This is a genomic window from Pseudodesulfovibrio sp., assembly GCF_028692895.1.
In the GTDB taxonomy this organism is placed as follows: domain Bacteria; phylum Desulfobacterota; class Desulfovibrionia; order Desulfovibrionales; family Desulfovibrionaceae; genus Pseudodesulfovibrio.
The window spans coordinates 55,136-98,226 of record NZ_JAQUWN010000004.1 but is presented as its reverse complement, the minus strand read 5'-3'; the positions used below and the strand labels follow the sequence as shown (position 1 = coordinate 98,226).

General features: G+C 65.1%; 46 protein-coding genes (1 of these 46 cut by a window edge). 27 read left to right on the top strand and 19 right to left on the bottom strand.

Annotation, left to right across the window (positions count from 1 at the left end; translation table 11 throughout):
- Positions 1-141: 141 nt before the first annotated feature.
- Positions 142-1,479, bottom strand: coding sequence for a UDP-glucose/GDP-mannose dehydrogenase family protein (locus tag PHP91_RS02085; protein ID WP_300136119.1), 1,338 nt, complete (start codon positions 1,477-1,479; stop codon positions 142-144).
- A gap of 190 nt (positions 1,480-1,669) precedes the next feature.
- Between PHP91_RS02085 and PHP91_RS02080 the strand changes: the two genes are divergently transcribed.
- From PHP91_RS02080 to cimA, 7 genes are read left to right on the top strand one after another with little or no spacing between them, the layout of a single operon-like run.
- Positions 1,670-2,395: a pyridoxine 5'-phosphate synthase gene (locus PHP91_RS02080; RefSeq protein ID WP_300136116.1), complete on the top strand. Its 726-nt coding sequence runs from the start codon at positions 1,670-1,672 to the stop codon at positions 2,393-2,395.
- Between the two features lie 12 nt (positions 2,396-2,407).
- A complete protein-coding gene (gene acpS, locus PHP91_RS02075) occupies positions 2,408-2,776 on the top strand; it encodes a holo-ACP synthase (protein WP_300136113.1) in 369 nt (122 codons plus the stop codon).
- 26 nt (positions 2,777-2,802) lie between these two features.
- Positions 2,803-4,329 (top strand): NAD(P)H-hydrate dehydratase, encoded by a 1,527-nt coding sequence (locus tag PHP91_RS02070; RefSeq protein WP_300136110.1) that lies wholly within the window; start codon positions 2,803-2,805, stop codon positions 4,327-4,329.
- A 3-nt stretch (positions 4,330-4,332) separates the two neighbouring features.
- The gene (locus PHP91_RS02065; protein WP_300136107.1) at positions 4,333-4,782 is read left to right on the top strand and encodes a CBS domain-containing protein; all 450 of its coding nucleotides are present in this window, start codon (positions 4,333-4,335) and stop codon (positions 4,780-4,782) included.
- A gap of 13 nt (positions 4,783-4,795) precedes the next feature.
- A complete protein-coding gene (locus tag PHP91_RS02060) occupies positions 4,796-5,302 on the top strand; it encodes a tRNA (adenosine(37)-N6)-threonylcarbamoyltransferase complex ATPase subunit type 1 TsaE (protein ID WP_300136104.1) in 507 nt (168 codons plus the stop codon).
- On the top strand, positions 5,299-6,531 hold the full coding sequence (locus PHP91_RS02055; protein ID WP_300136101.1) for an aspartate kinase: 1,233 nt from the start codon (positions 5,299-5,301) through the stop codon (positions 6,529-6,531). Before PHP91_RS02060 ends, PHP91_RS02055 begins: the two co-directional genes overlap by 4 nt.
- Positions 6,528-8,126, top strand: a complete 1,599-nt coding sequence (cimA, locus tag PHP91_RS02050) for a citramalate synthase (protein ID WP_300136099.1) — start codon at positions 6,528-6,530, stop codon at positions 8,124-8,126. The genes PHP91_RS02055 and cimA overlap by 4 nt, the downstream gene beginning before the upstream one ends.
- A 75-nt stretch (positions 8,127-8,201) precedes the next feature.
- Here the strand turns inward: cimA and PHP91_RS02045 are convergent, their stop codons facing one another.
- The 3 genes from PHP91_RS02045 to surE all read right to left on the bottom strand — a co-directional run bounded on the left by PHP91_RS02045 (position 8,202) and on the right by surE (position 11,510).
- Complete coding sequence (locus tag PHP91_RS02045) at positions 8,202-9,455, bottom strand: HDOD domain-containing protein (RefSeq protein WP_300136096.1); 1,254 nt, start codon at positions 9,453-9,455, stop codon at positions 8,202-8,204.
- A gap of 231 nt (positions 9,456-9,686) precedes the next feature.
- Positions 9,687-10,670 carry a type I glyceraldehyde-3-phosphate dehydrogenase gene (gene gap, locus PHP91_RS02040; protein ID WP_300136092.1) on the bottom strand — a complete coding sequence of 328 codons (984 nt, stop codon included), beginning with the start codon at positions 10,668-10,670 and terminating at the stop codon, positions 9,687-9,689.
- A gap of 78 nt (positions 10,671-10,748) precedes the next feature.
- Positions 10,749-11,510 (bottom strand): 5'/3'-nucleotidase SurE, encoded by a 762-nt coding sequence (gene surE, locus PHP91_RS02035; protein WP_300136089.1) that lies wholly within the window; start codon positions 11,508-11,510, stop codon positions 10,749-10,751.
- Between the two features lie 126 nt (positions 11,511-11,636).
- Here surE and PHP91_RS02030 point away from each other — a divergent pair, with 126 nt between their 5' ends.
- The 7 genes from PHP91_RS02030 to PHP91_RS02000 all read left to right on the top strand — a co-directional run bounded on the left by PHP91_RS02030 (position 11,637) and on the right by PHP91_RS02000 (position 16,753).
- Entirely contained in the window at positions 11,637-12,671 is a 1,035-nt protein-coding gene (locus PHP91_RS02030; RefSeq protein ID WP_300136086.1) for an HD domain-containing protein, read from the top strand.
- Positions 12,647-13,288, top strand: a complete 642-nt coding sequence (tmk, locus tag PHP91_RS02025) for a dTMP kinase (RefSeq protein WP_300136083.1) — start codon at positions 12,647-12,649, stop codon at positions 13,286-13,288. Before PHP91_RS02030 ends, tmk begins: the two co-directional genes overlap by 25 nt.
- A gap of 90 nt (positions 13,289-13,378) precedes the next feature.
- Positions 13,379-14,203 (top strand): amino acid ABC transporter permease, encoded by an 825-nt coding sequence (locus PHP91_RS02020; RefSeq protein ID WP_300136080.1) that lies wholly within the window; start codon positions 13,379-13,381, stop codon positions 14,201-14,203.
- Positions 14,204-14,342: 139 nt separating this feature from the next.
- Positions 14,343-15,191: a transporter substrate-binding domain-containing protein gene (locus tag PHP91_RS02015; RefSeq protein ID WP_300136137.1), complete on the top strand. Its 849-nt coding sequence runs from the start codon at positions 14,343-14,345 to the stop codon at positions 15,189-15,191.
- A gap of 12 nt (positions 15,192-15,203) precedes the next feature.
- The gene (locus tag PHP91_RS02010) at positions 15,204-16,091 is read left to right on the top strand and encodes an amino acid ABC transporter permease (protein ID WP_300136077.1); all 888 of its coding nucleotides are present in this window, start codon (positions 15,204-15,206) and stop codon (positions 16,089-16,091) included.
- 72 nt (positions 16,092-16,163) lie between these two features.
- A complete protein-coding gene (locus tag PHP91_RS02005; RefSeq protein ID WP_300136074.1) occupies positions 16,164-16,415 on the top strand; it encodes a glutaredoxin family protein in 252 nt (83 codons plus the stop codon).
- A gap of 2 nt (positions 16,416-16,417) precedes the next feature.
- Positions 16,418-16,753 (top strand): ferredoxin-thioredoxin reductase catalytic domain-containing protein, encoded by a 336-nt coding sequence (locus tag PHP91_RS02000; protein WP_300136070.1) that lies wholly within the window; start codon positions 16,418-16,420, stop codon positions 16,751-16,753.
- Positions 16,754-16,827: 74 nt separating this feature from the next.
- Here PHP91_RS02000 and traT read toward each other — a convergent pair whose 3' ends face one another.
- From traT to trmFO, 4 genes are all read right to left on the bottom strand, one after another.
- Positions 16,828-17,583, bottom strand: a complete 756-nt coding sequence (traT, locus tag PHP91_RS01995; RefSeq protein WP_300136067.1) for a complement resistance protein TraT — start codon at positions 17,581-17,583, stop codon at positions 16,828-16,830.
- Positions 17,583-19,829, bottom strand: a complete 2,247-nt coding sequence (locus PHP91_RS01990; protein ID WP_300136064.1) for a trypsin-like peptidase domain-containing protein — start codon at positions 19,827-19,829, stop codon at positions 17,583-17,585. The genes traT and PHP91_RS01990 overlap by 1 nt, the downstream gene beginning before the upstream one ends.
- A 184-nt stretch (positions 19,830-20,013) precedes the next feature.
- Positions 20,014-21,312 carry an O-acetylhomoserine aminocarboxypropyltransferase/cysteine synthase family protein gene (locus PHP91_RS01985; RefSeq protein ID WP_300136060.1) on the bottom strand — a complete coding sequence of 433 codons (1,299 nt, stop codon included), beginning with the start codon at positions 21,310-21,312 and terminating at the stop codon, positions 20,014-20,016.
- 79 nt (positions 21,313-21,391) lie between these two features.
- Positions 21,392-22,732: a methylenetetrahydrofolate--tRNA-(uracil(54)-C(5))-methyltransferase (FADH(2)-oxidizing) TrmFO gene (trmFO, locus tag PHP91_RS01980; RefSeq protein WP_300136058.1), complete on the bottom strand. Its 1,341-nt coding sequence runs from the start codon at positions 22,730-22,732 to the stop codon at positions 21,392-21,394.
- 78 nt (positions 22,733-22,810) lie between these two features.
- Here trmFO and PHP91_RS01975 point away from each other — a divergent pair, with 78 nt between their 5' ends.
- The 13 genes from PHP91_RS01975 to PHP91_RS01915 all read left to right on the top strand — a co-directional run bounded on the left by PHP91_RS01975 (position 22,811) and on the right by PHP91_RS01915 (position 35,772).
- A complete protein-coding gene (locus PHP91_RS01975; RefSeq protein WP_300136056.1) occupies positions 22,811-23,788 on the top strand; it encodes an ABC transporter ATP-binding protein in 978 nt (325 codons plus the stop codon).
- A gap of 1 nt (position 23,789) precedes the next feature.
- Complete coding sequence (locus PHP91_RS01970; protein WP_300136054.1) at positions 23,790-24,749, top strand: dipeptide ABC transporter ATP-binding protein; 960 nt, start codon at positions 23,790-23,792, stop codon at positions 24,747-24,749.
- Between the two features lie 97 nt (positions 24,750-24,846).
- Positions 24,847-25,404, top strand: a complete 558-nt coding sequence (locus tag PHP91_RS01965) for an HDIG domain-containing metalloprotein (RefSeq protein WP_300136052.1) — start codon at positions 24,847-24,849, stop codon at positions 25,402-25,404.
- Positions 25,405-25,439: 35 nt separating this feature from the next.
- The gene (gene cbiQ / locus PHP91_RS01960; protein WP_300136050.1) at positions 25,440-26,204 is read left to right on the top strand and encodes a cobalt ECF transporter T component CbiQ; all 765 of its coding nucleotides are present in this window, start codon (positions 25,440-25,442) and stop codon (positions 26,202-26,204) included.
- Complete coding sequence (locus tag PHP91_RS01955; protein WP_300136047.1) at positions 26,201-26,923, top strand: ABC transporter ATP-binding protein; 723 nt, start codon at positions 26,201-26,203, stop codon at positions 26,921-26,923. Before cbiQ ends, PHP91_RS01955 begins: the two co-directional genes overlap by 4 nt.
- Positions 26,924-27,219: 296 nt before the next feature.
- Positions 27,220-28,617: an MATE family efflux transporter gene (locus PHP91_RS01950; protein ID WP_300136044.1), complete on the top strand. Its 1,398-nt coding sequence runs from the start codon at positions 27,220-27,222 to the stop codon at positions 28,615-28,617.
- Positions 28,614-29,495 carry a phosphatidylglycerol lysyltransferase domain-containing protein gene (locus PHP91_RS01945; protein ID WP_300136041.1) on the top strand — a complete coding sequence of 294 codons (882 nt, stop codon included), beginning with the start codon at positions 28,614-28,616 and terminating at the stop codon, positions 29,493-29,495. Before PHP91_RS01950 ends, PHP91_RS01945 begins: the two co-directional genes overlap by 4 nt.
- A gap of 21 nt (positions 29,496-29,516) precedes the next feature.
- Complete coding sequence (locus tag PHP91_RS01940) at positions 29,517-30,821, top strand: alkaline phosphatase family protein (protein ID WP_300136038.1); 1,305 nt, start codon at positions 29,517-29,519, stop codon at positions 30,819-30,821.
- 3 nt (positions 30,822-30,824) lie between these two features.
- Entirely contained in the window at positions 30,825-32,942 is a 2,118-nt protein-coding gene (locus PHP91_RS01935; RefSeq protein ID WP_300136036.1) for an ATP-dependent helicase, read from the top strand.
- Between the two features lie 14 nt (positions 32,943-32,956).
- A complete protein-coding gene (gene thiL, locus PHP91_RS01930) occupies positions 32,957-33,907 on the top strand; it encodes a thiamine-phosphate kinase (RefSeq protein WP_300136033.1) in 951 nt (316 codons plus the stop codon).
- An 8-nt stretch (positions 33,908-33,915) separates the two neighbouring features.
- Positions 33,916-34,326, top strand: coding sequence for a tRNA (N6-threonylcarbamoyladenosine(37)-N6)-methyltransferase TrmO (gene tsaA, locus PHP91_RS01925; protein ID WP_300136030.1), 411 nt, complete (start codon positions 33,916-33,918; stop codon positions 34,324-34,326).
- Positions 34,326-35,192 carry an alpha/beta hydrolase gene (locus PHP91_RS01920; RefSeq protein ID WP_300136027.1) on the top strand — a complete coding sequence of 289 codons (867 nt, stop codon included), beginning with the start codon at positions 34,326-34,328 and terminating at the stop codon, positions 35,190-35,192. The genes tsaA and PHP91_RS01920 overlap by 1 nt, the downstream gene beginning before the upstream one ends.
- Before the next feature lie 10 nt (positions 35,193-35,202).
- The gene (locus tag PHP91_RS01915; protein WP_300136024.1) at positions 35,203-35,772 is read left to right on the top strand and encodes a chalcone isomerase family protein; all 570 of its coding nucleotides are present in this window, start codon (positions 35,203-35,205) and stop codon (positions 35,770-35,772) included.
- Between the two features lie 78 nt (positions 35,773-35,850).
- Here the strand turns inward: PHP91_RS01915 and PHP91_RS01910 are convergent, their stop codons facing one another.
- From PHP91_RS01910 to PHP91_RS01860, 11 genes are all read right to left on the bottom strand, one after another.
- The gene (locus PHP91_RS01910; RefSeq protein WP_300136022.1) at positions 35,851-36,423 is read right to left on the bottom strand and encodes a DUF5698 domain-containing protein; all 573 of its coding nucleotides are present in this window, start codon (positions 36,421-36,423) and stop codon (positions 35,851-35,853) included.
- A 132-nt stretch (positions 36,424-36,555) separates the two neighbouring features.
- The gene (gene ilvC / locus PHP91_RS01905; protein WP_300136019.1) at positions 36,556-37,545 is read right to left on the bottom strand and encodes a ketol-acid reductoisomerase; all 990 of its coding nucleotides are present in this window, start codon (positions 37,543-37,545) and stop codon (positions 36,556-36,558) included.
- A gap of 118 nt (positions 37,546-37,663) precedes the next feature.
- Positions 37,664-38,155: an acetolactate synthase small subunit gene (ilvN, locus tag PHP91_RS01900; protein ID WP_300136016.1), complete on the bottom strand. Its 492-nt coding sequence runs from the start codon at positions 38,153-38,155 to the stop codon at positions 37,664-37,666.
- A 12-nt stretch (positions 38,156-38,167) separates the two neighbouring features.
- Complete coding sequence (gene ilvB / locus PHP91_RS01895) at positions 38,168-39,859, bottom strand: biosynthetic-type acetolactate synthase large subunit (RefSeq protein ID WP_300136013.1); 1,692 nt, start codon at positions 39,857-39,859, stop codon at positions 38,168-38,170.
- A 1-nt stretch (position 39,860) separates the two neighbouring features.
- Positions 39,861-40,091 carry a DUF465 domain-containing protein gene (locus tag PHP91_RS01890; protein WP_300136010.1) on the bottom strand — a complete coding sequence of 77 codons (231 nt, stop codon included), beginning with the start codon at positions 40,089-40,091 and terminating at the stop codon, positions 39,861-39,863.
- A gap of 37 nt (positions 40,092-40,128) precedes the next feature.
- Complete coding sequence (locus PHP91_RS01885) at positions 40,129-40,419, bottom strand: DUF167 domain-containing protein (protein WP_300136134.1); 291 nt, start codon at positions 40,417-40,419, stop codon at positions 40,129-40,131.
- Between the two features lie 15 nt (positions 40,420-40,434).
- Positions 40,435-40,941, bottom strand: a complete 507-nt coding sequence (locus tag PHP91_RS01880) for a DivIVA domain-containing protein (RefSeq protein ID WP_300136008.1) — start codon at positions 40,939-40,941, stop codon at positions 40,435-40,437.
- 19 nt (positions 40,942-40,960) lie between these two features.
- Positions 40,961-41,275, bottom strand: a complete 315-nt coding sequence (locus PHP91_RS01875; RefSeq protein WP_300136005.1) for a YggT family protein — start codon at positions 41,273-41,275, stop codon at positions 40,961-40,963.
- 92 nt (positions 41,276-41,367) lie between these two features.
- Positions 41,368-42,048 (bottom strand): HAD hydrolase-like protein, encoded by a 681-nt coding sequence (locus PHP91_RS01870; protein WP_300136002.1) that lies wholly within the window; start codon positions 42,046-42,048, stop codon positions 41,368-41,370.
- Positions 42,049-42,064: 16 nt separating this feature from the next.
- Positions 42,065-42,886 carry a hypothetical protein gene (locus PHP91_RS01865; protein ID WP_300135999.1) on the bottom strand — a complete coding sequence of 274 codons (822 nt, stop codon included), beginning with the start codon at positions 42,884-42,886 and terminating at the stop codon, positions 42,065-42,067.
- Positions 42,883-43,091: the 3' portion of a hypothetical protein gene (locus tag PHP91_RS01860; protein ID WP_300135997.1), read on the bottom strand. 172 nt of this gene lie beyond the right edge of the window; the window shows 209 of its 381 coding nt (coding positions 173-381); the start codon falls outside the window, past its right edge; it ends in the stop codon at positions 42,883-42,885. Before PHP91_RS01860 ends, PHP91_RS01865 begins: the two co-directional genes overlap by 4 nt.

Sequence of the window (43,091 nt, the reverse complement as noted above, 5' to 3'; positions counted from 1 at the left end):
CCACGAAAAGCTTCTACAAACCGATGGACTGATGATACCTTGAGCTTCGCCATGTCGGCCTCCCGTTTGTTTTGGTTCTACTGGTGTTGTTACCAGCAAAACTCAGGAGTGCCGACATGGTATTTTTGCCGGAGAAAACGCCTAGGCCACCGGCTTGCGGCCGATGCTGAAGTAGGCGAAACCGGCCTCCCCCATGCGGGAAGGCACGTAGAGGTTGCGGCCGTCGAAGATCAGCGGGGCCTTGAGCAACGCCTTGATGCGCTCGAAGTCAGGGTCGCGGAACTGGTTCCAGTCCGTGATGACGGCCAGGGCGTCCGCGCCGTCGAGGACCGCGTACTGGTCGTCCTCGATGGACAGGTTCTCCAAGTGGCCGATCTCCTCCCTGGCGCGGCCGGTGGCCACGGGATCGAAGGCTCGCACCTTCATGCCCCGGGCGGTCAGCTCCTTGATGACCTCGATGGCCGAGGCCTCGCGGATGTCGTCGGTATTGGCCTTGAAGGCGATGCCCCAGATGGCCAGGGTCTTGCCCGCCACGCCGCCCTGCGGCTCGAAGTAGTCGCGGACCTTGTCCGCCAGCACGCGCTTCTGCGAGTCGTTGACTTCGTCCACGGCCCGGATCAGCCGGGCGTCGTAGCCGTGCTCGCTCGCGGTGCCGATGAGCGCCTTGACGTCCTTGGGGAAGCAGGACCCGCCGTAGCCCACGCCGGGGTAGATGAAGCTGTAGCCGATCCGGCTGTCCGAGCCGATGCCCGCGCGCACCTCGGAGACGTCCGCCCCCACCCGCTCGCAGATGTTGGCCACTTCGTTGATGAACGAAATCTTGGTGGCCAACATGCAGTTGGCCGCGTACTTGGTCATTTCCGCGCTGCGCACGCCCATGACGATGAGCTTCTCGCGGCTGCGGGCGAAGGGGGAATAGAGGTTGCGCAGCACCTTGGCCGACCCCTCGTCCCCGGTGCCGACGATGACCCGGTCCGGCTTCATGAAGTCGTTGACCGCGTCGCCCTCCTTGAGGAATTCCGGATTGGAGACCACGTCGAAGGCGATGTCCGCCTTGCGCGCGGCCAGCTCCCCGGCGATGATGGAGCGGACGTGGTCCGCCGTGCCAACGGGCACCGTGGACTTGTCCACCACGATCTTCGGGGCGGTCATGCGCTGGCCGATCTCGCGCGCCACGGCGTCCACGAAACGCAGGTCGCAGCTACCGTCCTCGCGCTGGGGCGTGCCCACGGTGATGAAGACGACGCGGGCGTCGGCCATGCCCTCGGCCAGGTCGGTGGTGAAGCGGAGGCGGCCCTGGCCGGTGTTGCGCTTCACGAGATCCTCAAGCCCCGGCTCGTAAATATGGACCTTGCCGCTCCGCAGGGTCTCGACGACCTTGGGGTTGACGTCCACGCAATGGACGTTGTTGCCCATTTCAGCGAAACAGGCGGCGGAAACCAGTCCCACGTAGCCGGTGCCGACGATGCATACATTCATTATGATATGTCTCCAAATTGATGTTGGGTTCCGTTCCAGCGCAACCCGATACCTCTTGTCCGGTTTTGGTGTCAACTTGTAACAATTATCGCAAGGGTTTGCCCCCGCAGGGCGCGCAAAGGTTGCCATCCAGGACAACTTTGCCTAATATATGAGGATATTTTTTCATCATCAACCTGGAGCGCAATCCATGCCGGTACTTGTCGTCAACGTGGACCATGTGGCCACCCTCAGGCAGGCCCGTAGGGGCATCGAACCCGAACCCGTCACCGCCGCCTACATGGCCGAAATTGCCGGGGCAACGGGCATCATCGTCCACCTGCGCGAGGACCGCAGGCACATCCAGGACCGCGACGTGGAGCTCATCAAGCTGACCTGCAACACCCGGCTCCACCTGGAGATGGCCGCCACCGAGGAGATGCAGGCCATCGCCCTCAAGATTCGGCCCGAGATGGTCTGCCTGGTTCCGGAGAAGCGCCAGGAGCTGACCACCGAAGGCGGCCTGAACTGCATCGGCCGCGAAAAGGAGCTGGCCGACTTCCTGGCCCCGCTCAAGGAAAAGGGCATCCGCTCCTCCCTGTTCATCGACGCCGATCCCAAGCAGATCGAGGCGGCCAAGGCCACGGGCACGGAGTTCATCGAGATCCACACCGGCCACTATGCGGACGCCAAGGCCGTGGACAAGCGCCAGCGGGAGCTGGGTTTCATCCTCGACGCCGTACGCCTGGCCAGGGGCATCGGCCTCAAGGTCAACCTGGGCCACGGCCTGAACTACCGCAACGTCCTGGCCTTCAAGGACGTGTCCGGCATCAGCGAATACTCCATCGGCCACGCCATCATGGCCCGCGCCATCTACGTCGGCCTGGACCGGGCCGTGCGCGACATGGCGGAGCTCGTCCGCTCCTTTGCGGACTAGGGGCCGCCGGAGATGAAAGGCGTCGGCATCGACCTGACCGAGATCGACCGCATCCGCGCCCTCTGGGAGAAGTACGGCATGCGCTTCGCCCGCCGGATTCTCACTGACGGGGAACTGGCTCAGTTGCCCAAGCGGAACCCCGTGCCGCGCCTGGCAGCCCTTTTCGCGGCCAAGGAGGCCGGGGTCAAGGCCCTGGGCACAGGGTTTGCGCAGGGGGTGCACCACAGATGCGTCGAAGTCCTGCACGCGCCGTCCGGCAAGCCGGAAATCCGCTTTCTCGGCCGGGGAAAAGAGGTCTGCGACGCGCTGGGGGCCACGGCGGCCCACGTCTCGCTCACCCATTCCCGTGACACCGCCGCCGCCACCGTGATACTGGAATAGCCACACCGCCAACCGAGGGTTCGCCAATGCTGCTGCCGCTGCCGACACCGACCGAAATGGCCACGTGGGACCGGGACACCATCAACTCCGGAGTCCCCGGCATGGTGCTCATGGAAGCCGCCAGTCGGGAGGCCCTGGCTGTGCTCCGGGACGAGTTCGGCCCGGTCGACGGGGCCGTGGTCCACTGCTTCGCCGGGTCGGGCAACAACGGCGGCGACGCCTTCGCCCTGGCCCGCCAGCTCCGCGAGCACGGGGCCGAGGTCACCATCTTTCACTCCAAGCCCGCCGCCAAGTACTCGGGCGACGCCGGGGCCAACCTGGCCTGGGCCATGGCCGTGGGCGTGCCCGCCGTCTTCCTGGACGGCGCGGACCCGGCCGCCCTGCCCCAGCCGGACCTCATCGTGGACGGTCTGCTCGGCACCGGGTTCGACGGCGAGCTGAGCCCGGCCTTCCTCAAGCTGGTCCGGGCCGTGAACCGGCTCGGGGAGCTGGCCTTCGTTCTCTCCCTGGACATCCCCTCGGGCCTGAACGGCTGCACCGGCCTGCCTTGCCCCGAGGCCGTGGAGGCGGACGCCACCGTGGCCTTCCAGGCGGCCAAGCTCGGCCTAGCCATGCCCGGCGCGGCCCGTTTCACCGGCGCGCTGCACGTCCGGCCCATCGGCATCACCCGGGCCGCCATGGAGGCGCACCCGACCAAGCTCCAGCTCATTTCCGAAGAGGTCATGCGCGCCATCCCCGTCCCCCGGCACGACATGCACAAGGGGCGGGCGGGCCGCGTGCTCATCGCGGGCGGCTCTCCCGGCCTGACCGGGGCCCCGCACCTGGCCGCCCTGGCCGCCCTGCGCAGCGGGGCCGGGCTGGTCACCGTGGCCTGCCCCGCCGGGCTGGAGGCCGCCATCAAGGGCGACGCGCCCGACATCATGACCCTGCCGCTCGGCAAGGGCGCGGAGTGGACCCCGGACATGACCGAGAAACTGCTCGAACGGGCGGCGCACGTCGATGCGCTGGTCATCGGGCCCGGCCTGGGCCGGGGCTCCGGGGCCACCCGGTTCATCAAGACCTGCGTGCCCCACTGCCCCTGCCGGACGGTGCTGGACGCCGACGCCCTCTTCGCCCTGGCCGAATACCCGGAGCTTATCGCCGACCTGCCGCCCACGGCCATCGTCACCCCTCATCCGGGCGAGATGGCCCGGATGCTCGGCCGGAGCAGCGCCGACATCCAGGCGGACCGGTTCGGCGCGGTGGAGCGCTTCGTCCGCCAGTGCCCGGCCACGCTGATCCTCAAGGGCGCGGGCACCCTGGTGGCCGACCGCTCCACCACCTGCCTCAGCCCGTTCTCGGAGCCCAACCTCTCGGTGGGCGGCTCAGGCGACGTCCTCTCCGGCCTGCTGGGCTCCCTGCTCGGCCAGGGGCTCGGACAGTTGCAGGCCGCCTGCCTCGGGGTGTATTGGCACGGCCTGGCCGGACGGATGCTCCGGAAGAAATTTCCCCTTCGCGGCAATCTCGCCTCGGAAATCGCACACATGCTGCCCACGGCGGCAAAAGGAGAATAACGAATGCTGAAAGCCAAGGATATCATGACCACGGAGTGCATCACCTTTACCCCGGAGACCGACATCCGCACCGCGCTCAAGACCCTGCTCGACAACAAGATCAACGGCGCGCCCGTGGTGGACGACGGCCTGGTGGTCGGCGTGCTCTGCCAGTCGGACCTGGTGGCCCAGCAGAAAAAGGTGACCCTGCCCTCCTTCTTCACCCTGCTCGACGGCGTCATTCCCCTGTCCTCGCCCGAGGAGATGGAGCGCGAGATGCAAAAGATCGCCGCCCTCCAGGTGGGCGAAGCCATGACGCCGGCCCCCACCTTCATCACGCCCGACACCACCATCGAGGACGTCGCCACCATGATGACCAACGAGAAGCTCTACACCCTGCCCGTGGTGGAAGACGGCAAGCTCGTGGGCGTCGTGGGCAAGGAAGACGTGCTCAAGACCCTGCTTTCCAAGTAGCGGCCGCGGGCCGATGAACGTCACGCTGCACCTGAAGACCGCCGGGGACACGCTGGACCTGGGCCGAATCCTGGCCCAGGCCCTGGCCCGCACGACTCCGTCGCCCTCTTTGCTCTTGCAAGGCGGGCTCGGATCGGGCAAAACCACGTTGGTCAGAGGGTTGGTGGAATCCCTGCCGGGCGCCGACATGGCTGAAGTGTCGAGCCCGAGCTTCAATATATTCAACCTCTATCCGACAACGCCGCAAGTGGCCCACTTCGACCTGTACCGGCTCGAAGGCATGGTGCCGGACGATTCCCTGTTCGAGTACCTGGAGGACCCTGCGACGCTTGTAGTGGTGGAGTGGATCGAGTACCTGGACCAAGATCTTTGGCCGGGCGACGCGATCCTCCTCAGGTGGCTGCCCGCCGATTCCGGGCGCGGCCTCACCCTGGAATGCCTGGGCGAGACGGCGCAGACCATGGCGGAAGCCCTTGAGGGAGAACTCAAACCGTACAGGCAAGACACGCAAGAACCATGAACATCGTCGTACAAAAATTCGGTGGGACCTCGGTGCGCAATCTCGAATGCCAGTGCCAGGTCATGCAGAAGGTCCTTCGCCCCTACCGTGAAGGCAACAAGGTCATCGTGGTCCTCTCCGCCATGAGCGGCGAGACCAACCGGCTGCTCTCCCTGGCCTGCGAATGGGCGGAATGTCCCGACCCCGCCGAGGCCGACTCCATGGTCTCCACCGGCGAGCAGATTTCCTGCGCGCTGTTCGCCATGCTGCTCAAGCAGCAGGGCGTGAACTGCCGCTCCGTCCTGGGCTTCCAGGCCCCGGTCCGCACCAACGACGCCTTCGGCAAGGCGCGCATCACGGCCATCGACAGCGAAAGCCTGATGAACATGCTCCAGGAATACGACATCCTCGTGGTGGCCGGATTCCAGGGCGTCACCGGCGACAACCGCATAACCACCCTGGGACGCGGCGGGTCCGACACCTCTGCCGTGGCCCTGGCCGCCGCCCTGGACGCGGACGTCTGCGAGATCTACACCGACGTCCCCGGCGTCTTCACCACCGACCCGAACATGTGCACCGATGCGCGCAAGATCGACCGCATCGCCTATGACGAGATGCTGGAAATGGCCAGCATGGGGGCCAAGGTCCTCCAGATCCGCTCCGTCGAATTCGCCAAGAAATACAACGTAACCGTTCACGTCCGCTCCACTTTTTCCGACGAGCAGGGCACCATCGTCACCCAGGAGGATGAAACCATGGAATCCGTTCTTGTTTCCGGCATCGCTTACGACAAGGACCAGGCTCAGATCACCCTGGTGCACGTCATGGACAAGCCGGGCGTCTCCGCCCAGATTTTCTCCCCGCTGGCCGAAAAGAAAATCCTGGTGGACATGATCGTCCAGAATCCGAGCAAGGACGGCAAGACGGACATGACCTTCACCATCCCCCGCGCCGATGTGAAGCAAACCATCAACACGCTCGAAAAACTCAAGTATGAAATAGGTTACGAAGAGCTAACCAGCGATCTCAACGTCTCCAAGGTCTCGATTATCGGCGTCGGCATGCGTAACCACTCCGGAGTCGCCTCGCGCGCATTCCGGGCGCTTGCCGATGAGAACATCAACATCCTGATGATCAGCACCTCCGAGATCAAGGTCACCTGCCTGATCGAGGACAAGTACACGGAATTAGCCGTGCGCACCCTCCATGAAGCCTTCCAGTTGGACAAGGGGCCAGTTGAGAAACCATGAGAAAAGTAACGATATACGACACCACTCTCCGCGACGGAGCACAGGCCGAAGAACTGAACCTGACCTGCGAGGACAAGGTCCGCATCGCCCGCAAGCTCGATGAGCTGGGCATCCACTACATCGAGGCGGGCTGGCCGGGCTCCAACCCCACGGACAAGAAGTTCTTTGACACCATAAAGGGAACCACCTTCAAGAACGCCAGGCTGGCGGCCTTCGGGTCCACCCACCTGGCGAAGACCACGCCGGAAAAGGACGCCAACCTGCGCGCCCTCCTGGAGGCCGGGACCCCGGTCATCACCATCTTCGGCAAGACCTGGGACATGCACGCCACCACGGCCCTGGGCATCCCCCTGGAACGCAACCTGGAGCTCATCTCGAACAGCGTCCGCTATCTCGCCGAACGCGCGGACGAGATATTCTTCGACGCCGAGCACTTCTTCGACGGCTACAAGCACAACCCCGACTACGCCCTGAGCGCCCTGCGGGCAGCCCACGAGGCCGGGGCCGCGCGGCTCATCCTCTGCGACACCAACGGCGGCACGCTGACCGCCGAGCTGGGTGAAATCATGGGCGCCGTAGCGCGGGCGCTGCCGGACGCCGAACTCGGCATCCACGCCCACAACGACGGCGAACTGGCCGTGGCCAACTCCCTGGAGGCAGTCCGGCTCGGGGCCACCCAGGTCCAAGGGACCATCAACGGCTACGGCGAACGCTGCGGCAACGCCAACCTCTGCTCTGTGATCCCCAACCTCGAACTAAAGATGGGCATCGAGACCTTCGGCCGAAAAAGCCTGGAACGGCTCTCCGACGTGGCTCACTTCGTCAGCGAGACGGCCAACCTGCGCCCCTTCATGCGCCAGCCCTTTGTCGGGGCCTCGGCCTTCGCCCACAAGGGCGGCGTGCACGTCAGCGCCATCCTCAAGGACGCTCGCACCTACGAACACATCCCGCCCGAAAGCGTGGGCAACGTGCGGCGCGTGCTCCAGTCAGACCAGGCGGGCCGCAGCAACATCCTGTTCAAGGCACATGAGCTGGGCTACGATATGGCGAAGAACGACGCCACCGTGGACCGGCTGCTCAAGGAGATCAAGATCAGGGAGAGCATGGGCTACGAATACTCCGTGGCCGACGCCTCCTTCGAACTCGTCCTGCAGGAGGCCCTGGGCAAGCCGCTCGATTACTTCCATTTCCGCCACTTCTTCGTGGTGGACGCCAAGCGCGAGGAGGACGCCGAACCCATGACCGAGGCCACGGTCATCGTGGACGTCAAAGGCCAGATGGAACACACGGCGGCCACGGGCCTGGGCCCGGTCAACGCCCTGGACCGCGCCCTGCGCAAAGGGCTCGAACGGTTCTACCCGAACCTCGGCGAAGTCCGCCTGCTCGACTTCAAGGTCCGCGTCCTCTCCGGCGCGGTGCGCGACACCGGGGGCACGGCCTCCTTCGTCCGCGTGCTCATTGAATCCGGCGACAAGTACGAGCGATGGACTACCGTCGGCGTGTCACACAACATCATCGAGGCGAGCTGGCAGGCCCTGGTGGACGCCATCAACTTCAAGCTGCTGCGCGACGACCAGCGCCGCGAGCAGGCCTGAACCGCCCTTTCCTGAAAACAAGACGGCCGGGCAGCATGACGCTGCCCGGCCGTTTCCTTTCACTCCGGCGAAAAATCAGTGACTCAGTTCCGGCAGTAGCCGGGCGGCCCAACTGGCGGCCCGCATATAGTGGGTGGCCGCGCTGGTCAGGCAGGCGCCGTAACGGCCCAGGATGTCGTTGGCCACCTCCCAGTTGCCGATCTCAACGGCGTCGAGCAGAAGCAGCCAGTCCCGGAAATCGTTGAGGGTGCCGCACAGGGCTTCCTTGATGCCGTCGTCCAGCGGGATGTCCTCAAGCGCCCGGTCCATCGGGCAATCGAGCAGCGCGTCCAGCTTGGAAAAAAGCCCCAGCAGGAACATGGTCTCCGGCGGATGGGCAACGCTTTCCATGGACTCCGCCAACTGGCTCAAAAACCGCCCGCGCTGCAACGCCAGGTAGGAAAGCTCCTCTCCCCTTGGCGTGGAGTCGATGTCGGTCATGACCACCACCAGGGCCCAATGCCGGACCTCGTTCAGCCCGAGCAAGGACACGGCCTGGCCGATGGACCGGACCTTGTTGCGCATACCCAGGGCGGCCGAGTTCATGTACCTGAGAATGCGGTAGCTGAGCGAAACGTCCGTCGCGATGATGGACGCGAGATCGTCCATCTCGCAATCGGGATTGCCCAGCTCGCGCAGCAGTTGCAGCTTTGCCACCGCGCTGGCCGGGAGGTTCACACCCTCCCGCACCTGCGGGACCGAAAAAAACGGTCCCTGAAAATAGGAAAAACCGAGGGCCCTCGTCCCCTCGAACGCCTCCCAGCTATCCACGTCCACGGCCAGGAACTCGCTGTTGGTCCCCTTGAACTTCTTTCTGATGTTGACGATCTCCGGCGGCGTCTTGTCGGCCAGGGAAACCCGGATGATGCACCCGTGGTCCAGCCGCTCCCGCACGCAGGGCTCCAGGCTTTCCTCCACCACAAGGGCCCCGCCCTTTTGGTGAAGTTTTTCGGCCAGGGCAACGGAATCGGGATGAGCCGCACGGTCAACATTGAGGAAAAATGCGCACATGGGACCGTCTTCGTCCCGAAAATCCGCGGTCAGGTCGACGGAGTCGGGCAGCGTCAACAAGAGCTTCTTCTCCGCCAGGGGCGAAGGCATCCGGGCCACGTGATCCTGATAGAACCGAACCAACCCGGACAATGTCGGCGCTTCCTCGCCGCTGGCCGCTCCGGGGTCGCTCAACAGGAACTCGTAACCCCAGACGTCCTTGCTCCGAGTGAAAATCGGCAGTCGGACGATCATCGTCTGTTCGGATAGGGTATCCGGATCGTCCGCGCGACTCGTCATGATTGTGGCCTCCGAATCAACAAATAAATTTTATCAGTCCTTAACAAGACTTGTTAGACCATCTACATAATAATGTAAAGAATTACAGGTCATTTTTTGGTGGTTCCCATTTGGAACCAGCGCCTTTGGCAGAACAATTTCCGCACTAAACATACTGTCGGACGGACGACACAGAGCAAAGGCCGCCCGCGTCATGCGGACGGCCCGAACAATATTCGTCGATGGAACCGATCAGAGCAATGCGGCCACCTTGCGGGTCAGGCGCACCAACTGGTTGGTGAAACCTGCCTCGTTGTCGTACCAGACGATGATCTTGACCATGGTGCCGTCCATGACCCGGGTCAGGCCCGCGTCCACCACCCCGCCGAAGGTGGAGCCCATGAAGTCCACGGAGACCAGCGGTTCCTCGGTGTAGCCCATGGAGTCGTTGGCGGCCGCCTTGAGGGCGGCGTTGACCTCCGCGGCCGTGGTGGGCTTCTTCAACTCGCAGACCAGGTCCACCAGGGAGACGTTGGGGGTGGGCACGCGGATGGACATGCCGTCCAGCAGCCCGTTGAGCTCGGGAATGACCAGTCCCACGGCCTTGGCAGCGCCGGTGGTGGTGGGCACCATGTTCACGGCGCAGGCGCGGGCGCGGCGCAGGTCCTTGTGGGAGCCGTCCAGGATGCGCTGGCTCATGGTGTAGGAATGGACCGTGGTCATGATGCCGTGCTTGATGCCGAAGCTGTCGTTGAGCACCTTGGCCGCCGGGGCCAGGCAGTTGGTGGTGCAGGAGGCGTTGGAAATGACCTTCTGGTCCGCGCTCAGGGTGCCGTCGTTGACGCCGATGACCACGGTGTTGTCCGGGCCCTTGGCCGGGGCCGAGACGATGACCTTCTTCGCGCCGCAGGCCAGGTGCTTGTCGCAGGACTCGCGGTCCGTGAACTTGCCGGTGGACTCCACGACGATGTCGCAGCCCAGGTCGCCCCAGGTCCATTCGCCGGGCGCGTTGCGGGTCACGAGGACCTTCCTGCCCTTCATCATGAAGCCGTCGGCCGTGGGCTCGACCTCGGGAAAACGGCCGTGGACCGAGTCGTATTTGAGCAGGTGAGCCAGGTCCTCGTTGGAGGCGCGGGCATTGACCGCCACCAGTTCCAGGTCATTGTCCCCGGCCAGCAGCCGGGCCATGTAACGACCGATGCGTCCAAATCCGTTCAGGCCTATTTTCGTCGCCATGTCAGAGCCTCCTGATGGTTCTTTTTCCTTCCTGGCACAATTGAATGCTCTCAAGAATACGTTCGCAATGATAATCCGTCAACGGAGTCGCCCAAAACTTTGTCCCAGCAGCGCCATTGTCTCACGGTCCGTGAAGTCGAAGCGCAGCGGCGTGAGGGTGATGTGCCCCTTGGTCAGCAGCGCGCGATCACGGTCCGGGCTGATGCGCTCGGGCGGGATGGCCCCGTCCAGCCAGTAATAGGGACGGCCGCGCGGGTCCTGCCGCGTGTCGTACCAATCGGTGTAGGACGCGCGGGTGTGCGGGCAGACGGCCAGCTCCAGCGCCTCCTCCACGGGCCGGTTGGGGAAATTCAGGTTGAGCACGCACTTGGGCGGCAGCGCGTCCCAGGGAATCCTCGGCAGCAGCCCGGCCGTGTATCGCGCCTGGCCGCTCAGGTCCGAAGGGTTGAAATGGTCCATGGACACGGCCATGGACGGAATCTCCATGAGCGCACCCTCGGTGGCGGCCGAGACCGTGCCCGAATAAAGGATGTCCACACCCACGTTGGCCCCCGCGTTGATGCCGGAGATGACGAGATCGGGAGTTTCGTCCAGCAGGGTCGAGAGCCCGAGCTTGACGCAGTCCACCGGCGTGCCGTAGACCCCCCTTCCATGGAAGCCGTCCTCGCGGAACTCCTTGACCCTGACCGGCATGGCCAGGGTCACCGCGTGCCCCACGGCCGATTGCTCGGTGACCGGGGCCACCACATGCACCGTGTGCCCGGCCTCGACCAGGGCGCGATAAAGCGCGCGCAGACCCACGGCCTGTATGCCGTCGTCGTTGGCCAGCAGTATGTTCATGGACCCCTCCTACGCGGGATTTGACAATCCAAGTGAAATCAGGTTCATAACATGGAAGCGGGCTTGTCCCGCTCCCCGCTCCGTTGCGCTCCGAAGTTAGGGGCGAAGTACAATAACCGCAACCCAATGGCAAGATTCGTGGCAAGAAAGTCGCAATATGTCCGGGACCTGACGCCCGGAACGTCCGTGGACGAAACCTTCCTCCTGGCCGAGGCCAACCAGGCCCAGTCCCGCAACGGCCCCTACTGGAACCTGACCTTCCAGGACGCCACCGGCACGGTGGACGGCAAGATATGGAGCCCCAAGAGCCAGGAATACCCCGCCCTTGACCCCGGCGCCATCTGCCGGGTCCAGGGATTCGTGGAAAATTACCGCGAGCGCACCCAGCTCAAGGTGGACAACCTGCTCCTCATCGACGCCGCGGACGTGGACCTCTCGGATTTCCTGCCCGCCTCGCGCGTTCCGCCCGAGGAACTGATGGAGGCCATCGAGGACCTCGTCACCCAGCACATGCGGCATGCGCCGTGGAAGGCCCTGTGCCGCAAGGTCTTGGGCGACGAGGATATCCGGCGCAGGCTGCTGACCGCGCCCGGCGCCAAGACCGTGCACCACGCCTACGTGGGCGGGCTGCTGGAGCACACGCTCCAGGTGGCCCGCGCCTGCATGGCCCTGTGCGACGTCTATCCGGACCTCGACCGCCAGGTGCTCCTGGCCGGGGCCATCTTCCACGACCTGGGCAAGGCCTGGGAGCTCTCCGGCGGCCTGGCCAACGACTACACGGACGAGGGGCGGCTCATGGGCCATATCCTCCTCGGCGAGGAGGCCCTGGAGCCCTTCCTGCACAAATGCAAGGGGCTGGACCCAGGCCTCAAGCTCCACCTCAAGCACCTCATCCTCAGCCACCACGGCGAACACGAATTCGGTTCCCCTGTGCGGCCCAAGACCCCTGAGGCCTTCGTCCTCCACTTTGCCGACAACATGGACGCCAAACTGAAGATCATCGACCAGGCCTTCGACGATACGGACAAGACCGGCCCGCAGTGGTCCCCCTACCTGCGCTTCCTGGAGCGCAACGTCTTCCGGGCCCCGGCCACGCCGGACTCGGGCAAAAAGAAAAACGACAAGTCGGAGAACCAATGTTTATTACCTTTGAAGGCATAGAGGGCACGGGCAAGACCACGCAGGTGGCCAAGGTGAAGGAATACTTCGAGTCCAGGGGGCGCGAGGTCTTCCTGACCCGGGAGCCGGGCGGCAGCCGCGTGGGCCGGGAGCTGCGCAAGATGCTCCTGCACGTGGACAACAAGGACCTCACCCCGGTCACAGAACTCTTCCTCTACCTAGCCGACCGGGCCCAGCACGTAGCCCAGGTCATCCGCCCGGCCCTGGACGAAGGCAAGGTCGTGCTCTGCGACCGCTTCGCCGACTCCACCGTGGTCTACCAGGGCTACGGCCGGGGGCTGGACACCAAGGTCCTCAAGCAGCTCAACGAGGTGGCGGTGGACGGGCTGTGGCCCGACCTGACCGTCGTCCTGGACATCGACCCGGAGATCGGGCTCAAGCGGGCCACCCTGCGCAACCTGGAAAAGGGCATGGCCAAGGAGGAGGGCCGGTTCGAAGCCGAGCACCTCAATTTCCACAAGCGCATCCGCGAGGGCTACCTGACCTGGGCCGCGCTCAACCGCAACCGCATCCGGGTCGTCAACGCGGCCGCCACCCCGGACGAGGTCTTCTCGCGCATCCGGCAGGCCATCGAGGCAGCCCTGCCGGGGGACGCCTAGCGGTTTCCGACCCGGAGTCTGGCCTCGCGCGAAAAAAGTGTTATGTTGTAATCGCGAGCACGAACCGGACCCTCTGACCGACAAGGCTTCATGGACATAGAACAGACCCCGAACACGCACCGCCGCATCCCCCCCGCCGTCCTCCTGGACACCGGGAAGTACCTTCTGGTCATGGCCGGGATCGCCTGGCTGCTGGCCGCCGGCTCCGCGCGCCTGGGCTACAACTGGCAGTGGTACCGCATCCCGCCCTTTCTCTTCCGCCACACAGCCGACGGCTACGTCTTGGGCCCCCTCATGAAGGGCCTGGGCGTCACGCTCGAGATCACGGCCATGAGCATGGGCCTCATGCTCGCCCTGGGCCTGGCCACGGCCCTGATGCGCATGTCCCGCTCCGTGGTGGCCGTGGGCCTGGCCCGCGCCTACATGGAGATCATCCGCAACACCCCGCTGCTCATCCAGCTTTTCTTTCTCTACTTCGTGGCCGCGCCCATCCTTGGCATGTCCGGCTTCTGGGCCGCGATCATCTCCCTCAGCCTGTTCGAGGGGGCCTACGCCTCGGAGATATTCCGGGCCGGGATCACCTCCATCGACCGGGGGCAGTGGGAGGCGGCCAAAAGCCTGGGCATGACGCCCGCCGTCATGTACCGCAGGATCATCCTGCCCCAGGCCGTCCGGCGCGTGCTGCCGCCCCTGACCAGCCAGGCGGTCTCCCTGGTCAAGGACTCGGCTCTTGTCAGCACCGTGGCCATCCTGGACCTGACCCAGCGCGGCCGGATGATCGACGCGGAAACCTTCCTGACCTTCGAAATCTGGTTCACCGTCGCAGCCATCTATCTCGCCGTCACCCTGACCTTGTCGGGCGTGGCGCGGATGCTGGAAAAACGTCTGGGCGGCTTCCGGCCGCCGAACCCGTAACCTGGAGGACCCCATGACCATCTGGAGAGCCTTCCGCACCGCCCGTGGCATCATGATCGCCATCCTCGGCGTCTCCCACGTCACCTTTGCCCAGGCATCCTGCAAAACCGGCGCGTCAGCCGAAACCAAGGAGCATCGCATGAAGACACTGCGCATCATCGCCGCCCTGGCCATCCTGACCCTCGCTCTCGTCCCGGCGGGCTGCGGCCCGACCCCCAAGAAGGACGAAACCAAGACCGCCGCCACCGGGGCGGGCGCCACCAGCCAGCTCGAAACCATCCTGAAGCGCGGCACCATCAAGGTCGGGTTCGACACCTTCAAGCCCTGGGCCATGAAGGACAAGGACGGCAACTACGTCGGCTTCGAGATCGATGTGGCGCGCAAGATCGCCGAGGACATGGGCGTCCAGGTCGAGTTCGTGCCCACCAAGTGGTCGGGCATCATCCCCGCCCTCCTCACCGGCAAGTTCGACGTCATCATCGGCGGCATGACAGTGACCCCGCAGCGCAACCTCAAGGTCAACTTTTCCATCCCCTACGAGTTCTCCGGCATGTCCATCGTAGCCGACAACACCATCGCGGGCGGCCGCACCCGGCTTTCGGACTTCGACAACCCGGACACGACCATCGCCGTCCGGCTGGGGACCACGGCGGCCGAGGCGACCAAGAACTTCCTGCCCAACGCCAAGAAGCTCTTCTTCGACGACGAGTCGCAGACCATCCAGGAGCTGCTCAACGGCCGGGTCCACGCCCTGGTAGCCTCCAACCCCCTGCCCATGACCCTGGCCAAGGAATACGCCGACAAGCTCTACCTGCCGCTCAAGGACGACTTCACCCGCGAGCCCATCTCCTTTGCCGTGCGCAAGGGCGACCTGGACTACCTGAACTGGCTCGACAACTGGGTCCGGGTCTACATGAGCAAGGGCTGGCTGCAAAACCGCTACCACTACTGGTTCTTCACCCACGACTGGGAATCCCAGGTCCAGTAGCCAGGCGCCCCGTTGCCAGCACAGAAGAAAACAGGAATCCGCCTCACCCTGCCGGACATCGCCATCCTGGCGGCGCTGGCGGGCGTGGCGGGCTATTGCCTCTACCGCGCTGCGGTGGGCCTGAACTACCACTGGCGGTGGGAGGCCGTGCCCCAGTTCCTGGTGCGCTACGACGCGGCCACCGGCTCGTGGCGGCCCGGGCTGCTGGCGCAGGGGCTCTTCACCACCATCCGGCTCAGCCTGTGGGCCGGGGTCCTGGCCACCCTGGCCGGGCTGGGCGTGGGGCTGATGCGGGTCAGCCCGCGCCTGTTCCGCCGCCAACTGGCCGGGACCTACGTGGGGCTGATCCGCAACACCCCGCCCCTGGTCCTCATCTTCATCTTCTACTTTTTCGTTGGCGACCAGATCATGCAGCTCCTCGGCGTGGCGGACGCCATCCACGCCCTCGCGCCGGGGAGTAAGGACGCCCTCTCCTGGCTCTTCGGCCCCATGGGCAGATTCCCGCAGTTCCTCTCGGCCGTGCTGACCCTTGCCCTGTTCGAGGGGGCGTACATCGCCGAGATCGTCCGGGCGGGCGTGGAATCCGTGGAAAAGGGCCAGTGGGAGGCGGCCACCGGCCTGGGCATGAGCCGGGCGAAGGCCCTGCGCCACGTGGTCCTGCCCCAGGCGCTGACGCGCATGTTGCCAGCCCTGGCCGGACAGTTTATATCAATCGTCAAGGACTCGGCCATCGTGTCCGTCATTTCCATCGAGGAATTGACCTTCCAGGGCCAGCAGATCATGACCACCACCTACCTGAGCTTCGAGGTATGGATCGTGGTGTTCGTACTCTACTTCGTCCTGACGTTCCTGTGCTCCCTGGCCGTGCGGCGGCTGGAGGTTGGCCTGAACCGGCGCTGACGCGCCCGGCCCGGAGCGCGGCGGCCCACGGGAAGCGACAATATCAACCGTACCAGATCGGAGGCGGCCCATATGAGTGAAGACGTCAAGGTTTATGCCCTTTCCACCTGCATCCACTGCCGGAACGCGAAAAAATACCTCGACGAATGCGGGGTCAAGTACCAGTGCGTGCATGTGGACGAACTGAGCGGCGACGAGCGCAGGAAGGCCGTCGAGGAAGTGAAGGGGTACAACCCCTCGGTCTCCTTCCCGACCCTCGTCATCAAGGACAAGGTGGTGGTCGGCTTCAACAAGGAGAAGATCGACGCGGCGCTGGAGAAATAGCCATGGATGCGAAGCAGCTTTACGAGACCCTGAAAAAGCTCCAGGAGCCCAAGGGCTACCACTTCAACGCGGACATGGAGAACATGACCATGCCGCTGCTGGAAAGCCTGCTCGTCAACAAGGAGCGGCTGGGCTACATGGCCTGCCCCTGCCGCCTGGCCAACGGCGACCTGGAGGCGGACCGGGACATCCTCTGCCCATGCGTCTACCGCGAGGCGGACGTGAAGGAATACGGCGCCTGCTTCTGCGCGCTCTACGTCAGCAAGGATTACAACGAGGGGACCATCGAGAAACGGGTGGTGCCAGAACGCCGTCCGCCGGAAAAAATCCTCTTCTAGGCGCGTCCGGCCACGGACGACAAAAAAGGGCCCCGGTCATCCGGGGCCCTTTTCTTATTCGCTCATGCGCCGGGCTAGATGACGTCGCGCAGGATGCGCACCATACGGTCGCGCACGCCGGTGACGATCTCCGACTGGCTGACGTTGCGGCCGCCCGCGTAGACGGCCATGGTCAGGGTTTCGCGCTGGCGGAAGCCGCGGAAGTTGTTCTTCTTGCGCTTGATCTTCTCGTCCTTGCCGAAGACGATGGTGGTGCCGTCGTTCTCCTCGCGCGGGGCCACGGTGGCCAGGGAGACGTCGGCCGCAATGATATAGGTGTCGTCGGTGACATAACTGCCGATGATGTAGCCCAGAGTGGCCCCGACGATGAGGCCCGCCGCGCCCTTGGCCACGGCGTCGCGCCCCTCGCCCTCGCGGATCGGGTCGTACGCCCCGGCCACGCCGCCCAGCGCGCCACCGGCAAAGCGGAATTCATCGCGCATGTCTTCCTGCACCTGGCCGGAATACTTGACGTTGATGTCCAGCAAAATGCCGAAGTCGTTGGTGGTGACCGGCTCGTAGCCCAGCCCCCGGTAGGCGTCCTCCAGTTGGCGCTGGAACCCGTACAGGTCGAAGGACGGATCGCCCGAGGTGTTGCGGATGCGCAGCTTGATCTTGTTGTTCACGAACAGGCTGGAATCCACGATGAACTGGTTGCTCATGGCCGAGCCGTACATCAGGCCGTCCTGGGCCTGGACCATGCCCATGCGGCTCTTGGAGGCCGTGCAGCCCGCAAGCAGGACCAGGAAAACCAGGATTCCGAGAGAGAGTGTGGTGGTAGTGCGTCGCATTAGTGACCCTTCCTGTAGGCTACGCTGTTATCGTTCAGGAACTTGAAGACTTCGGAATAGTGGATGCTGAAGTTCAAACCTACGGCGACATTCGGGTCCCATCCCCAATCATTGACACCGATCACAAACCGGCCAAGAAAGAGCGGTCCGCCGGAATTGCCGTGGTTGATGGCGGTGTCCGTCTGAATGAACAGGACCGGCTTGCCCTTGACCCCCATGATGGAGGTGTGCTCCCGCACGCTGCTGATGACGCCTCGCGTGAGCGTGAAGTCGACGCCTTCCGGGTGGCCGATGGCCTCCACGTTGTCGCCCAGCTTGACCTCCTTCTGGTCGTAGAAGGTCACGGGCGCGCCACGGTCCTGCACCTTGACCAAAGCGAGGTCGAGCCGGACGTCCTTGGCCACGACCTTGCCGAAGGTCTCGGTCTTGTCCCACTTCTTCATCTCGATGAACTTCTGCTCCTCGACCACGTGATAGTTGGTCAGGACCATGTCGGTGGTGACGTAGAAGCCGGAGCCCAGCCCTTTGGAATTCCGGACCACGACCACGCTTTCGAACCGCTTGTCATCGCGCCTGTCGAAGCCGTAGTCCTCCTTCTTGGTGCTGGCCACGGCCACGTTGCGGTTCTTGATGATGTCCCGGCGAATGACGTCCATGGAGACGTAGGAACGCGATTTGCCCTTGTGGGACGCATAGTGGTCGAGCAGCTCGGAGAGCTTGACCCTGACCGCCTGGGACTCGAACTGGTCCAGGTCCTTCTCGGTAACGTTGGTGTTCCGGATCTCGTCGAGGTTGGGGTCGGAATCCTGGAGGTTGTAGGCGACGGTGAAAAACTCCTGGGAGCGGATGTCGAAGAAGTCGGAGTAGTAGCGCTTCTTGCGCTTGTCGATGACGTAGTACTGCACCGAGCCGGTCTTGACCGATTCCACCTCCACGCGCTGGTACGGGTATTCCTCGTACACGGGCTCCTTGTTGTAGCGGGGGGTCTCGGCGACCTTCTTCTTGAGGTCCTCCATCTTCTTCTTGGCCTCTTCGGTCTTCAGCGACAACCCGTAATCCCCGATGACCTTGCCCAGGGCTCCGAAAAGGTCGGTGCCGGCCGAAGTGGTCCCCTCCTTGGCGGAGGCGGTCATGTACTCCACGTTCGCCTGCTGCAATTCCACCTGGAGCACGTCCCAGTCCGGATTGTTCACTTCCTTGTATCCGGCCAGGTAGGTGGACTTGACGTAGTTGCTGGTGTCCACGCGCCGGTTGGTCCGGGTCATGGCCAGGTTGAAGAGGATGACGATGTCCGCCTCCTTGACCGCCTTGCTCTCGAACCCCTGCTTGAGGTCCGCGGCGGACGCCTCGAAGGGCATGTCCAGGTCCACGGCCACGGGAAATTCGATGACGCCCTTCTTCTTGAGGGTGTCGCTGGTCACTTCCAGGAAGGCGATCTTCACGCCCGGCACGGCGTCGAGGGTGAGCCCGGCCTCGCCGACCTTGGCGTAGGCGGCAAGGAGCTTCGGCACGTCCGCCTTCCGCGCGTTGGTGCAGAGCTTGGCGAAATAGGCCGCGCCGAGCTCCTTCTTCATCTCGTCCGGCAGGACCGCGCCGTAGACGGTGGAGAGCTGGAGCAGCCCCTTGTCGTCGGCCTTGGCCACCGCGCCGTCCCAGGCCGCCTTCCCTTCGGAAAGGACGGAGGCGGCGTCGACGGAAACGGGATACTCGGCGAAGAAATCCGGTGCGGTCGCCAGTGGATAGGCGGCAAATGCCTCCGCAGCGCCCTTCGTCATGGCCGTGCGCTTTTCCTGCAACAAGACCTTGGCCCCGTCCAGCTCCGCCGGGCGGTATTCGGACCTGGTGAAGAGCTTAATGGCCTCCATCTTGAAGATGACGTCGTCCAGCCCCTGCAGGCTCTCCTTGGCCCCGGCCCAGTCGGACTGGGGACATGGCCATTGCAGCCCCGCCACCTTCGCGGTCTCCTCGGCCAGCAGGGCCTCGAACCGGGCGTCCATGGCCTGGGACAGCTTGCCCAACAGGAGCTGGACATCGGGATCGGCCGCGTTGGCGGCGAACCATTCCCGCTCCTGGTCGTAGACCGCGGCGGCGGCGTCGAACTTCTCCTGAACCACCAGATCCTGAACGTGGTCTTCCGGGGTATAGAACATATTATAACCCGACTGGCCGTTCTTGCCCGCCTGGCAGGCGGACAGGAGCGGCAGAAGGCAACAGAAAGCCACCGCCAACAAAACATTTTTTCGCATGGAACACCCTCTGTCAAATCCCGTGAATGGAATAATGGCAACAGTTTCAAGATGATACCGCCCCCACGGCATCGACAAACACTTAAATATGAAATAATTACATTGAAATCAATAAATATTAAGAAAAAGGCCCTCTCCTTACTCAGGAGAGAGCCTTCACTTATATTTATCGATCTATTCGCGGCTATCTGGAATGCGCCAACGCCTGGTCCAGGTCGGCGATGATGTCCGCCGCGTCCTCCAGGCCCACGGAGATGCGGATCAGGTCCGGCGGCACGCCCGCCGCGAGCTGTTCCTCGGGCGTGGACTGGCCGTGGGTGGTGGTGGCCGGATGGATGACCAGGGTCTTGGCGTCCAGGATGTTGGCAAGGTGGGAGCAGAGCTTGACCGACTCGATGAATTTGCGCCCAGCCTCCACTCCGCCTCTGATGCCGAAGCCGAAGACCGCGCCCGGCCCGAGCGGGAAGGTCCGCGCCGCCCGGTCATGGTCCGGGTGGCTGGGCAGGCCCGCGTAGTTCACCCAGGCCACGTCAGGGTGTTTCGCCAGGAACTCCGCCACCTTGCGTGCATTTTCGCAATGCAGCCGCGCCCGCATGGGCAGGGTCTCCATGCCCTGGAGGATCAAGAAGCTGTTCATGGGCGAGATGGTTGCGCCGGTGTCGCGGAGCATGCCGATGCGCACCTTGGTGGTGAAGATCGGGCACGGCCCGCTGCCGCCGCCCAGGGTCTCCCACAGGTTGATGCCGTGGTAGGTGGGATCGGGCGCGGTCAGCTCGGGGTAGCGATTCCCGGCCGCCCAGTCGAAGTCGCCCTTCTCCACGATGCCGCCGCCCATGGCCGTGCCGTGGCCGCCGATGATCTTGGTCAGGGAGTGGACCGCGATGTCGCACCCCACGGCAAAGGGATCGAAGACCGGCGGCGGGGCCACGGTGGCGTCGAGGATGAACGGCAGGCCGTGGCGATGGGCGACCTCGGCGATGCCGGGCAGGTCGTCCACGTTGCAGCGCGGGTTGCCGATGGCCTCGCTGTAGACCAGGCGGGTGTTTTCGTCGATGGCCGCCTCGAAGTTGGCCGGGTCGGACGAGTCCACGAACCGGGCCTCGATGCCGAACCGCTTCAGGGTATGCTCGAACAGGGTCTGGGTCCCGCCGTAGAGGTTGGAGCCGGTGACCAGGTTCTGCCCGGCCGAGACGATGGTGGTCACGGCGTAGAAGATGGCGGCCATGCCCGATGCCGTGGCCACGGCCCCGGCCCCGTGGTGCAGGGCGGCCAGCCGCTTCTCCATGACCTCGGTGGTCGGGTTGTTCAGCCGGGTATAGATGTAGCCCGGCTCCTTGAGGGAAAAGAGATTGGCGGCGTGGGCCGCGTCCTTGAAGAGATAGGCCGTAGTCAGGTGCACGGGCACGGCGCGGGAGCCGGTGGCGTCCGGCGTGTGCCCGGCGTGCAGGGCCAGGGTCTGGGGTCCGAGTTGCTTCTCGTCCATGATGGATTCACTCCGTGATTACGCTGGTTGATTCGCCAGCATGCGAAAAAGGGTCCGGGTTGGCAACACCCGATGCGGGCTATTCCCCGGCCGGTTGGCCGAGCCCCTGCCCGCGCAGCCAGGCGGCGAAGGCCTCACGAGCCCGCTCGCCGTAGGCTTCCTTGCGGAATTTCTTCTTGATCCGCCCTTCCAGGCCCGGCATGAGCCCGAAATTGACGTTGGAGGGCTGGAACACCTTGTCCGGCCTGGTGCGCAGATGGCCCAGGAGCGCGCCCAGGGCGGTTTCCCGCGGCGGGACGGCCACGGGTGCGCCCGTGAGCCTCGCGGCCAGCGAGAGGCCCACCCAAAGGCCGCAGGCGGCGGATTCCAGATAGCCCTCCACCCCGGTGATCTGCCCGGCGAGGTAAAAGCCGGGGCGCGCCCTGAGCTGGAGATCGTCGTCCAGGACCTCGGGCGCGTTGACGTAGGTGTTGCGATGGATGGAGCCCAGGCGCAGGAACTCGGCGTTCTCCAGGCCGGGGATCATGCGAAAGATGCGTTGCTGCTCCGGGTACTTGAGCTTGGTCTGAAAACCAACGAGGTTGAAGGCGGTCTTGTCCCGGTTCTCGGCGCGCAACTGAACGATGGCGAAGGGCCGCTGCCCGGTGCGCGGGTCCGTGAACCCCACGGGTTTGAGAGGGCCGAAGGCCAGGGTCATCTCCCCGCGCTCGGCCATGGCCTCCACGGGCAGGCAGGCCTCGAAGTGAATCTCCTTCTCGAAGGCGCGCGGCTTGACCTTTTCCCCGGCCAGCAGCTCGGCCACAAAGGCCTTGTACTCGGCCTCGTCCATGGGGCAGTTCAGGTAGTCGTCATCCTCGGGCTTCCAGCGGGAGCCCCAGAAGGCCTTGTCGAAATCGACGGAGTCGCGGGAGATGATGGGCGCGATGGCGTCATAGAAATAGAGGCGCGCGTCGCCCACGGCGTCCATCAGGCTCTTGGCCAGTTCCTCGCTGGCCAGGGGGCCGGCCGCCACGACCACGGCGTCCGCGCCCGCCAGGGCCGGGTCGTCCAGGGAGGCGACCTCGCGGCGCACCACCCGGATGTTCGGGTGGTTCTCGATCTTTTCGGTGACGTACTCGGAGAACAGCGTCCGGTCCACGGCCAGGGCGCCGCCCGCCGGGACCTCGGTGGCGTGGGCCGCCTCCATGACCAGGCTGCCCAGCTCGTCCAGCTCCAGCTTGAGCAGGCCGATGGCCGCCGCCGGTCCGGTGGCGCGGAAGGAGTTGGAGCAGATCAGCTCGGCCAGGCCGTCCTCCAGGTGCGCCTCGGACCGCTTGTCCGGCTTCATTTCGTAAAGCTCGACCTCGATGCCCGCGCCGGCCAGCCGCCACGCGCAGTCGCACCCGGCCAGGCCGCCGCCGACAACGATCACCTTCGCCATTTCCAATCCCCGGTATCGTTTACGTCCGCCGAGATATGCCGTATAGCATCCGAAAACGGCGGACCGGTGAAATTTTCCATGAGCGACACCCTACTCGACATTCGCGGGCTGACCACCTGCTTTTCCTCCCCGCGCGGCATCGCCAAGGCGGTGGATACCGTCAGCCTCACCATTATGCAAGGGGAAACCCTGGCCGTGGTGGGCGAATCAGGCTGCGGCAAGACCGTGCTCGCCCTGTCGGTCCTCGGCCTGGTGCCGGACCCGCCGGGCCGCGTCACCGAGGGCGGCGTGCTCTACCGGGGCGAGGACCTGCTGGACATGGACGAGCGCGAGTTGCGCCGCATCCGGGGCAACGCCATCTCCATGATCTTCCAGGAGCCCATGACCTCGCTCAACCCGGTCTTCCGCATCGACGACCAGATCGCCGAGCCGCTGGTCCTGCACCGGGGGCTGACGCACCGGCAGGCCCTGGACAAGGCGGCCGACGCCCTGGCCCAAGTCGGCATCCCGAACCCGAAAAAGGTCGCCCGGGCCTATCCCCACGAGCTTTCCGGCGGCATGCGCCAGCGGGTCATGATCGCCATGGCCCTGGCCTGCGCCCCGGACCTGCTCATCGCCGACGAGCCGACCACAGCCCTGGACGTGACCATCCAGGCCCAGATCCTGGACCTGATGAACGACCTCAAGGCGCGGATGAACGGCTCGCTCATGCTCATCACCCACGACCTCGGCGTGGTGGCGCGCATGGCGGACCGGGTGGCGGTCATGTACTCGGGCAAGGTGGTGGAGCTCTCGGACGCCGCGTCGCTGTACGAAAAGCCGCTGCACCCGTACACCAAGGGGCTCCTGGCCTCGGTGCCCACCCTGGGCGACCGCTCGGCCCTGCGTCCCATTCCCGGCGTCGTTCCCTCCATCTTCGACCTGCCCGAGGGGTGCCGATTCCACCCGCGCTGCCCCAGGGCATTCCCCAAGTGCTCCCTGATCCTGCCGCCGCTCCGGCAGGCCGCGCCCGGCCGCCACGTCCGCTGCTGGCTCTACGAAGACGAGGTCAACTGACATGCCCGCCCTGCTCGAACTCGTCGAGGTGCGCAAGCTCTACCGCGTCAGCAGCGGCCTGCTCGGCCTGCAATCGGACACCGTGCGCGCCGTGGACGGCGTGTCCCTGCGCGTGGAGCGTGGCGAAACCCTCGGCCTGGTGGGCGAATCCGGCTGCGGCAAGTCCACCCTGGCCAAGTGCGTCATGGGCCTGGAGTCCGTGACCTCCGGCGAGGTGGTCTTCGAGGGCCGGCCAATGGCCGAGTGGAATGAAACCGAGCTGCGCCGCCACATGCAGATGATCTTCCAGGACCCCTATTCCTCCCTCAACCCGCGCCAGAAGATCGGCTCCATCATCCGCGAGGGGCTGGACATCCACAAGATCGGCGCCCCGGCCGAGCGCAATGCCAGGGTGGAGGAACTGCTGGGGCTGGTCGGCCTCCTGCCCGAGCACGGGGCGCGCTACCCGCACGAATTTTCCGGCGGCCAGCGTCAGCGCGTGGCCGTGGCCCGCACACTGGCCCTGGACCCGGACCTCGTTGTCTGCGACGAGCCGGTCTCGGCCTTGGACGTCTCGGTCCAGGCCCAGGTCCTGAGCCTGCTGCGCGACCTCCAGGCCCGCTTCGGCCTGACTTACGTGTTCATCTCCCACGACCTGTCCGTGATCAGCCACATCTCGGACCGGGTGGCGGTCATGTACCTGGGCCGGATCATGGAACTGGCCCCGAGCGAAAAGCTCTTCGCCTCGCCCAGGCACCCCTACACCGAGGCCCTGCTCTCGGCCGTGCTGGTCCCGGACCCCAAGCGCCGTCCCGAACGCATCCCGCTCACGGGCGACCTGCCGAGCCCCATGAACCCGCCCTCGGGCTGCCCCTTCCACCCGCGCTGTCCCAAGGCCTTCGACAAGTGCCCGGCCGAGCGGCCGGAGCTCCGGGAAGTGGAGCCCGGCGTGCAGGTCGCCTGCTGGCTGTATGACGGCTAGCCGCTCGAACCGACTTGATATGATGATGTTTTTAATTCGATATTCAAACAAGTTAACACAAAAACATAAAGTTTCACTTTAAGATTCGGAGGATATCGTGCTGACCCGTGAAGAAGCCCTGGCGCTGCTCAAATCCAAGAACACCGAAGCCAACCTGATCCACCACGCCCTGGAGTCCGAGGCGGTCCTGCGCGGCCTGGCCGAGCGGCTGGGCAAGGACGTGGAGCTGTGGGGCGTCACCGGCCTGCTGCACGACCTGGACTACGCCACCACCAAGATCGAGGTCGCCCGCCACGGGCTGGACTCCGCCGAATGGCTGGAGGGCCAACTGCCCGCCGAGGCCCTGGACGCCATCCGCCGCCACGCCTGCGAGATGAACGGGGCCGAGGGTCCGTCCACGGACTTCGACTACGCCCTGCGTTGCGGCGAGACCGTCACCGGCATGGTCCACGCCGGGGCCCTGGTGCGGCCAACCAAGATCGAGGGCATGGCGGCCAAGAGCCTCAAGAAGAAAATGAAGGACAAAGCCTTCGCCGCGTCGGTCAACCGCGACTGCATCCGCGAGTGCGACAAGCTCGGCCTGGAGCTGGGCGACTTCCTGCAACTGGCCATCGACTCCGTGACGAAGATCGCCCCGGAAGTCGGGCTGGCATAGCCGTTCCGCAACAACACCAGGCAACGGGACCCGCATTGACCGCCATCGCCGCACCCTTCGCCGAGGGGCGTTCCCTCCTCCACCGGCTCGACCCCAGGTTCCGCCTGCTGGCCGCCGCCGCACTGACCCTGCCCGCGGCCGTGCTCCACGACCTGCGGGCCGCCCTGGCCGCCCTGGCCGCCGGGGCCCTGCTCGTGCTCCTGGCCCGGCTCTCGCCGGTCCGGGTGGCCGGGCGCGTGCTCGCGGTCAATGCGTTCATCCTGTTCCTGTGGCTGTTCATCCCCTTCTCCCTGGACGGCGCGCCGCTCCTGGTCCTGGGGCCCTTCACGGCCACCCGCGAGGGCGTGGACCTCGCCCTGCTCCTCACCGTCAAGTCCAACGCCATCCTGCTGACGCTCATGGCCTTGCTCGGGACCATCCCTGTCCAGGACCTCGGCCCGGCCATGCAGCGGCTCGGGGTGCCGGGCAAGCTCTGCCACATCCTGCTCTTCACCTACCGCTACATCTTCGTCATCCACCAGGAATACCTGACCATGCGCCAGGCCATGCAGGCGCGCGGCTTCCGCCCCCGGACCGACCGCCACACCTACCGCTCCTACGCCTGGCTGCTGGGCATGCTCCTGGTGCGCAGTTGGGACCGGGCCGAGCGCGTCCATGGGGCCATGCGCTGCCGTGGCTTTCAGGGCCGGTTCTACACCCTGACCAGCTTTGCCGCCGCGCCCGGAGACTACGCCTTCCTGGCCGGTTCCCTGATCGTCACGGCGGCCATCATCTGCCTTGAAATAATGAGGATTTCATGAGCCGAGCCATCATCGACCTGCACGACATCGCCTACGCCTTCCCCGGCCGCGCCGCCACCCTGGACGGGCTCGACTTCCACCTGCACGAGGGCGGGAAGGTCGGCCTCTTCGGCCCCAACGGCGCGGGCAAGACCACCATGCTGCACATCCTCATGGGACTGCTGCGGCCCGACCGGGGCACGGTCTCCCTCTTCGGCAAGACCATGGCCGACGGCAAGGGCTTCGACGAAGCCCGGCTCAAGATCGGCTTCCTGTTCCAGCACTCCGACGACCAGCTCTTCTGCCCCACCGTGCTCGACGACGTGGCCTTCGGCCCCCTCAACCAGGGCCTGCCACCGGACCAGGCGCGCGATCGCGCTGCCGAGGCCCTGGCCGCCGTGGGCCTCTCGGGCTTCGAGGACCGCGTCCCCTACCGCCTCTCGGGCGGCGAAAAGAAGCTGGTGGCGCTGGCCACCATCCTGTCCATGCGCCCCGAGGTCCTCGTCCTGGACGAGCCCACCACCGGCCTCTCGCCCGAGGCCAAGGACCGGCTGGTCGAAATCCTGACCAACCTGGACATGGCCCGCCTGGTGGTCTCCCACGAGCCGGACTTCCTGAGCGCCACCACGGACACCCTCCTGGCCATGCGCGACGGCCGCATCTACCCCGGCAAGCTCAAGGCCCACAGCCACGTCCACGTCCACGAGGAAGGCGACGTCCCGCACGAACACGAGCATTAGGCGCGTCGCCTCCGGCGGGCGGGGGGAAGGGAAGAGGGAAACCTTTTGGAAAAGGTTTCCCTCTTCCCTTCCCCCCGGACCCCACAACCCATCTCCCTTCCAAAACTTTTTGGTTCGCATCGCGGGGGGGGACAAGGGGAAACCGAGGACGTGAGAGGAAGGCGGAACAACGTGCGTCGAGATAGCGCGGCATTTGAAAAGACAAAGACAAAAAAACGGCCCGGCCCCTTGGCATCCGTTGAATAGGACCTATTATGTTGCGATGGCCGCTCATGGCCGCAGCAAAAAGAAATCCCATGCCTGACAACTTCGCCTCCTCCGACATGACGCGGGCTCCCTACCGCACCATCTGGCATCTGGCCTGGCCCCAGGTCATCATGATGTTCTTCCATTTCTGCATCGGCCTGGCCGACGTCTGGGTGGCGGGGCACATCGACCGGCAGGTCCAGGCCTCGCTGGGCATCATCACCCAGTCCCTGCTCTTCCTGCTCATCCTGGCCATGGCCGTGGCCAACGGCGCGGTGGCCGCCATCAGCCAGTCCATCGGCGCGGGCATGGCGGTGCGGGCCAGGCGATACGTGGGGCTCTGCCTCACCCTGGTCCTGCTGCTCGGCAGCGTCATCATGTTCGCGGGCCTGCCCTTCAAGTCGTTCATCGTCACGGCCCTCCAGGTGCCGGACTCCATGCGCCACATCACCGGCTATTTCCTGGCCGTGTATCTGTACGTGCTGCCGCCCTACTACCTGCTGACCATCACCAACGCCATCTTCCGCGCCAACAAGCAGGTCATGTTCCCGCTCTATTCCATGATCCTGGTCACCACGCTCAACGCGGTGCTGGACATCGGCCTGGGCCTGGGCTGGTGGGGTTTCCCGCAGATCGGCTTCAAGGGACTGGCCTGGGCCACCTTCGGCTCGGTCACGGCGGGCGCGCTCTTCAACATCTTCGTGCTCTACCGGGGCGGCCTGCTCTGCCGCGCCTGCTTCGCTCCCTGGCGCTGGACCAGGGCGGCCCTGCCCTACCTGTTCAAGGTGGCCTGGCCCTCGGGGCTGATGCAGATCGTCTGGCAGTCGGGCTACCTCTTTCTCTACGCCATCACCGCCAGCCTGCCCTGGAACCCGGTGGACGCCCTGGCGGGCATGGCCGTGGGGCTGCGCATCGAGGCCCTGCTCTTCCTGCCCGCCTTCGCCTTCAACATGACGGCGTCCATCCTCATCGGCCACTACCTGGGCGCGCGCCAGGCCGACGAGGCCAAGAAATTCGGCTTCCGCATCCTCGGGCTGGGCCTGGTATCGCTGTCCCTGCTCGCCGTGGTCGCCTGGCGGTTCATCCCCTACTGGGTCAGCCTGCTGACAACGGACCAGGCCGTGGCCGCCCAGGCCCTGAGCTACCTCAAGTGGAACGTCCTGGCCATCCCGTTCACCCTGACCTCCATGATCCTGGCCGGCGCCCTCAACGGGGCCGGGGCCACCTTCTACAACATGCTCATCATGGGCGGGGCCACCTGGGGCGTCCGGCTGCCCCTGGCCTACTACCTGGGCCACGTCGGCATGAAGGACGCCGAGGGCATCTGGATCGCCATGTTCTGCTCCCAGATCGTCCAGTCCATGACCCTGCTCTACTACTACTCCTTCAAAAACTGGCGGCGTTTCGCTATGATCAAGAACCGCAACGCAAACAAGGTATCCGCATGACGCTCGATTTCGAACCCATCCGCCTGCAGCGGCAGCAGGAATATCACCAATGCCTGGATAGCTGCCCGCAGCTCATGACCAGCGACTTCTCCTTCGCCAACATCTACGGCTGGGCCGAACACTACGGCCTGGAGTGGGCGTTCCACAATGGGCTGTGCTTCATCCGCCAGACCAGGCCCGAGACCGTGTTCTGGGCCCCGGTTGGCCCCTGGGAGCGATACGAGTGGAAGGACTGCAAGGCCATGCGGGAGAGCCGCGCCTTCATACGGGTGCCCGAGGCCCTGACCCGCATGTGGTCCATCGCCTACGGCAACGCCATCCTCATCGAGGAGAACCGCGATCACTGGGACTACGTGTACGCAGTGGAGGAGCTCATCGCCCTCAAGGGCAAGCCGTTCCACAAGAAAAAGAATCTGCTCAACCAGTTCCTCAAGACCTACGAGTACGACTACGAGACCATGCGCCCCGAGTGCGTTGAGGAAGTGCTCGAAATGCAGGACGAATGGTACAAATGGTACGAGGAAAACGACCCCTCGGAGGCCCTGACGGCCGAGAACCGCGCCATCACCCGCGTGCTGCACAACTTCGACCAGATCGCGGGCCTGACCGGGGCCACCCTCCGCGTGGACGGCAAGGTCATCGCCTATACCGTGGCCGAGCCCCTGTGCGAGGACTCCCTGGTCATCCACTTCGAGAAGGGCGACATCCGACACAAGGGCGTCTACCAGGCCATCAACCAGATGTTCCTGCAAAACGACGCGGCCATGTACACCAACGTCAACCGCGAGCAGGACCTGGGCGACCCCGGTCTGCGCAAGGCCAAGATGTCCTACAACCCGTCGTTCTTCCTGAAGAAGTTCAATGCGACGCTGCTCTAGGCAAAGGATGGAAGACCGAGCATGAGCCTGCTCCTGTCCGCCGCCGCGCCCCGCCGCCGCCTGGCCGTCCTCGGCCTGGACGGACTGCCCCTGGCCCTGGCCCGACGGCTCGGCGCGACCCTGCCGAACATCGGGCGGCTGGCGCAAGGCGCGACAACGGTACGGGCCGAGCTGCCCGAGCTCTCGCCGGTCAACTGGACCTCCTTCTACACGGGCGAGGGTCCGGAGGCCCACGGCGTCCTAGGCTTCTCGCGCATGGACCCGGCCACCTACCGGCTGGACGTGGCCTGCGCCGCCGACGTTCGCCGCCCGACCGTCTTCGACCGGCTGGGCGCGGCCGGGCTGGTCTCGCGCGTGGTCAACCTGCCCAACACCTACCCGGCCCGGCCCCTGCGCGGAATGCTCGTGGCCGGGTTCGTGGCCCCGGAGCTGACGCGCGCGGTCTATCCGCCCTTCCTGGCCGACCTGCTGGCCAAGTCCGGCTATCGCCTGGAGGCGGACACCACGCGCAGAAACGGCGACCTGGACTACCTGCTGGGCGAGCTGCGCCGCACCCTGGACTCCCGGCTCACCGCCCTCTCCCTGCTCTGGGACGACCTCGCCTGGGACCTCTTCGTCCACGTCTTCACCGAAACGGACCGGCTCTTCCACTTCGCCATGGACGCGGTGCTCGACCCCGGCCATCCGCGCCACGACGCCTGCCTGGCCTTCCTGAAGGACTGGGACGCGGCCATCGGCGTCTTTCTGGCCAAATACGACGCCCTGCCCGGCGAGAAGCGCCTCCTGGTCATGGCCGACCACGGCTTCACCCGGCTGGCCACCGAAGTCTGCGTCAACACCTGGCTTCGACAGCACGGCTACCTGTCCCTGACCGGGACCCCGGCCGATGAATGGGACGCCTCGGTCATCGCCGGGCCGAGCCGGGCCTTCGCACTCGATCCGGGGCGCATCTACCTGCACCGCCAGGGAAGGTTCGCGCGCGGCACCGTCCAACCGGAAGAGGTTGAACCGATCCTTGAAGAAATTAGAAACGGGCTGCTGGGGTTGACCTGGAACGGCGAGCGGGTCATGGAACAAGTCCTGCGCGGCGAGGAATGCTATCCCGGCATGGAGGGGGGCCTGCGGCCGGACCTGGTCTGCGTCGGCCGCCCCGGCTTCGACCTCAAGGCCAAGTTCGACCGCGACGCGGTCTTCGGCCTGCACGGCCGGACCGGCGCGCACACCGTGGAGGGCGCGATCTTCGCGGACAGCCAGGGCGCACGGCCGGAGCGCATGCGGGACGTCGGCCGGATCGTCCTCGACCACTTCAACCTTTCGGGAAACTAGCCCATGAGCATCGATTTCGAGAACGACCTGAACGAGGCCCAGCGGGAGGCCGTCTTCGCCACCGAAGGTCCGGTGCTGGTCATCGCGGGCGCGGGCTCGGGCAAGACCCGGACCATCGTCTACCGGCTGGCCCACCTGGTGGAGACCGGCGTGGACCCGGCCCAGATCCTGCTCCTGACCTTCACCCGCAAGGCCGCCCAGGAAATGCTCTCCCGCGCCGAATCCATCCTCGGCCGCCCCCTGACCGGCACCAGCGGCGGCACCTTCCACTCCTTCGCCTACGCCACCCTGCGCCGCAACGCGGCCGACATCGGGTTTGCGGGCGGCTTCACCCTGATGGACCGGGCGGACAGCGAGAACGTGTGCAAGGAGGTCAAGGACGAACTGGAGCTTGGCAAGGGCGACCGCTCCTATCCCAAGAAGAGCACCCTGCTCGACATGATCACCAAGTCGCGCAACAAGGAGCTCTCCATCGAGGGCGTGCTGGAGCGCGAGGCCTACCACCTCTCCCCCTACCTGGAGGACCTGAACGCCGTGGCCGCGGGCTACGCCCGGTTCAAGCGGGACCATGCCCTGGCGGACTACGACGACCTGCTCTTCCTCCTGGACGAGTTGCTGGAGAAGAACGAACCCCTGCGCAACCAGCTCCAGACCCGCTACCGCTACATCATGGTGGACGAATACCAGGACACCAACCTGGTCCAGGCGCGCATCGTCCGCCACCTGGCCGGGACGCGCGGCAACGTCATGGCCGTGGGCGACGACGCCCAGTCCATCTACGCCTTCCGTGGGGCAAACGTCGCCAACATACTGGAATTTCCGAAGATATTTGAAGGTGCGCGAGTCATCCGCCTGGAGCGCAACTACCGCTCCGTGCAGCCCATCCTGGACCTGACCAATGAAATCCTGAAGGGCGCGACCACCAAGTTCGACAAAACCCTCTACTCCGAGCTGCAAAGCGACCGGCTGCCCGAAGTGGTCCATCCCCTGAGCGACCAGACCCAGGCCCGCCTGGTGGTGGACGAGATCATCGAGCTGGGGCGCAAATACCCGCTGCACGACGTGGCCGTGCTCTTCCGCGCGGGCTACCAGTCCTTCCCCCTGGAGGTGGCCCTGACCCGCGTGGGCATCGACTACCAGAAGTTCGGCGGCATCCGCTTCCACGAGGCCGCGCACATCAAGGACGTCCTCTCCTACCTGCGCCTGGTCCAGAACCCGCACGACCTCCTTGCCTGGCAACGCGCCCTGGACCACGTCAAGGGCGTGGGCCCCAAGAGCGTGACCAAAATCTACCAGGCCGTCCACGCCCGCGACGACAAGTACCTGGGGAAAATGTTCAAAAAGCACGAGCAGCTCCGCGAACTCTTCGCCGAATTGGACGCCCTGCGCGGCCTGCCGCCGCGCCCCGCCGCCCTCATCGAACGCATCCTGGCCTTCTACCAGCCCATCCTTGTGGAAAGATACCCGGACGACTATCCCAAGCGCCAGGCCGGGCTGGAGCAGTTGGGCCAGATCGCGGCCGGATACACGGACATGGAGCAGTTCCTGGGCGACCTCAGCCTGGACGGCGACCCGGACGACGAGCAGCGCAAGGAGAACGCCGTGGTCCTGTCCACGGTCCACTCGGCCAAGGGGCTGGAGTGGAGCGCGGTCATCCTCATCGACCTGGTGGAGGACCGCTTCCCCTCGCGCAAGGCCATGCAGCGCGCCGAGGACCTGGAGGAGGAGCGCCGCCTGATGTACGTGGCCTGCACCAGGGCCAGGGAGTGCCTCAAGCTCTTCGTGCCCGCCTCGGTCTACAACCGGGCCAGCGGCCTGTCCGACCCCACCCTGCCCAGCCCCTTTGTCCAGGAGCTGCCCGCCGGGGTCTACGAGCGCAAGAACGAGTCCTACGGCGGCGGCCTGCGCCCCGTCACGCCCCTGCGCGTCCATGCGCCGGATTCAGCTCCCTCGGCAGGGTCCGCCGCGCCGGTGGGCGATCCGTCCAAGCTCGGCTTTTGCAGGCACAAGATTTTCGGCAAGGGCAAGATCATCGCCCAGCCCGAACCCAACAAGTTCAAGGTCAATTTCCCCGGCTTCGGCATCAAGACCATTGTCGGAGATTATCTGGAACTCCTCTAACAAGCTGGCATATCATGAAAAGCGAAGAACAATTCCTCAAGCTGATCGACGCGCACTTCCCGCGCGAGGGCCAGGCCGTCACCCTGGGCCGGGGCGACGACTGCGCCGTGCTCGCGGGCGGCGAGCCCTTTTGCGTCTCCTCCGACCTCTTCCTGGAGGACGTCCACTTCCGCCGCGACTACTTTTCCGCCGCCGACATCGGCTACAAGGCCCTGGCCGTGAACATCAGCGACATCGCGGCCATGGGCGCGCTGCCCGTGGCCTTCAACATGGACCTCATGGCCCCGGCCGACCTCCCGGACGAGTTCTGGGACGAGTTTCTCCACTCCATGGCCATGCTCGCCCGCCAGAACGACATGGTCCTGACCGGCGGCGACCTCTGCCGGGCGGACAAGCTCGGCGTGTCCATCACCGTGTTCGGCGTGGCCAAGGGCGGCGGCAGGTTCCTGACGCGCGGCAACTGCGCCAAGGGGGACGTCCTCTTCACCGTGGGCGACCTCGGCATGGCCCGGGCGGGCTTCATGGCCCTGGAATCGCTGAAGGACAAGGCGCGCGAGGCCTTCCCGGCCGCGGTCAACGCCCACCTCCGGCCCAAGCCCAAAGTCCTGATCGGCACCCTGCTCAAGGCCGCCGGGGCCAAAGGGCTCATGGACGTCTCGGACGGCCTGGCCCGCGACCTGCCCCGCTTCCTCGGCCCGGACCTGGGCGCGGACATCGCGCTGAAGGCCGAACAGCTCAACGGCAACGTCGTGGCCTTCGCCCTGGCCATGGGCGTGGACCCCGTGGAGGAGGCGATCCTGGGCGGCGAGGACTACGCCCTGCTCGGCTGCGCGAATTTCATGGACATGCCGCGCATCGAGACCGTGCCCGGCGTGACCGTCATCGGCGCCGTCACCGACAAGCCCGGCCTGGTGGTCAACGGCGAACCGTTTGACGCAGCCGGGTTCGACCATTTCGAACAATAGGAGTCGCCATGAAACCGGAACTCGTCATCATCGGCCACGTCCGTTCCACCATCAAGACGCGCGACGACGCGCCCAAGATGGAGGACGAACCCGGCGCGGTCCGGGCCCGCATCGAACTGGACCCGGCCTATGCCGATGGCCTGCTGGCCATGGAGCCGGGAGCGCAGCTCGACCTGCTGACCTGGTTCCACCAGTCCAGCCGCGACGCCCTCCAGGTCCACCCGCGCGGCAACCTGAACTCGCCCCTGCGCGGCGTGTTCACCACCCGCTCGCCCAACCGGCCCAACCCCATCGGCCTGCACCAGGTCACCGTGGTCGCCGTCGAGGCCCCGGCCACCCTGGTCGTGGAGCCGCTGGAGGCCATCGACGGCACGCCGGTCATCGACATCAAGCCGCGCAAGAAGGAACGCAGAGGCTGATGGACGATCGCTTCGAGGCCGTGGAGACCCTGGGCGACGACCACGTCGGCGGCCGGGTGACCGCGGACGACGGCGCGCGGCTGTGGGTGGACGTCCACGGCCGTGGACGTCCCGTGCTACTGGTGCACGGCTGGGGCGCGAGTTCCGCTTTCTGGCGGCGGCAGCTCTGCCTGGCCGATCGATTCCAGGTCGTGACCCTGGACCTGCGCGGCCACGGGCGGTCCAACGCCGTCCCGCGCGGCCACACCCTGGAACGCCTGGCCCGCGACCTGCGCGACGTGATCCGGGCCCTCAACCTGGACCGCGCCGCCCTGGTCGGCTGGTCTCTGGGAGGCTCGGTGGTCCTGGAGCACCTGCGCCTCTTCGGGGCCGCCCGCCTGGCCGCCCTCGGACTAGTGGAGTCCTGCCCCTATCCCTTTTCCGACGCGCCCTGGAACGGCCACCGCCTTCGGGACCGCAACATGGCGGCCATGGAGGAGGACCTGCGCCGCATGGCCGAAGACCGGACCGGCTACGGGAACCGGTTCGTGGACGGGATGTTCCTCTCCTGCCGCGCCCCGGCCCACGGCCGGCAATGGATGCTGGCCGAACACCTCCGGGCCGATGCCGGAGCCCTGGCCGCGCTCTACCGGGACTACGCCCGGCGCGACCTCACCCCTGTGCTGCCGGCCATCGCCCTCCCCTGCCTGGCCATGTACGGCCTGGCGCGCCACGTCCGGGCCGGCGGCTCGACGGGCCGGTTCGTGGCCGGGTCCATCCCCGGCGCGCGCCTGGTCACCCTGGAGCACAGCGGCCATTTGCCATTTTACGAGGAAACTGATCTATTCAATCGGGAACTGTCAGCGTTCCTCAGCCATTTGCCGTAAGGAGGCCCCCATGCGACATGCAAAACTCCTTGTTCTCACCCTGTTCGCCGCGCTCTGCCTGGCCCAGGCCGCCCCGGCGGTCCAGAAGGCGGGCGTCAACCTGCCCGACACCGTGGAGGTGGGCGACGCCACCCTCCGGCTCAACGGCGTGGCCCTGCGCGAAAAGTTCGTGTTCGACGTCTATGTCGCCGGACTCTATCTCACAGAAACCTCGCATGATCCCAAGGCAATCCTGGCCAAGGACGCGCCTCGCATGATGCTCATGCACTTCGTGCACAATGCGGACGCCGGGGCCATCAACAAGGCGTGGGTGGAAGGGCTCGAAGCCAACGTCATCCCCGTGACCCCGGAGCTTCGGGCCAAATTCGTCCAGCTCGAGGAGATGATGCGCAACATGAAGGAAGGCGACGAGATGGGCTTCACCTACACCCCGGCCACCGGCACGGACGTGGTGGTGGCCGGCAAGCCCATGGGCGGCATTCCGGGCAAGGACTTCGCCGACGCCATCCTCTCCACCTGGATCGGCCCTAGGCCGGGCCCCGGCGAAAAGTTCAAGGCCGCCCTGCTCGGCGGCAAGTAGCGGGCGCGGCCCGGCCAAGCCGGGTCCCCAACAGACCAAACAAAAACGCCCGGTTCACGTTGAACCGGGCGTTTCCCTTTAAAATTGCGGCGCCAGCCGCCGGAGGGGCGCGAGCAACCTGCCCGCCCGGCTGCGCGCGGGGCCATGCACCGCGCTCGCCCCGCCCGCGGTCTCAAAGGTGTAGAAGAGTTCGGGATCGGCCTCGCGGGCCACGGCCAGGAGCTGCTTCATGTCCCGGCGGCGGCAGACCACGAACTGGACCGTGACCGGCCCCTCGGAGCCTTCCCCGGCCACGGTGGTCACGCCGAAACCGGCCCGGCGCACCGCCCCGGCGATCTCCCGGCCCAGCCGGGCGCTGATGATGCGCACCACCACGTTGCCCAGGGCGAGCTTCTTCTCGGCCAGGATGCCGACCACGTTCCCACCTGCGTAGCCCACGGCGTAGCAGATGCCAAGAAACGGCTCCTCGCCCACCTTGAGCATCACGGCCGAGGTGCCGAAGATCCACAGGGTCATCTCCAGGCAGCCCAGGACAAAGGCCATCCGGGATTCCCCGAGAACCGTTATCATGGTCCGCACGGTCCCGATGGTCAGGGACGTCAGCTCCACGAAAAAGACCACTATTCCCAACAACAGAATATCCACAGGCATCGCCTACCCCTCCGACGAAAAATCGCGAGCTCATTTAAGGACGGCGGAGGGGCTGGTCAAGCGTTTTTTTCGCGCAAAAAAAGGGCGGTTTCGCAACGAAACCGCCCTTTTTTATTTGCTGAATGAAACCGGCTACTTCTTGAGCCAGCTCATCATGCCGCGCAGGCGGGCGCCCACTTCCTCGACCTGGGTCTCGGCATTGATGCGGCGCATGGTCTTGAGGCCGACCTGGCCGGCCTTGTTGTCCAGGATGAAGTCGCGGGCGAACTTGCCGGACTGGATGTCGTGCAGCACGCGGCGCATTTCCGCACGGGTCTCGTCGGTGATGATGCGCGGACCGGTGACGTAGTCGCCGTACTCGGCGGTGTCGGAGATGGAGTAGCGCATCTTGGCCATGCCGCCCTCGTACATGAGGTCGATGATGAGCTTCATCTCGTGCAGGCACTCGAAGTAGGCCATCTCGGGCTGGTAACCGGCTTCCACCAGAGTGTCGAAACCGGCCTTGCACAGGGCGGTCAGGCCGCCGCAGAGCACAGCCTGCTCGCCGAAGAGGTCGGTCTCGGTTTCTTCCTTGAAGGTGGTCTTGATGACGCCGGAGCGGGTGCCGCCGATGCCCTTGGCGTAGGCCAGGGCGAGATCGGTGGCCTTGCCGGAGGCGTCGGCCGCCACGGCGACCAGGCAGGGCACGCCGCCGCCCTCGGTGAAGGTGCGGCGAACCAGGTGGCCCGGGCCCTTGGGGGCGATCATGACGCAGTCCACGCCCTTGGGCGGGATGATCTGCTGGAAATGGACGTTGAAGCCGTGGCCGAAGGCGATGACGTTGCCTTCCTGAAGGTACGGGAGAATTTCGTTGGCGAAGACTTCGGCCTGATACTGGTCAGGCAGCAGGATCATGATGATGTCCGCCTTGCGGGCCGCCTCGGCCACGGACATGGGCTCGAAGCCGTGTTCCTTGGCCAGCTCGAAGTTGGGTCCGCCGGGACGCTGGGCCACGATGACGTTGACGCCGGAGTCACGCAGGTTCTGGGCATGGGCGTGGCCCTGGCTGCCGTAGCCGACAACGGCCACGACCTTGTCCTTCAAGAGGCTCAGGTCCGCATCATTCTCGTAATACACTTTCATGGGATTCACTCCTCATATTTTAAGCCGCGAGGGCTGTCATTAGCGCTTATATAAACATGCGAAAAAACCGGACCAAGGGCTTTCACCCCGGGTCCGGGACATCGCCTGATTGCACGGATTAAAGGTCGATCTGCATGGAACGCTGCATGGCAACGTTGCCGGTGCGGGCGATCTCCTTGATCCCGAAACGGGTCAGGAGATTGATGAGCGCGCCGATCTTGCCCTGATCGCCCGTGACCTCGACGGTCACTTCGTCCGGGCTCACGTCTACAACCTTGCAGCGGAAGATGTCAACAATCCGCAGGACCTCGGCCCGCTTGGAATCCTCGGCGTTGACCTTGAGCAGGACCATCTCCCGCTCCACGGATTTCATCTCGGTCAGATCCTTCACCTTTATGGTGGGAATCAACTTGCGGAGTTGCTTGACGATCTGCTCGATGATGGCGTCGTCGCCCTCGGCCACGATAGTCATGAGGGACACGCCCTTCTCCAGGGTGGGGGCCACGTTCAGGGAATAGATGTTGAACCCGCGCCCGCTGAAGAGCCCCGCCACGCGGGACAGGACGCCCGGCTCGTTTTCGACCATCACGGAAAGTGTGTGCTTGTTCATGTCGCCGCCCTCCTACACCAACAACATCTCGGTCAACGACGCGCCGGCCGGGACCATCGGGTAGACGTTCTCTTCCTTTTCCACCCGGATGTCCACGATAACCGGCTTGTCCACCTTGAACGCCTCGCGGAGCGTCTTCTCCACGTCCTTCTTCTCGGTCACGCGATAGCCGACGGCCCCGTAGGCCTCGGCCAGCTTGACGAAGTCGGGCTGGGCGTCCATGCACGTGGCGCAATAGTTCTTCTCGTAGAAGAGCTCCTGCCACTGCCGGACCATGCCGAGATAGCCGTTGTTGAGAATGACGATCTTGACCGGCAGCTTGTTGCAGACCACGGTCATCATCTCCTGGATGCACATCTGGATGGAGCCGTCGCCCGCGATGTCGATGACGAGCTTGTCCGGGAAGGCGCGCTGCGCCCCCATGGCCGCCGGGAATCCGTAGCCCATGGTGCCCAGACCTCCGGAGGTCAGCAGCGTGTTGGGCCTGGTGTATTTGTAGAACTGGGCCGCCCACATCTGGTTCTGGCCCACCTCGGTGGCGATGATGGCGTCGCCCTTGGTGATCTCGTAAATCTTCTCGACCACGAACTGCGGCTTGATGGCGTCCGTGTTGTCCTTGTAGGTCAACGGATGCTCGCGCGCCCAGGTCTGGACCTGGTCGACCCAGGGCTGATGGTCCGCCTGCCAGTCGAACTCATCCAAGGTGGCCTTGGTCTCCTTCTTGAGGGCGGCCAGGGCGGACTTGCAGTCCGCCACCAGCGGCACGTGCACGGAGACGTTCTTCTGGATGGAGGTCGGGTCCACGTCGATGTGGACGATGGTCGCCCTGGGGGCGAAGGTGGTGATCTTGCCGGTGACGCGGTCGTCGAAGCGCGCGCCCACGGCCAGGAGCAGGTCGCAGTTGTTCACGGCCATGTTGGCCGCATAGGTGCCGTGCATGCCGAGCATGCCCAGGAACAGCTCGTCGTCACCGGGAAACGCGCCCAGGCCCATGAGGGTGGACGTGACCGGGATGCGGAGCTTGCGGCCAAGCCAGGTCAGCTCCTCGTGGCTGCCGGAGGTGATGACGCCGCCGCCGGAGTAGATGAGCGGGCGCTTGGCCTCCTTGAGCAGCTTGACCACCTTGCGCACCTGGCCGATGTGCGGCTTGTTGGTGGGTTTGTAGCTGCGCATCTCCACCTTGTCCGGGTACTCGAACTCGGTGATCTGGTTCTGGACGTCCTTGGGCAGGTCCACCAGGACAGGACCCGGCCTGCCGGTGCGGGCCAGATAAAAGGCCTGCTTGACGGTCTTGGCCAGGTCCTTGATGTCCTGCACCAGATAATTGTGCTTGGTGCACGGCCGGGTGATGCCGACGATGTCCACCTCCTGGAAGGCGTCATTGCCGATCAGGGCGCGGGGCACCTGGCCGGTGAAGATGACGACCGGGATGGAGTCGGCATAGGCCGTGGCGATGCCGGTGACGGTATTGGTGGCGCCGGGACCGGAGGTGACTAGGCATACCCCTACCCGGCCGGTGGCGCGGGCGTATCCGTCTGCAGCGTGAATGGCGCCCTGTTCATGGCGCACCAGAATGTGCTCGACGGACGATCTGGGTATTTCGTCATAGATGTCGATGACGGCTCCGCCAGGGAAACCGAACATGACATCAACCCCTTCCTTTTCCAGACACTTGAGGAGTATCTGGGCCCCGGTCAGTTTCATCTTACGCCTCCATGGCCCGATATTTGTCCAGCAGGGTCTGCAACGTGGTCTTGCCTGCCAGCTTCTTCTTCTTGAGTTCCTTCATTTCTTGCATCTCGGTGGGTGACAGGTAGCTCTTGGACTCAAGCTTGTCCAACATCTTCTCGTACGTAACGTGCTGTTCCCACAGAGCCTTCAGCTGAACGTCCTCGATCCCGTACTTCTCAATGAGTTCAAGGTCTTTGGATTCCATGTCCCGCTCCTTTTTTCAGGTTATACGGCCGCTCCGGCTACAGGAAAACCCGCCAATCGGGCTCGGCCGTGCTCGCTATGGCCAGGTGCTTCTTTCGGCTGGCATGCCCATGCTCGATGGTCACCTGGTTTTTCTTCAGTCGCAATGCGTCGGCAACGAAAGCCACAAGCGCCTTGTTGGCCTTGTTGTCGACCGCAGGGGCGGCAAGACGGATTCTGACGCACTGCTGGTAGAGTCCGGAAACTTCCGTTTTCCGGGCTCCCGGCTGCACCCACACGGCCAGACGCCATCCGTGCTCGCTCCTGCTGACAAATTCCGGTCGGGAGATATGGCAACAACCGCCTTAATCTACTTTTTTCAGGTATTTGACCTTGGACTCCAGGGCCTCGACCATTTCCTTCTCGGGGTCATCCGTCTCCAGCATCTCCAGGTGGGACTTGAGCAGCCCCTTGAGCTGGATCTCGAAACGGGCGCGCTGCCGCTTGAGCCCTTCGATCTCCTCATGGACCTGGGCCACGCGGTTGTGCCCCTTCTGGACCATGGCGTCGGCCTTGGCGCGGGCCTCGTCGATGATGAGCTGGGCTTCCTTTCCGGCGGCGACCTTGAGATCGTCCACCATCTTCTGGGTGCTCATCAGCGTGTCGCGCAGGGTCTCGTCGCGCTGGCGGTATTCCTTCACCGCCTGCTCGAGCTGCTTGATCTTCCGGCGCAGCGCCTTCTGGCTGTCGGCCGCGTCGCCCAGGACCTCGGCCAGCTCCAGCATGAACTGGTCCACCTCCATGCGCGAATAACCGAACATGCGGCGGGAAAACTGTTTGTTGAGCAGATCGATCTTGGAAACGGCGGTCATCGAACCCCTCCTTGATACGCTACATGCCGGAACCGCGCAGGGACATGGCGAGAACCGCGAGGTTCTGGACCACGACGATCTTGCACACCTGGATGGCCAGGATCACCACGATGGGCGACAGGTCGAACCCGCCGACCACGGCAAAGGGAATCCATCGGCGGATGCGGTAGAAGACCGGCTCGGTCACCCCACGCAGGAATCGGACGATGGGATTGTAGGGATCCGGATTGACCCAGGAGAGCAACGCGGAAATGATGACGATCCAGAAATAGATGGAAAGAACGGTGTCGATGACGAAAACAGCCGCCTGGACCAACGTCCCGAGAAAACCCATGAATCCTCCAGAATGGGCGGACCTGTCGGCGGTCCGCACGGTATAGTGTCAATTGACGACAATTTCGCACACAGGGTAGCAAGAATCAAGCCCTAAAACACTCTGCCCCGCTCTTTGTAGCATCGCTGCATGACTGCGCGGAGGTCCCAGAAACTGTTGATGTGCACCTCGGCCCGGAGCGTGGGCGCGCGGTGCGCCCAAAAGCGGACGCCCGCCCCGATGGCCGCCTTCTCGTCCACATGGGTGTCGCCGATGTAGGCCACTTCCTGCGGGGCGACCCGAAGCTCCTCCATGATGCGGAAGAGCCCTTCCGGGGACGGCTTGGGCCGCGTGGTCAGGTTGGTGGTGATGACGGGACGGAAGAACCCCTCCAGGTCCATGATGCGCAGGATGGGGTCCATGAGGCTGCGGCTGGTGTTCACGGCCATGGCGAAGCCCGCCGAGCGGAGCCAGTCCAGGAACTCGCGGATGCCCTCGGACCGCTTCAGGTACGGATTGAACATCGTGGGATCGAAGCTTCGCACGATCTCCCACGTCCGGGCGTAGAGCTCGTCCGTGGGCGCGATATAGCGCAGGGCCTCGACGTGGGTCCGGCTGTGCACGTAGAGCTTCTCTTCCTCTGTCAGGGGCGGCAGGCCGAGCCGCTCCTTTATCTCGCCGTAATAGCGCATATTCGACTCGTAGGAGTCGATGAGCACGCCGTCGCAGTCGAAGACGACCGCCCTGACCCCCTCCACCAGGCGGGGGTTCATCAAGGGATTGGCAATGGCCATGTGGTCTCCAGTGGGGTTATCGGATCACCGCCACGGTCACCTCGCGACGGGCCGGCGGCAGGTTCGCCGGCTCGATGCGGCGACCGGCGAACCGCCAGGCGGGCTGCCGTGCCGCCAGCGCGCCGGCGGGCAGGCCGAGCTTCGCGTCGGCCGGGGAAAATTCGATGCCCAGGTCCTCCCAGGCGGCGTGGATCGCGTCGTCCACGCAGACCAGCACGTCGTCCTCGCCGATGAAGGCGGGCAGGGCCTCGACGATGCGCTGCCAGGGCAGTTGGACCTCCTGGCCATCCGACGCTCCGCCGGTGTGGCTCTCGGTCCCGCCATGGGCGGCCACGCCGGGCTCCAGCCGGTCCTCGTCATCCACGCCCAGCCCCTTGTCCATGGCCGACCAGGCGTTCTTGACGCGCTCCTCCAGCCCCTGGAGCTCCAGCATTCGCTCCTCGAAGAACCAGGCGAGCAGCAGGACGAACTGCGCCCTGGCCCTGGCCTCGCGCTCCTCGCGCCGGGCCTTTTCTCCCTGGCCGTCGTCGAACTGGCGCGTCAACTGGGCCTGGATGGACATGGAGGAGCCCTCATAATAATCGTCGGCCGTCACAGCCCCGAAATAGGCCATTTCGCCGGGGTCCTTGAACTGTTCGCCGAAGCGGATGGAGTCGTTGATCAGCGCGGTCGCGGTCTTGGGGTCCAGTGGAAGGTCGTCCGGCCTGAACGCCTCGGGCAGGGACTCCGCCGTCATGCCCGGATCGAAGAAGCGGACGGACGGGATCAGGTCCTCGGGGAACAGGTACGAATGCATGTAGGGAAAGGCCAGCAACATCGACGACTCCTTGGTTTTCACGCTTTCTCCTCGGGCTCGGCCGGACGGAAGTGGCGGCAGCGCCCCTCGCAGGCGGGCAGGTTCAACCGGCACAGGCCGTCCACGACGTGGAGGCAGGCCGGGGCCTCGGCCGCCGCGCAAAATTCATGGCGCGCGCAGTGCAGGGTCCTGCGCGCGAGCCGCTGGAACTGGCGGGCCCAGAGGCCGGACACCGCGTCCTGCTCCA

Coding starts and splice junctions, on each gene's coding strand:
- PHP91_RS02085 (WP_300136119.1), bottom strand. CDS start 1,479: ATGAATGTATGCATCGTCGGCACCGGCTACGTGGGACTGGTTTCCGCC.
- PHP91_RS02080 (WP_300136116.1), top strand. CDS start 1,670: ATGCCGGTACTTGTCGTCAACGTGGACCATGTGGCCACCCTCAGGCAG.
- acpS (WP_300136113.1), top strand. CDS start 2,408: ATGAAAGGCGTCGGCATCGACCTGACCGAGATCGACCGCATCCGCGCC.
- PHP91_RS02070 (WP_300136110.1), top strand. CDS start 2,803: ATGCTGCTGCCGCTGCCGACACCGACCGAAATGGCCACGTGGGACCGG.
- PHP91_RS02065 (WP_300136107.1), top strand. CDS start 4,333: ATGCTGAAAGCCAAGGATATCATGACCACGGAGTGCATCACCTTTACC.
- PHP91_RS02060 (WP_300136104.1), top strand. CDS start 4,796: ATGAACGTCACGCTGCACCTGAAGACCGCCGGGGACACGCTGGACCTG.
- PHP91_RS02055 (WP_300136101.1), top strand. CDS start 5,299: ATGAACATCGTCGTACAAAAATTCGGTGGGACCTCGGTGCGCAATCTC.
- cimA (WP_300136099.1), top strand. CDS start 6,528: ATGAGAAAAGTAACGATATACGACACCACTCTCCGCGACGGAGCACAG.
- PHP91_RS02045 (WP_300136096.1), bottom strand. CDS start 9,455: ATGACGAGTCGCGCGGACGATCCGGATACCCTATCCGAACAGACGATG.
- gap (WP_300136092.1), bottom strand. CDS start 10,670: ATGGCGACGAAAATAGGCCTGAACGGATTTGGACGCATCGGTCGTTAC.
- surE (WP_300136089.1), bottom strand. CDS start 11,510: ATGAACATACTGCTGGCCAACGACGACGGCATACAGGCCGTGGGTCTG.
- PHP91_RS02030 (WP_300136086.1), top strand. CDS start 11,637: ATGGCAAGATTCGTGGCAAGAAAGTCGCAATATGTCCGGGACCTGACG.
- tmk (WP_300136083.1), top strand. CDS start 12,647: ATGTTTATTACCTTTGAAGGCATAGAGGGCACGGGCAAGACCACGCAG.
- PHP91_RS02020 (WP_300136080.1), top strand. CDS start 13,379: ATGGACATAGAACAGACCCCGAACACGCACCGCCGCATCCCCCCCGCC.
- PHP91_RS02015 (WP_300136137.1), top strand. CDS start 14,343: ATGAAGACACTGCGCATCATCGCCGCCCTGGCCATCCTGACCCTCGCT.
- PHP91_RS02005 (WP_300136074.1), top strand. CDS start 16,164: ATGAGTGAAGACGTCAAGGTTTATGCCCTTTCCACCTGCATCCACTGC.
- PHP91_RS02000 (WP_300136070.1), top strand. CDS start 16,418: ATGGATGCGAAGCAGCTTTACGAGACCCTGAAAAAGCTCCAGGAGCCC.
- traT (WP_300136067.1), bottom strand. CDS start 17,583: ATGCGACGCACTACCACCACACTCTCTCTCGGAATCCTGGTTTTCCTG.
- PHP91_RS01990 (WP_300136064.1), bottom strand. CDS start 19,829: ATGCGAAAAAATGTTTTGTTGGCGGTGGCTTTCTGTTGCCTTCTGCCG.
- PHP91_RS01985 (WP_300136060.1), bottom strand. CDS start 21,312: ATGGACGAGAAGCAACTCGGACCCCAGACCCTGGCCCTGCACGCCGGG.
- trmFO (WP_300136058.1), bottom strand. CDS start 22,732: ATGGCGAAGGTGATCGTTGTCGGCGGCGGCCTGGCCGGGTGCGACTGC.
- PHP91_RS01975 (WP_300136056.1), top strand. CDS start 22,811: ATGAGCGACACCCTACTCGACATTCGCGGGCTGACCACCTGCTTTTCC.
- PHP91_RS01970 (WP_300136054.1), top strand. CDS start 23,790: ATGCCCGCCCTGCTCGAACTCGTCGAGGTGCGCAAGCTCTACCGCGTC.
- PHP91_RS01955 (WP_300136047.1), top strand. CDS start 26,201: ATGAGCCGAGCCATCATCGACCTGCACGACATCGCCTACGCCTTCCCC.
- PHP91_RS01950 (WP_300136044.1), top strand. CDS start 27,220: ATGCCTGACAACTTCGCCTCCTCCGACATGACGCGGGCTCCCTACCGC.
- PHP91_RS01945 (WP_300136041.1), top strand. CDS start 28,614: ATGACGCTCGATTTCGAACCCATCCGCCTGCAGCGGCAGCAGGAATAT.
- PHP91_RS01940 (WP_300136038.1), top strand. CDS start 29,517: ATGAGCCTGCTCCTGTCCGCCGCCGCGCCCCGCCGCCGCCTGGCCGTC.
- PHP91_RS01935 (WP_300136036.1), top strand. CDS start 30,825: ATGAGCATCGATTTCGAGAACGACCTGAACGAGGCCCAGCGGGAGGCC.
- thiL (WP_300136033.1), top strand. CDS start 32,957: ATGAAAAGCGAAGAACAATTCCTCAAGCTGATCGACGCGCACTTCCCG.
- tsaA (WP_300136030.1), top strand. CDS start 33,916: ATGAAACCGGAACTCGTCATCATCGGCCACGTCCGTTCCACCATCAAG.
- PHP91_RS01920 (WP_300136027.1), top strand. CDS start 34,326: ATGGACGATCGCTTCGAGGCCGTGGAGACCCTGGGCGACGACCACGTC.
- PHP91_RS01915 (WP_300136024.1), top strand. CDS start 35,203: ATGCGACATGCAAAACTCCTTGTTCTCACCCTGTTCGCCGCGCTCTGC.
- PHP91_RS01910 (WP_300136022.1), bottom strand. CDS start 36,423: ATGCCTGTGGATATTCTGTTGTTGGGAATAGTGGTCTTTTTCGTGGAG.
- ilvC (WP_300136019.1), bottom strand. CDS start 37,545: ATGAAAGTGTATTACGAGAATGATGCGGACCTGAGCCTCTTGAAGGAC.
- ilvN (WP_300136016.1), bottom strand. CDS start 38,155: ATGAACAAGCACACACTTTCCGTGATGGTCGAAAACGAGCCGGGCGTC.
- ilvB (WP_300136013.1), bottom strand. CDS start 39,859: ATGAAACTGACCGGGGCCCAGATACTCCTCAAGTGTCTGGAAAAGGAA.
- PHP91_RS01890 (WP_300136010.1), bottom strand. CDS start 40,091: ATGGAATCCAAAGACCTTGAACTCATTGAGAAGTACGGGATCGAGGAC.
- PHP91_RS01880 (WP_300136008.1), bottom strand. CDS start 40,941: ATGACCGCCGTTTCCAAGATCGATCTGCTCAACAAACAGTTTTCCCGC.
- PHP91_RS01875 (WP_300136005.1), bottom strand. CDS start 41,275: ATGGGTTTTCTCGGGACGTTGGTCCAGGCGGCTGTTTTCGTCATCGAC.
- PHP91_RS01870 (WP_300136002.1), bottom strand. CDS start 42,048: ATGGCCATTGCCAATCCCTTGATGAACCCCCGCCTGGTGGAGGGGGTC.